51 protein-coding genes and 1 tRNA gene (1 of these 52 running past the window's edge) are annotated in these 57671 nt (G+C 63.3%); 30 read left to right on the top strand and 22 right to left on the bottom strand.

All coding sequences use genetic code 11. The features are described from left to right. The 6 genes from AC07VL_RS26015 to AC07VL_RS25990 form a co-directional block, all read left to right on the top strand. On the top strand, positions 1-720 hold the 3' portion of the coding sequence (locus AC07VL_RS26015) for a phage antirepressor KilAC domain-containing protein (protein ID WP_494808408.1). It extends 84 nt beyond the left edge of the window; 720 of the gene's 804 nt are visible here — the last part of the coding sequence; the start codon falls outside the window, past its left edge; it ends in the stop codon at positions 718-720. A 98-nt stretch (positions 721-818) separates the two neighbouring features. Beyond that, positions 819-1397: a hypothetical protein gene (locus AC07VL_RS26010; RefSeq protein ID WP_494808407.1), complete on the top strand. Its 579-nt coding sequence runs from the start codon at positions 819-821 to the stop codon at positions 1395-1397. Then, positions 1394-1582, top strand: a complete 189-nt coding sequence (locus AC07VL_RS26005) for a hypothetical protein (RefSeq protein ID WP_494808406.1) — start codon at positions 1394-1396, stop codon at positions 1580-1582. The genes AC07VL_RS26010 and AC07VL_RS26005 overlap by 4 nt, the downstream gene beginning before the upstream one ends. Beyond that, a complete protein-coding gene (locus AC07VL_RS26000; RefSeq protein WP_494808405.1) occupies positions 1579-1971 on the top strand; it encodes a hypothetical protein in 393 nt (130 codons plus the stop codon). The genes AC07VL_RS26005 and AC07VL_RS26000 overlap by 4 nt, the downstream gene beginning before the upstream one ends. Beyond that, positions 1968-2291, top strand: coding sequence for a hypothetical protein (locus AC07VL_RS25995; protein ID WP_494808404.1), 324 nt, complete (start codon positions 1968-1970; stop codon positions 2289-2291). Before AC07VL_RS26000 ends, AC07VL_RS25995 begins: the two co-directional genes overlap by 4 nt. Positions 2292-2322: 31 nt before the next feature. Next, positions 2323-2532 carry a helix-turn-helix transcriptional regulator gene (locus AC07VL_RS25990; protein WP_494808403.1) on the top strand — a complete coding sequence of 70 codons (210 nt, stop codon included), beginning with the start codon at positions 2323-2325 and terminating at the stop codon, positions 2530-2532. Positions 2533-2654: 122 nt separating this feature from the next. Here AC07VL_RS25990 and AC07VL_RS25985 read toward each other — a convergent pair. The 5 genes from AC07VL_RS25985 to AC07VL_RS25965 all read right to left on the bottom strand — a co-directional run bounded on the left by AC07VL_RS25985 (position 2655) and on the right by AC07VL_RS25965 (position 9350). Continuing rightward, positions 2655-2731 (bottom strand) — tRNA-Pro (locus AC07VL_RS25985). Between the two features lie 102 nt (positions 2732-2833). Beyond that, positions 2834-3448, bottom strand: a complete 615-nt coding sequence (locus AC07VL_RS25980; protein ID WP_152256861.1) for a TetR/AcrR family transcriptional regulator — start codon at positions 3446-3448, stop codon at positions 2834-2836. Positions 3449-3511: 63 nt separating this feature from the next. Continuing rightward, positions 3512-4960 carry an AdeC/AdeK/OprM family multidrug efflux complex outer membrane factor gene (adeC, locus tag AC07VL_RS25975; RefSeq protein WP_494808402.1) on the bottom strand — a complete coding sequence of 483 codons (1449 nt, stop codon included), beginning with the start codon at positions 4958-4960 and terminating at the stop codon, positions 3512-3514. Between the two features lies 1 nt (position 4961). Then, positions 4962-8126, bottom strand: coding sequence for an efflux RND transporter permease subunit (locus tag AC07VL_RS25970; RefSeq protein WP_494808401.1), 3165 nt, complete (start codon positions 8124-8126; stop codon positions 4962-4964). A 15-nt stretch (positions 8127-8141) separates the two neighbouring features. Further along, complete coding sequence (locus AC07VL_RS25965) at positions 8142-9350, bottom strand: efflux RND transporter periplasmic adaptor subunit (protein ID WP_494808400.1); 1209 nt, start codon at positions 9348-9350, stop codon at positions 8142-8144. Between the two features lie 247 nt (positions 9351-9597). Here AC07VL_RS25965 and AC07VL_RS25960 point away from each other — a divergent pair, with 247 nt between their 5' ends. From AC07VL_RS25960 to AC07VL_RS25950, 3 genes are all read left to right on the top strand, one after another. Then, positions 9598-9738, top strand: a complete 141-nt coding sequence (locus tag AC07VL_RS25960) for a hypothetical protein (RefSeq protein ID WP_494808399.1) — start codon at positions 9598-9600, stop codon at positions 9736-9738. 80 nt (positions 9739-9818) lie between these two features. Next, the gene (locus AC07VL_RS25955) at positions 9819-11282 is read left to right on the top strand and encodes an ATPase domain-containing protein (RefSeq protein WP_494808428.1); all 1464 of its coding nucleotides are present in this window, start codon (positions 9819-9821) and stop codon (positions 11280-11282) included. 8 nt (positions 11283-11290) lie between these two features. Beyond that, a complete protein-coding gene (locus AC07VL_RS25950; RefSeq protein WP_494808398.1) occupies positions 11291-12823 on the top strand; it encodes a hybrid sensor histidine kinase/response regulator in 1533 nt (510 codons plus the stop codon). A 3-nt stretch (positions 12824-12826) separates the two neighbouring features. On the opposite strand, the gene AC07VL_RS25945 is transcribed toward AC07VL_RS25950, so the two are convergent. Beyond that, the gene (locus tag AC07VL_RS25945; protein WP_494808397.1) at positions 12827-14713 is read right to left on the bottom strand and encodes an MFS transporter; all 1887 of its coding nucleotides are present in this window, start codon (positions 14711-14713) and stop codon (positions 12827-12829) included. A gap of 231 nt (positions 14714-14944) precedes the next feature. Between AC07VL_RS25945 and AC07VL_RS25940 the strand changes: the two genes are divergently transcribed. Further along, positions 14945-18157 (top strand): DUF2339 domain-containing protein, encoded by a 3213-nt coding sequence (locus AC07VL_RS25940; RefSeq protein ID WP_494808396.1) that lies wholly within the window; start codon positions 14945-14947, stop codon positions 18155-18157. Then, positions 18154-19602 (top strand): DUF3999 family protein, encoded by a 1449-nt coding sequence (locus AC07VL_RS25935; RefSeq protein WP_494808395.1) that lies wholly within the window; start codon positions 18154-18156, stop codon positions 19600-19602. The genes AC07VL_RS25940 and AC07VL_RS25935 overlap by 4 nt, the downstream gene beginning before the upstream one ends. Positions 19603-19731: 129 nt before the next feature. On the opposite strand, the gene AC07VL_RS25930 is transcribed toward AC07VL_RS25935, so the two are convergent. After that, the gene (locus AC07VL_RS25930) at positions 19732-20127 is read right to left on the bottom strand and encodes a hypothetical protein (protein WP_494808394.1); all 396 of its coding nucleotides are present in this window, start codon (positions 20125-20127) and stop codon (positions 19732-19734) included. Positions 20128-20415: 288 nt separating this feature from the next. Beyond that, the gene (locus AC07VL_RS25925; protein WP_494808393.1) at positions 20416-21162 is read right to left on the bottom strand and encodes a helix-turn-helix domain-containing protein; all 747 of its coding nucleotides are present in this window, start codon (positions 21160-21162) and stop codon (positions 20416-20418) included. Between the two features lie 160 nt (positions 21163-21322). On the opposite strand from AC07VL_RS25925, the gene AC07VL_RS25920 reads away from it, so the two are divergent. Genes AC07VL_RS25920 through AC07VL_RS25910 form a run of 3 tightly spaced genes read left to right on the top strand, consistent with a single transcriptional unit; the run spans position 21323 to position 22975 of the window. Then, a complete protein-coding gene (locus AC07VL_RS25920; protein ID WP_494808392.1) occupies positions 21323-21742 on the top strand; it encodes a hypothetical protein in 420 nt (139 codons plus the stop codon). A 25-nt stretch (positions 21743-21767) separates the two neighbouring features. Then, positions 21768-22184, top strand: coding sequence for a hypothetical protein (locus AC07VL_RS25915; RefSeq protein ID WP_494808391.1), 417 nt, complete (start codon positions 21768-21770; stop codon positions 22182-22184). Positions 22185-22189: 5 nt separating this feature from the next. After that, on the top strand, positions 22190-22975 hold the full coding sequence (locus tag AC07VL_RS25910) for a DUF2145 domain-containing protein (RefSeq protein WP_494808390.1): 786 nt from the start codon (positions 22190-22192) through the stop codon (positions 22973-22975). Here AC07VL_RS25910 and AC07VL_RS25905 read toward each other — a convergent pair. The 6 genes from AC07VL_RS25905 to AC07VL_RS25880 all read right to left on the bottom strand — a co-directional run bounded on the left by AC07VL_RS25905 (position 22972) and on the right by AC07VL_RS25880 (position 30183). After that, positions 22972-24018, bottom strand: a complete 1047-nt coding sequence (locus tag AC07VL_RS25905; protein WP_494808389.1) for an AbrB family transcriptional regulator — start codon at positions 24016-24018, stop codon at positions 22972-22974. The genes AC07VL_RS25910 and AC07VL_RS25905 overlap by 4 nt on opposite strands. 2 nt (positions 24019-24020) lie before the next feature. Then, positions 24021-25094, bottom strand: coding sequence for an ABC transporter ATP-binding protein (locus tag AC07VL_RS25900; protein ID WP_494808388.1), 1074 nt, complete (start codon positions 25092-25094; stop codon positions 24021-24023). Between the two features lie 34 nt (positions 25095-25128). After that, positions 25129-26919, bottom strand: coding sequence for an ABC transporter permease (locus tag AC07VL_RS25895; RefSeq protein WP_494808387.1), 1791 nt, complete (start codon positions 26917-26919; stop codon positions 25129-25131). Between the two features lie 68 nt (positions 26920-26987). Further along, the gene (locus AC07VL_RS25890) at positions 26988-28085 is read right to left on the bottom strand and encodes an ABC transporter substrate-binding protein (protein WP_494808386.1); all 1098 of its coding nucleotides are present in this window, start codon (positions 28083-28085) and stop codon (positions 26988-26990) included. A gap of 46 nt (positions 28086-28131) precedes the next feature. Next, positions 28132-29118 (bottom strand): Bug family tripartite tricarboxylate transporter substrate binding protein, encoded by a 987-nt coding sequence (locus AC07VL_RS25885; RefSeq protein ID WP_494808385.1) that lies wholly within the window; start codon positions 29116-29118, stop codon positions 28132-28134. A 3-nt stretch (positions 29119-29121) separates the two neighbouring features. After that, positions 29122-30183, bottom strand: a complete 1062-nt coding sequence (locus AC07VL_RS25880) for a porin (protein ID WP_290600856.1) — start codon at positions 30181-30183, stop codon at positions 29122-29124. Positions 30184-30386: 203 nt separating this feature from the next. Here AC07VL_RS25880 and AC07VL_RS25875 point away from each other — a divergent pair, with 203 nt between their 5' ends. From AC07VL_RS25875 to AC07VL_RS25860, 4 genes are all read left to right on the top strand, one after another. Next, complete coding sequence (locus AC07VL_RS25875) at positions 30387-31109, top strand: response regulator (RefSeq protein WP_494808384.1); 723 nt, start codon at positions 30387-30389, stop codon at positions 31107-31109. After that, a complete protein-coding gene (locus AC07VL_RS25870) occupies positions 31106-32614 on the top strand; it encodes a sensor histidine kinase (protein WP_494808383.1) in 1509 nt (502 codons plus the stop codon). Before AC07VL_RS25875 ends, AC07VL_RS25870 begins: the two co-directional genes overlap by 4 nt. Positions 32615-32782: 168 nt before the next feature. Then, positions 32783-33343 (top strand): outer membrane beta-barrel protein, encoded by a 561-nt coding sequence (locus AC07VL_RS25865; RefSeq protein ID WP_494808382.1) that lies wholly within the window; start codon positions 32783-32785, stop codon positions 33341-33343. 147 nt (positions 33344-33490) lie between these two features. After that, positions 33491-33856, top strand: coding sequence for a ribonuclease E inhibitor RraB (locus AC07VL_RS25860; RefSeq protein ID WP_494808381.1), 366 nt, complete (start codon positions 33491-33493; stop codon positions 33854-33856). A gap of 61 nt (positions 33857-33917) precedes the next feature. On the opposite strand, the gene AC07VL_RS25855 is transcribed toward AC07VL_RS25860, so the two are convergent. Together AC07VL_RS25855 and AC07VL_RS25850 are read right to left on the bottom strand one after the other, a co-directional pair. Continuing rightward, positions 33918-35240, bottom strand: coding sequence for a homoserine dehydrogenase (locus AC07VL_RS25855; RefSeq protein ID WP_494808380.1), 1323 nt, complete (start codon positions 35238-35240; stop codon positions 33918-33920). Positions 35241-35314: 74 nt separating this feature from the next. After that, a complete protein-coding gene (locus AC07VL_RS25850) occupies positions 35315-36544 on the bottom strand; it encodes a pyridoxal phosphate-dependent aminotransferase (protein ID WP_076566854.1) in 1230 nt (409 codons plus the stop codon). A gap of 419 nt (positions 36545-36963) precedes the next feature. Between AC07VL_RS25850 and AC07VL_RS25845 the strand changes: the two genes are divergently transcribed. The 9 genes from AC07VL_RS25845 to AC07VL_RS25805 all read left to right on the top strand — a co-directional run bounded on the left by AC07VL_RS25845 (position 36964) and on the right by AC07VL_RS25805 (position 46971). Then, positions 36964-37356, top strand: coding sequence for an Mth938-like domain-containing protein (locus AC07VL_RS25845; RefSeq protein WP_494808379.1), 393 nt, complete (start codon positions 36964-36966; stop codon positions 37354-37356). Beyond that, positions 37353-39026 carry a glycosyltransferase family 39 protein gene (locus AC07VL_RS25840; RefSeq protein WP_494808378.1) on the top strand — a complete coding sequence of 558 codons (1674 nt, stop codon included), beginning with the start codon at positions 37353-37355 and terminating at the stop codon, positions 39024-39026. Before AC07VL_RS25845 ends, AC07VL_RS25840 begins: the two co-directional genes overlap by 4 nt. Before the next feature lie 203 nt (positions 39027-39229). After that, positions 39230-40366, top strand: coding sequence for a DegT/DnrJ/EryC1/StrS family aminotransferase (locus tag AC07VL_RS25835; protein ID WP_494808377.1), 1137 nt, complete (start codon positions 39230-39232; stop codon positions 40364-40366). 11 nt (positions 40367-40377) lie between these two features. Next, on the top strand, positions 40378-41373 hold the full coding sequence (locus tag AC07VL_RS25830; protein ID WP_494808376.1) for a glycosyltransferase: 996 nt from the start codon (positions 40378-40380) through the stop codon (positions 41371-41373). Then, positions 41373-42290 (top strand): formyltransferase, encoded by a 918-nt coding sequence (locus AC07VL_RS25825; RefSeq protein WP_494808375.1) that lies wholly within the window; start codon positions 41373-41375, stop codon positions 42288-42290. The genes AC07VL_RS25830 and AC07VL_RS25825 overlap by 1 nt, the downstream gene beginning before the upstream one ends. Positions 42291-42312: 22 nt before the next feature. Next, on the top strand, positions 42313-43365 hold the full coding sequence (locus AC07VL_RS25820; RefSeq protein WP_494808374.1) for a bifunctional UDP-4-keto-pentose/UDP-xylose synthase: 1053 nt from the start codon (positions 42313-42315) through the stop codon (positions 43363-43365). Next, the gene (locus AC07VL_RS25815) at positions 43365-44324 is read left to right on the top strand and encodes a polysaccharide deacetylase family protein (protein WP_494808373.1); all 960 of its coding nucleotides are present in this window, start codon (positions 43365-43367) and stop codon (positions 44322-44324) included. Before AC07VL_RS25820 ends, AC07VL_RS25815 begins: the two co-directional genes overlap by 1 nt. 74 nt (positions 44325-44398) lie before the next feature. After that, a complete protein-coding gene (locus AC07VL_RS25810; protein ID WP_290607717.1) occupies positions 44399-44869 on the top strand; it encodes a peroxiredoxin in 471 nt (156 codons plus the stop codon). A 290-nt stretch (positions 44870-45159) separates the two neighbouring features. Then, positions 45160-46971: a PhoH family protein gene (locus AC07VL_RS25805; RefSeq protein ID WP_494808372.1), complete on the top strand. Its 1812-nt coding sequence runs from the start codon at positions 45160-45162 to the stop codon at positions 46969-46971. A gap of 150 nt (positions 46972-47121) precedes the next feature. On the opposite strand, the gene AC07VL_RS25800 is transcribed toward AC07VL_RS25805, so the two are convergent. Beyond that, positions 47122-48489, bottom strand: a complete 1368-nt coding sequence (locus AC07VL_RS25800; protein WP_494808371.1) for an NAD-dependent succinate-semialdehyde dehydrogenase — start codon at positions 48487-48489, stop codon at positions 47122-47124. 161 nt (positions 48490-48650) lie between these two features. On the opposite strand from AC07VL_RS25800, the gene yidD reads away from it, so the two are divergent. From yidD to AC07VL_RS25785, 3 genes are all read left to right on the top strand, one after another. Further along, positions 48651-49151 carry a membrane protein insertion efficiency factor YidD gene (yidD, locus tag AC07VL_RS25795; RefSeq protein WP_494808427.1) on the top strand — a complete coding sequence of 167 codons (501 nt, stop codon included), beginning with the start codon at positions 48651-48653 and terminating at the stop codon, positions 49149-49151. A 268-nt stretch (positions 49152-49419) separates the two neighbouring features. Continuing rightward, the gene (locus AC07VL_RS25790; protein ID WP_494808370.1) at positions 49420-50361 is read left to right on the top strand and encodes a bestrophin family protein; all 942 of its coding nucleotides are present in this window, start codon (positions 49420-49422) and stop codon (positions 50359-50361) included. An 83-nt stretch (positions 50362-50444) separates the two neighbouring features. Beyond that, positions 50445-50645, top strand: coding sequence for a heavy-metal-associated domain-containing protein (locus AC07VL_RS25785; RefSeq protein WP_494808369.1), 201 nt, complete (start codon positions 50445-50447; stop codon positions 50643-50645). Positions 50646-50694: 49 nt separating this feature from the next. Here the strand turns inward: AC07VL_RS25785 and AC07VL_RS25780 are convergent, their stop codons facing one another. The 5 genes from AC07VL_RS25780 to AC07VL_RS25760 all read right to left on the bottom strand — a co-directional run. After that, positions 50695-51423 carry a glutathione S-transferase gene (locus tag AC07VL_RS25780; RefSeq protein WP_494808368.1) on the bottom strand — a complete coding sequence of 243 codons (729 nt, stop codon included), beginning with the start codon at positions 51421-51423 and terminating at the stop codon, positions 50695-50697. A 20-nt stretch (positions 51424-51443) separates the two neighbouring features. Next, positions 51444-51863, bottom strand: a complete 420-nt coding sequence (gene cueR, locus AC07VL_RS25775; RefSeq protein WP_494808367.1) for a Cu(I)-responsive transcriptional regulator — start codon at positions 51861-51863, stop codon at positions 51444-51446. A gap of 1 nt (position 51864) precedes the next feature. Next, positions 51865-54306 (bottom strand): heavy metal translocating P-type ATPase, encoded by a 2442-nt coding sequence (locus AC07VL_RS25770; RefSeq protein WP_494808366.1) that lies wholly within the window; start codon positions 54304-54306, stop codon positions 51865-51867. 106 nt (positions 54307-54412) lie between these two features. Next, the gene (locus AC07VL_RS25765) at positions 54413-55162 is read right to left on the bottom strand and encodes a FecR family protein (RefSeq protein ID WP_494808426.1); all 750 of its coding nucleotides are present in this window, start codon (positions 55160-55162) and stop codon (positions 54413-54415) included. Further along, positions 55134-57671: beta strand repeat-containing protein (locus tag AC07VL_RS25760; protein ID WP_494808365.1), on the bottom strand; the 2538-nt coding region annotated here is incomplete at its 5' end. The genes AC07VL_RS25760 and AC07VL_RS25765, both read right to left, overlap by 29 nt.

Below are 57671 nucleotides of genomic sequence, written 5' to 3'. Positions count from 1 at the left end.
GGCAAGCAACACTTTCACGTCAAGCGTGATACCGAAAAAATGCTTTGCGAACTCGGTGAAGATGCATCCAAATTTGGATGCATCTATCTGGACGGCTCCAACCGCCAACAAACCGAGTACTTTCTCGACCGCGAATTGACAGACACCCTGCTGACCGGCTACAGCGCCGTGCTGCGCCGCAAGGTGATCGCGCGTTGGCACGAGCTGGAGCACGAAGTCGCAGCGCCATCGCTGCCGAACTTCGCCGACCCGGCCGCCGCCGCGCGCGCCTGGGCCGACGAGGTCGAGGCGAAGCGCGCCCTGGCCAGCAAAGCGGCACAGCTTGAGCACCAGGTCGCAGAGCAAGCGCCCGCCGTTGCTGGCTTCAATTTAATCTCGGACGCCAGCGGCTCGATGTGCTTCCGCGATGCGGCCGCCACACTCAATATGCCCCAGCACGCCCTGACTGACTACCTGGTCAGCAAAGGCTGGATCTACGAGCGAGCGGGTGCGGAAGGCTTCAAGGCGTATCGCGCCAGGCTGCAAGCACTTGACCTGCGATACAACACCTTCGGGTACGAGAGCAAAACCACTGGCGAACGGAAGGCGCGCCAACAAGTCCGCATCACGAACAAAGGCTTGACCAGGCTGGCGGAAATGATCGCGGCGGAAGCTGCGGAACGGAAGTTGTCCGCCGCAACTCCTCAGCACCAGCACCGATTGGGCCTTGATCCCTCATAGCCCCTCAGGCTGAAAAAGCCGCCCCACAAAAAGAAAAAGCCCAACCGGTGTTGACGCACCGGCCGGACTGTTGCGCCCTAATTTTTTGGAGAAAGACCATGGCGAATAATAACAATACCACAATCTTACAGATCGGCAAAGTTCAGCAGCCTGCCTCTGCTGTCTCAACCGTAATTTCTGGCCTGGTCGACGTTTTCTTGCTGGCCAGCTCTACGCCCGACCTTGATGACTATTGCGATATTCACGACAAGAATGGCAAGCAGCTGTGGTGTGGCGCCACGTTTGCCGATGTGCCGCGTGCAATCAAGCTGTTCCGCGACGAGAAGGATCCTCGCTGGATGGAAGAGCTGATCGTGGTGCCTTGGGACAAAACTCCAAAGCCAGACAAGCTCAAGGCAATCCGTAAGCCGTTGGGAGTAAGTGAGGGATTGCCAATCGCGCCTCGCGATGGCTTTACGCCAATGCTGACCTTCATGGGTGGCGATCTGCTGCTGGGCAATCCAGGCGAGTCCCTTTCGATCAGCTGCGGCGCATGGTCGGCCAGCATCACCATCGAACTCGCCCTGCTCCATATGGACGATTTTATTGATGGGCACCGGGCGCGCCTGGCGGAAACGATTGGGCACTACTTCGGCGTCAAGTTGGAGCGGCCGGCTCCTGCGGGAGGCGCAGCGTGACTGCTGCCCCATCCCGCGCCACCACCATCAAGCGCCTGGCCGGCCTGGCCGACGTCGTCGGCGCGCTGCTGGCCGCAATCGAAATTATGGAACCGGCATCCCAGCCGGAAGCACTGGAAACCTGCGCCACGCTGGCCAGCGACATCGCTGACAGCCTGGACAAACTGACGAGGATCAAGGAATGAAGAAGAAAAGAACCTGGGCGGTGGAAGAAGCTTTAACCGCGCGCGCAGCGGCCGGCCGGCCGATGGCGACGGCGATGAACATGGGTGGCACGGCGCAGCAGAACGCGGCGCTGGCCCTAGTAATGATGACGGCCGCAAGTTCTCCACTCGGTGCGCCAGTGGGTCGCGAGTACGCCGGCTGCATCAGCAAGCATCTTCTGGAGGCTGCAACTGCCGGCGGCTTCAGCAGCCGGGCGGAATTCGTACGCCTCATCGAAGCAAACGAAATGGTGCCGCACCTGGAACAGCTAGCCGCCGACGCAGTGCGCGCCATCGGCGGCGCGGCCGAATTCTTCGCGCTGCTGGAGCTGGCCACCACGCCGGGGGACCTGATGGGCGGTGCACAATGAGCGCCGCGCAGCTCGTGCAGTTGGTAGTGATCGGCGAGTTGGCCATGGACCACTGGCGCGCCCAAGAAGCGGTTACGCATGCCGAGGGCCGGTACCACCAGGCCATCCAGCAATATGAAGCGACCCACGGCACGCTCAACAAGCTTATCCAGAAAGACGACCCAGCGCACGCCGCCGTGCGCGCCTTCACGGCGCCGCAATACAAGCTGCTGCAGCAGGCCCGGCGCCGGGTCTATGCATTGAAAGTGCGCATGACCAAGGCCTGCACAAAGTTGGCCAGGATCTCGGCCAGCAGAACAACCGAAACTAAGTCGACCTGATCAAAATATTGAAATCAACTGAAAGTAAAAAATGACCGATATGAGCGAAGTGAAAAAATTCCTGCGGCTGCCGGCCGTGATCGAAGCCACGGGCCGCTCGCGCAGCACGATTTTACGAGGCGCAAAGGACGGTAGTTTTCCTGCCCCAGTTCATATCGGCCCGCGGGCGATCGCGTGGGATTCGACGGAAGTGGCCGCTTGGCAGCAAAAGTGCATCATCGCCAGCAAGGGGAAAAACTAAGGTTTCAAGACGTGCCGCGAGAGGGAATGTGAGGCAGTTGAACTGTAGGGGTAAATGTAGGGGTAAAAATCGCGGACAAGAAAAAGGCCAATCCGAAGATTGGCCTAAGTCCTTGATTCTATTGGTCGGGGCGAGAAGATTCGAACTTCCGACCCCATGCACCCCATGCATGTACGCTACCAGGCTGCGCTACGCCCCGACGAGGTGGGAATTATAGCAGACGCTTTTAGGTTTTTGCCATGCTTTACGCATGATTCATATCGAACTGCGCAAACTTTTTTGCATGCGCGTGGCAAGCGCCCTATTCGTTCAGCAATAAGGCCGTCAGGATGATGCGAAAACCGGCGATCAGGGGTTCGACCTTGACGTCCGGATTGTGAATGAAGCGCACCGGCAATCCCTGGTACAGGGCCACCAGGGCGTTCAGGCGCCCTTGCAGCATTTCCTCGTCGGCCGGCAAGCCCCGCTTGATGCGCGCATCGCGTATGATCGAGAGAAATAATTGACGCGAACGCTGGTCCGAGCATTGCAGCATTTCGGCGATCGCCGGATTGCGCGACGCTTCGGCAAAAATTTCCAGCGGCATCATCCACGTTTTCGGGTCCAGCGCTTCGAGCACATGCTCGCCCGCATTGTCGATCACGGCCTGCAACGGATCTTCGCGCTGCGCCAGGTCCTGCATCAGGTTCGACACCCGCTCCGTATTCTGCATGACGAAAGCGGCGATGATCGCATCCTTGCTGTCGAAATAATTATAGATGTGGCCCGCACTCATGCCGGCCGCCTTCGAGATCTCGGCCATGCTGGCGCCGTGGAAGCCGCGGCGGCTGAAGCAGCTCTCCGCCGCATCGAGCACCTGCTTGCGCCGCGTATTGGCGCGCTCGGGATCCGGATGCTTCTTTTCAACTTGGTTCATGACTTTTCCAGTAGCGCGCCGGCCCTGCCCTCGCGGGCAAGGCCGGCGTCGGCGTCCCCGTGATTATTGGGCGCCGCCAGCCGCCGCGACGGCTGTCTGCTCAGGCTGCCAACCGCCGCCCAGCACCTTGTACAAGGTCACCAGGTTGGTCGATTTGGCCAGGCGCGCCGTGATCAGGCTTTGCTGCGCCGTGTACAGCGCGCGCTGGGCCACCAGGGCGTTCAGGTAGGACTCGGCGCCCTGCTTGTAGCGCGCGTCGTGGATGGTGTAGCTTTTCGTCGACGCCTCGACCAGCGATTCCTGCGACTGCAGGCGCTCGTCGATGGTGCCGCGCTGGGCCAGCGCATCGGACACTTCGCGGAAGGCGACCTGGATCGCCTTTTCGTATTGCGCCACGGAGATTTCACGCTGCACCTTGGCGATATCGAGGTTGGCGCGGTTCACGCCGCCATCGAAGATCGGCAAGCTGATCTGCGGAATGAAGCTCCACGTACCGCTGCCGCCCTTGAACAGGCCCGACAGGTTGTCGCTGACCGAACCCGCCGTCGCCGTCAGCGAAATGCGCGGGAAGAAGGCCGCGCGCGCCGCGCCGATGTTGGCATTCGCGGCGCGCAGGGTGCGCTCCGCCGCCAGCACGTCGGGACGGCGCTGCAGCACGTCCGACGGCAGGCCGGCCGGAATCTCGGCCAGCGCCGTGACGGCGCCGAACTCGCCTTGCGGCAGCAGCTCGGCCGGCACAGGACTGCCCACCAGCAGGACCAACGCGTTTTGATCCAGCGCAACCTGGCTCGTGTAGACGGCCACGTCGGAACGGGCCGATTCGACACTGGTCTGGGCATCGTACTTGTCCAGGCCGGATGTGGCGCCGGCACTGAAGCGGCGCACGGCCAGGTCATACGACGACTGCTGGCTCTTCAGGGTGTCCTGCGCCACGCGCAGGCGCTGCTGGTCGGCTACCAGGTTCAGATAAGTGCTGGCCACTTCGGCCACCAGGCTGATCTGCTGCGCGCGGCGTGCTTCTTCCGTGCCCAGGTATTGTTCCAGCGCACTGTCGGACAGGCTGCGCACGCGGCCGAAGAAGTCCAGCTCGTAAGCCGACACACCCAGGTTCGCCGTGTACTGGCGGTTGATGTATTCCTGGCCCGTGGTGCTGGTGTTCTTCGGAATGCGCGTGGCCGATTGGCCGCCCGACGCCGACAGGGTCGGGATCAGGGCGGCGCGTTCGATGCCGTAGGTGGCGCGCGCCTTCTCGATGTTGAGGATCGAGACGCGCAGGTCGCGGTTGTTGGCCAGCGCCAGTTCCAGTACCTGGCGCAGGCGCGCGTCGGCAAAGAACTCGCGCCAGGCGATGTCCGACACCGGCTTGGCGTCGGTGGCGGCCGTGTCGGCCTTGTAGGACGGGCCCGTCGGCCACGCCGTGGGCGCCGGCGCTGCCGGACGCTCGTACGTGGGAGCCAGGCTGCAACCGGCCAGCAAGGCCAGTGCCGCCATGGAGAATAGCGATTTTTTCATATTAATGTGCATCCTTGGAAAGCGTGACGGCTGGCGAGCCAGGCGTCGCCGGCGTGGCAGGCGCGTCCGGCTTCGAGAAGAAGCCGCGCACCAGCACGAAGAACACCGGCACGAAGAAGATACCGAGGAACGTGGCCGTCAGCATGCCGCCCAGCACGCCGATACCGATGGCGTTCTGGCTGCCGGAACCGGCGCCGCTGGAAATAGCCAGTGGCAGCACGCCCAGGCCGAAGGCGATCGAGGTCATCAGGATCGGACGCAGGCGCAGGCGCACCGCGTGCAAGGTCGCGTCCAGCAGCGACATGCCCGATTCCTGCATTTCCTTGGCAAACTCGACGATCAGAATCGCGTTCTTCGCCGACAGGCCCACCACCGTGAGCAAGCCCACCTGGAAGTATACGTCGTTCGACAGGCCAAACAGCCACGTGCCCAGCACGGCACCAATCACGCCCAACGGCACGACCAGCAGCACGGAGAATGGAATCGACCAGCTTTCATATAGCGCGGCCAGGCACAGGAAGACGATCAGCAGGGACAGCGCGTACAGCTGCGGCGTCTGCGAACCGGATTCGCGCTCTTCCAGCGACACGCCGGTCCAGCTGAAGCCGATGCCAGGCGGCAGCTTGGCGACCATTTCTTCCATCGCGTTCATGGCGGCACCCGTGCTCTGGCCCGGCGCCGGCGTGCCGAGGATCTCGACCGACGGCAAGCCGTTGTAGCGTTCCAGGCGTGGCGAAGCGTAAATCCACTTGCCCGTGGCAAAGGCCGAGAACGGCACCATCTGGCCAGCCGTGTTGCGCACGAACCACTTGTTCAAGTCTTCCGGCAGCATGCGCGAACTGGCATCGCCCTGGATGAACACTTTCTTCACGCGGCCGCGGTCGAGGAAGTCGTTGACATAGGAACTACCCCAGCCGACGCTCAGCACGCGGTTGATTTCCGCAATCTGCAAGCCCAGCGCGGTGGCTTTCTGCTGGTCGATGTCGATCTTGTACTGCGGCGTATCTTCCTGGCCGTTCGGGCGCACGCCCACCATCACCGGGTTTTGCGACGCCATGCCCAGCAACTGGTTACGCGCCGCCATCAGGGCGTCGTGGCCGACACCGCCGATATCCTGCAGCTGCATGTCGAAACCGGTGGCGTTACCCAGTTCCAGCACGGCAGGCGGTGCAAAGGTAAACACCATCGCATCCTTGATCTGCAGCAACTTGCCCATGGCGCGACCGGCCACGGCCGGCGCTTTCTGCGCCACGTCCTTGCGCAGCGCCCAGTCCTTCAGGCGCACGAAGGCGATACCCGTGTTTTGGCCGTTACCGCCGAAGCTGAAACCGGCGACGGCAAACACGGACGCGACGTTGTCTTTTTCGCTGTTCATGAAGTGGTCTTCGACCTGTTCGATCACCTTCAGGGTGCGCTCTTGCGTGGCGCCCGTCGGCAATTGAATCTGCGTAAACAGGATACCCTGGTCTTCTTCCGGCAGGAAGGAGGTCGGCAGGCGCATGAAGATGAACACCAGGCCGGCGAGCAGCAGCAGGTACAGCAGCATCGAGCGGAAGCGGTGCGTGATCATGGCGCCGACCCAGCCCTGGTACTTGTTGCTGCTGCTGTCGAAGCTGCGGTTGAACCAGCCGAAGAAACCCTTGTTGGTGGCGTGATGGCCCTTCTCTACCGGTTTGAGCAACGTGGCGCACAAGGCCGGCGTAAACACCAGCGCGACGATAACGGACAGCACCATCGAGGAGACGATGGTAATCGAGAACTGGCGGTAAATCACGCCCGTCGAGCCGCCGAAGAAGGCCATTGGCACGAACACGGCCGACAGCACCATGGCGATACCCACCAGCGCGCCCGTGATCTGCGTCATGGACTTGCGCGTCGCTTCCAGCGGCGACAAACCCTCTTCGCTCATCACGCGCTCGACGTTTTCCACCACCACGATGGCATCATCGACCAGCAGGCCGATGGCCAGCACCATGGCGAACATGGTGAGCGTATTGATCGAATAGCCGAACGCATTCAGGATGCCGAAGGTACCGAGCAGCACGACCGGCACGGCCATGGTCGGGATCAGGGTGGCACGGAAGTTTTGCAGGAACAGGTACATCACCAGGAACACCAGGATGACCGCTTCGACCAGGGTCTTGACCACTTCTTCGATGGACAGTTTCACGAACGGGGTTGTGTCGAACGCCACCTGGTAGCTCATGCCTTCAGGGAATTGCTTGCTCAGGTTGCTGAGCATGGCTTTCGCCGCGTTGGCCGTATCGAGCGCGTTGGCGCCCGTCGCCAGCTTGATCGCCACGCCCGTTGCCGCATGGCCGTTGTAGCGGGCCACGGTGTTGTAGTTCTCGCGGCCCAGTTCCATGCTGGCCACGTCCTTCAGGTACACCATGGCACCGTTGGTCGTGGTTTTCAGCAGGATGGCGCCGAACTGCTCCGCCGTTTGCAATCGGCTTTGCGCCGATACGGTGGCGTTCAGCTGCTGGCCCTTGAGGGACGGCGTGCCGCCCAGTTCGCCGGCCGACACTTCCGCATTCTGCGCCTGCACGGCCGTGATCACGTCCGCCGGCGTCAGGTTAAAACTTTGCAGCTTGGCCGGGTCGAGCCAGATGCGCATGGCGTATTGCGAACCGAACAGGGTCACGTCGCCCACGCCGGCCACGCGGCTGAGCGGATCGACGACGTTGGCGGCCACATAGTCGCTCAAGTCGGTCTGGTCCATCTTGCCGTTTTCGGAAATGAAGCCGAACACCATCAGGAAGTTCTTCGTCGCTTTCGACACGACCAGGCCCTGCTGCGTGACAGCCGTCGGCAGCAGTGGCGTGGCCAGCTGCAGCTTGTTCTGTACTTGCACTTGAGCAATATCAGGATTGGTGCCGCTGGTAAACGTCAAGGTGATGCTGATGCCACCGGTGGCATCGCTCGACGAGGCCATGTAGCGCAAGCCATCGATACCCTTCATCTTTTGTTCGATGACCTGGGTGACGGCATCTTCCACGGTCTTGGCGGAGGCGCCAGGGTAGGAGCCGCTGATGGAAATCGACGGCGGGGCAATGCTCGGGTACTGCGCAATCGGCAGGCTGAGGATCGAAATCACGCCGGCAAGCATGATGACGATCGCGACCACCCAGGCAAAAATCGGGCGGTCAATGAAAAAACGGGCCATTAATATTCTCCTGGATTAGTGGGCGCTGGCAGCCGATGCTGCGGCAGAGGCGGCAGCGGCAGGCGCGTCAGCCGCCTTGGCCGGCACGGCAACGGCAGGGGCGCCTGGCTTGACTTTTTGCAAGCCTTCCACGATCACGCGGTCGCCTGCGGCCAGGCCGGACGTCACCAGCCAGTCATTGCCGATGGTGCCGCTGGTGGTCAGGATGCGTTGCTCGACCTTGTTTTCCTTGTTCAGGATCAAGGCGGTTGCCTGACCCTTCTGGTTGCGCGTCACGCCCACTTGCGGCACGGTAATGGCTTTTTCATCCACGCCCGTTTCCAGCTGCGCGCGCACGTACATGCCTGGCAGCAATTCGCCTTTCGGGTTCGGGAACAGCGCGCGCAAGACCACGTTACCGGTGGTCGGATCGACCGTCACGCCGGCGAACTGCAGCTTGCCCGGCACGCCGTACTTGCTGCCGTCCGGCAGGATCAGGTCGACCTTGGCCTGGCCTTCGCCGGCTTTTTTCAAGGTGCCGTCGGCCATCTGGCGCTTCAGGCGCAGCAGGTCGGTGCTCGACTGGGTCACGTCGACATAGATCGGATCGAGTTGCTGCACGGTGGTCAGGGCATCAGCCTGGCCCGCCGTGACCAGCGCGCCGGCCGTCACGGTCGAGCGGCTGGTGCGGCCGCTGATCGGCGCCGTCACGGTGCTGTACTTCAGGTTGATATTCGCCGTTTCCAGCGCGGCGGTGGCGGACTCGACGTCTGCCTTGGCTTGCTCGAAGGCAGCGACGGCGTCATCGTATTCCTGGCGGCTCACGCCTTCGATGGCCACCAGTTCCTTGTAGCGCGACGCTTTCGGGCCGGCCGTCAGCAGGTTGGCCTTGGCTTTCGACAGGGCTGCCTTGGCGGAATTATAAGCAGCCTGGTAGGTGGCCGGGTCGATCTGATACAGGGCCGTGCCCGCTTTCACATCGCTACCTTCGACGAACAAACGTTTCTGGATCAAGCCGCCCACTTGTGGACGCACGTCGGCGACCTGGTAGGCATTCGTACGGCCGGGTAATTCGGCACTCATCGGCAACGCGGCCGGATTAACAGTAAACACGACCACCTGCGGCGCTTGCTGCGCGTGAGGTGCTTCCTGTTTTTTACTGCAGCCGGCCATGATTACAGTGGCGCACAGAACGGCAATAGCGCCGCTCGTACGCGGCGACGTCAAGGAAAAAGTTGGTTGCATCTTGGACTTTCTGAAAAAGAAGCTGGCTAGTGTCGTTAGAAATGACTAAATTTATTAACGCAGATCAAAGAATGAACGATCATTCTAAAATCGTCAAGCATCGTTACAATTGAAACATAGTAACTTTCAGGCGAATTATATTATTAATGATGCAATAAAATGACGACAACAACAGCGTGGGGCGCACCGGCAGGATCACTTGGCAGCCGGGCAGATGACAATAAAACGGCAATGCGGGAAAGTTGGGATGAGCAAATACTTTAGCAGGGTCAAGATTTCTTTGCTGAAGCAACCGACACGTGCGCAACACCGGCAGGCCAGCGCACGCCACGCCACCATGAATATTTACCAATGGTATCGAAAAGACATGGCGCTGGCGGTGCGCTAATATGCAGATCCACACCTTGCCATGACAGGGGCACAACGATGATGGCACCGGCGCAGCAGACAACCGTGGCAGGGGCTGGCATGGTCGTGCCGCCCCTGCTGTCGACGGGCGTGCCCGGCCTCGATACGGTGCTGGCCGGCGGCCTGCTGGCCGAGCGCCTGTACCTGCTCGAAGGCGAACCGGGCACGGGCAAGACCACCCTGGCGCTGCAGTTTCTCGCCGAAGGCGCGCGCGCGGGCGAAAAGGTGCTCTACATCGCCCTGGCCGAATCGGACATCGAGCTGCGCGCCGCCGCCCTGTCGCACGGCTGGGACCTGGCCGGCGTGGCCGTCGAAGAAGTGGCGCCCAGCGACGACATCCTCGATCCCGAGCGCCAGTACACCATCTTCCATCCGTCGGAAATCGAGCTGGCGTCGACCAACCAGCGCATCCTGGCCGCCATCGAAAAACACCACCCCGCCCGCCTCGTGCTCGATTCGCTGTCCGAGCTGCAACTGCTGGCGGAAAACCCCCTGCGCTACCGGCGCCAGGTCATTGCATTAAAGCAATATCTAGCCCACCGGCATTGCACCACCATCCTGATCGATGACCGCTCCGCCCTCGACGACGGCTTGCAAGTGCGTAGCGTGGCCCATTGCGTCATCTCGCTGGAACTGCAAAACCAGGCCTACGGCAACGACCGGCGCCGCGTGCGCGTGGTGAAATACCGGGGCGTGCCGTTTCGCAGCGGCACGCATGACTACAAGATCGCCGAGGGCGGCCTGGTCGTGTATCCCCGCCTGGTGGCGGCCGACACGCGCCGCGACGGCGACCACCAGCGCCTGTCGAGCGGCATCGCCGAACTCGACGCCATGATAGGCGGCGGCCTGGAGGAAGGCATGAGCACCCTCATTTCCGGCCCGGCCGGCAGCGGCAAGTCGACCCTGGCGGCGCAGTTCGTGCATGCGGCAACAAAGCGCGGCGAGCCATGCGCCATGTTCCTGTTCGAGGAAGCGCGCAGCAAGCTGCTGCACCGGGCCGACGACCTGGGCATGCGCCTGAAGGAGACGCTCGACACGGGCTTGCTGAGCGTGCAGCAGGTCGATCCGGCCGAGCTGACGCCCGGCGAATTCGCCCAGGCCGTCGTCGACGCGGCCGAACGGGGCGCCCGCGTCATCGCCATCGATAGCCTGAACGGCTACATGCATGCCGTGCCCGACGAGCGCTTCCAGAGCACCTACCTGCATGAATTGCTCAATTACCTGAGCCAGCGCGGCGTGGCCACCCTGCTCGTCGGGGTGCAGCAGAACATGCTGGGCACTGCCATGACCACCTCGGCCGACGCCAGCTACCTGGCCGACAACGTCATCATGCTGCGCTATTACGAAACGGAAGGCGAGGTGCGGCAAGCCATTTCCGTCTTCAAGAAGCGCGGCAGCCCCCATGAACGCAGCATCCGCCGCTTCGAAATCGGCCCGCAGGGCATCCGCATCGGCCCGTCCCTGGCCGGCTTCCACGGCATCCTGACGGGCATGCCCACCGTTGGCGGCACGCCATTCCCCTAGGGCTGGCCATGGAACAGCGCATCCTGATCTACGCGCCGGCCGGCCAGGACGCCGCCCTCGCCGTCCAGGTGCTGGCCAGCGGCGCCATCGCCAGCCATGCCTGCCGCTCGCCCGGCGAACTGGCCGAGCAGTTGGCGCTGGGCGCCGGCGGCGTGCTGACGGTGGACGAGGCCCTGCATGCGGGCGCCTACCAGGTGCTCGACGATTATGGCCGCCAGCAGCCGGAATGGTCCGACCTGCCCATCATCCTGCTCACCCATGCGGGACTCGATTCCCTGCCCCTGCGGCAAGCCATCGCCACCCTCGGCAACCTGACCCTGCTGGAACGCCCCGTGCACGTGCTGACCCTGATCACCTCGGCGCATGCCATGCTGCGCGCGCGCCAGCGCCAGTACCAGGTGCGCGAGACGCAGCGGCGCAAGGACGAATTCCTCGCCAGCCTGGGCCATGAGCTGCGCAATCCCCTGGCCCCCATCAAGACGTCCGTGGCCCTGCTCAGCCACCTGTATCCCGAATCCGAGCAGGTCAGCAAGGTCAAAGGCGTGATCGAGCGCCAGGTCACGCACCTGACGCGGCTCGTCGATGACTTGCTCGACGTGGCGCGCATCACCAGCGGCAAGGTGCAGCTGCAACGCCAGGATATTGCACTACAACAAGTCCTGGCCCATGTTATCGAGCTGTGCCAGCCGGCCGCCAGCAGCCGCCACATCACCATCGCGCTGGACTTGCCGCCGCAGACCATCGTGCTGCACGCGGACTACGCACGCGTGGTGCAGATCTTTGCGAATATCGTCTCGAACGCCGTGAAATTCACGTCGAATGGCGGCCACGTCCGCATTGCGGCACAGCTGGCAGGAGGCCAGCTGCAGGTGGCCATCGAAGACAACGGCATCGGCATCGACCCCGAAGCCATTCCCCGCATCTTTTCCATGTTCGAGCAGGGCCGCACGCAGGCGGGACAGATGGCCAGCGGCCTCGGTATCGGGCTGAGCCTGGCGCGCCAGTTCGCCGAAATGCATGGCGGCAGCATCGAAGCGCACAGCGAAGGGCCCGGACGGGGCAGCCGCTTCGTCGTCCGACTGGCGGCCAGGGTGGACGAAGGAGCGGCCGCCGTGCCGGCGCCGGCGGCGCCCGCCAGCGCGGGGCGGGCCGTGCAGGTGCTGGTCGTGGATGACAACCGCGACGCGGCCGATTCGCTGCAAACGCTGTTCCAGCTGGAAGGCTATGCCGTGCGGGTCGCCTATGACGGCGCGCAGGCGCTGGCGGCCATCGATGCCGCGTGGCCGCAGCTGATCGTCATGGACCTGGGCATGCCGGGCATGGACGGCTATGAAACGGCGCGCCAGATCCGCCGCCTGGCGCAGGGCCGCGACGTGCTGATGATTGCGCTGACGGGCTGGGGCCAGGGCGATGCGCGCCAGCGCACGGCGCAGGCCGGTTTCGACCACCACCTGACGAAGCCCGTCGACTTCGCCGCCATCCCCGCCCTGCTGGGGCAGCACCTGGCGCGGCGGGCGGGCGCGGCGACGGGCGCGGCATGACGCTTATTTCCACTTGCCCCGCAGCTCTTGCACCTTTTGCTGCAGCAACTCCGGCGTGGCAGCCTCGGGCGGCACGGGCATGCCGACGGCCAGCGACAGGCGCGAGCGCAAGCCCGCCTTGAAGGCGCGCTCGAACAAATGGCCATTGCGGTGGCTCAGCAGGTGTCCCCACAGGCCGCGCAGCGCCAGCGGAATCACGGGCACCTTGCTGCGCGCGACGATCTTGGCGATGCCGCCCTTGAATTCGCTGATCTGGCCCGTGCGCGTCAACTTGCCCTCGGGGAAGATACACACCAGCTCGCCTTCGTGCAGGGCTTGCGCAATGTCAATGAACGCTTTTTCCATGAGGAATGGATCTTCCTTGGCGGGCGCGATGGGAATCGCCTTGGCCGTGCGGAAAATCCAGCCCATCAGCGGCATCTTGAAGATGCGGTGGTCCATGACGAAGCGGATGGGACGGGGGCTGGCCGCCATGATGACGATGGCGTCCACGTAGCTCACGTGGTTGCACACCAGCACGGCCGCGCCTTCCGCGGGAATGCGCTCGCCATCGACCACCTTCACGCGGTGCACCGTCTGGATGAGTATCCACGCAAGGAAGCGCATGAGGAATTCCGGCACCAGCGAAAAGATATAGGCAGCCACCAGCGCATTCAGGATGGCCGTGACGAGGAACAGCTGGGGAATCGTAAACCCCTGGCCCAGCAGCACGATGGCCACGCCGGCCGCCGCCACCATGAACAGGGCATTCAAAATGTTCATGCCGGCGATCGTGCGCGAAATATGTTTCGGGTCGCAGCGCGTCTGGATCAGGGCGAACAGGGGCACGATGAAGAAGCCGCCGAACACGCCGATCATGACGATGTCGAGCAAGATGCGCGGCACGCCCGCCTGGCTGACGAACGCCAGCGCGTCGACCACCTGCGTGTTTGCATACGCATTGCTGGCGAAATACAGGTCGATGCCGAACAGGGACAGGCCGATGGAACCGAATGGCACCAGGCCGATCTCGATCTTGTGGCCGGACAGGCGCTCGCACAGCAAGGAACCCGTGCCGATGCCGACGGAAAACACGGTCAGCAGCAGCACGAAGACGCTGTGGTCGCCATGCAGGAAATCCTTCGAGTACACGGGGAACTGGGCCAGGATCAGGGCGCCGTAGAACCAGAACCAGGAGTTGCCCAGCATGGCCAGGAAGACGGGACGGTTCTTGCGCGAGAAATTCAGGTTGCGCAGCGATTCGGCGACAAAGTTCAGGCTCACCTTCAAGTCCGGCTCGGGCGCGGGCGTGCGCGGCACGCGGTAGCTGGCGATCAGGCCGAACACGGCCACGGCAATCGTCGCGCCCGCCACCAGTTCCACGCCCAGCGGCTTGTGCACGATCAGGACGGCGCCGAGGATTTCACCCAATAAGATGCCGACAAAGGTGCCCATCTCGATCAGGCCATTGCCGCCCACCAATTCCTCGGGTTTGAGCTGCTGCGGCAGATAGGCATACTTGACGGGGCCGAACAGGGTCGAATGCACGCCCATGCCCACCACGGCGGCCACCAGCAGCCACAGCGTATGCGTCATCCAGCCGGCGGCGGCCACGGCCATGATGGCCAGTTCCATCCATTTGACGAAGCGGGCCAGGCCCGCCTTTTCGAATTTATCCGCCAGTTGGCCCGCCGTGGCCGAAAACACGACGTAGGGCAGGATGAACAGGCCGGGAATCAGGTTGGTGATGGTGGACGGGTCGAGCGTGGTCCAGCTCAGCGCATCGTAGGCGAGGATCACCATCAGCGCCGTCTTGAACAGATTGTCGTTGAAAGCGCCAAAGAACTGGGTCCAGAAGAACGGCCCGAAACGGCGCTGCGACAATAAGGAAAACTGGCTGCTTTGACTCATGGCATGGGGACGGGCAATTAAGGAATTGATAAAATACAGCACTATCCTGCGCACGACAATCTTAATGTCTCGCCCTTACTCCCCGTCAATACGGACGGCAGCGCGGCGCGCCATGCTGGCCCCACCCCTTGACGCCTGTCCTGGCACAACAAAAATCGCCTGTTTCTTGATAATAAGGTAATGTGCGCATACCCTGGGTACCGTCGCCCAGCCTCACAGGAAAGCTGTCCCATGACTGGATTGTTATCGCTGATCATATTTGGCTTGCTGATCACCGCCTTCGTGCAAGTGCTGCAGTACCGCAGGAAAGTGGCGGACCTGGAGGTGCTGGCGGCCCGCCTGCGCAAGGAAGTCGACAGCGTGCAGCTGCGCCTGCTGGCGCTGGAAAGCCAGTCCGCCAGCGTGGCGGACATGCCGCCCGCCGCCGCGCCGCCGCCCGTCCAACTGCCGGCGCCTGTGCCGCAAGCGGCGCCGGCGACGCAGGCCCGGCAGGACGACGTGGCCGACGCGCCCCTTGCCGCCCCTGCGACGTCCCCCGTGGCATCCGACAAGCCCGTGACTGCCCCGGCAGCTACGATGGCAGCCACGGCAGCGCCCGCCGCGCCGCAGCCTGCGACAGCCCCCGCTGCGCCGCAGCCCCCGTCGTGGATCGCGCGCCCGGACGGCCTCCTTGCCAAGGCAAAGAACTGGTTGTTCACGGGCAACCTGGTGGCCAAGCTGGGCCTGCTGATCCTCTTCCTCGGCGTCAGTTTCCTGCTCAAGTACGTCTCGGCGCAGGTGACGCTGCCCATCGAACTGCGCCTGGCCGGCATCGCGCTGCTGGACGTCGCCCTGCTGGCCTGGGCCTGGCGCATCCGCGGCAATCGCCCCGGCATCAGCCTGCCGCTGCAGGGCACGGCGCTGGCGATCCTGATGCTCGTCACGTTCGGCGCCTTCCGTCTGTATGAACTGATCCCGCCCGGCCTGGCCTTCGGCCTGCTGTTCGTCCTGACGACATTTACCTGCCTGCTGGCCGTACTGCAGAACGCCGTCTGGCTGGCCGTCTTCGGCATCGTCGGCGGCTTTGCCGTGCCCCTGCTCGTGTCGACGGGCAACGGCAACCATATCGGCCTGTTCAGCTATTACGCGCTGCTCAATGCGGGCGTCTTCGCCATCGCCCTGAAACGCGCCTGGCGCGTGCTGAATGTGCTGAGCTTTGGCTTCACCTTCGTCGTCGCCACCACCTGGGGCCTGCTGCGCTACACCCCGGACCACTACCTGTCGACGCAACTGTTTTTGATCCTGTTCGTGCTGTTCTATATCGGCATCGCGATCGCCTACTGCGCGCGCCAGGCGCCGCGCCTGACACACTATGTGGATGGCACGCTCGTGTTCGGCACGCCGCTGGCGGCCATGGGCCTGCAATACAGCCTGGTCTGGAATTTTAAATTTGGTCTGGCGTTTTCCGCCCTGGCTGCCGGTTTGACCTACACAGGCCTGGCCGTGGCCCTGTGGCGCCGCGCAGGCTTCAAGCTGCTGGCCGAAGCCTTCCTGGCACTGGGCATCGTCTTCGGCACCCTGGCCATCCCGTTCGCCCTCGACGGCCGCTGGACGTCCGCCGCCTGGGCGCTGGAAGGCGCGGGCATCGTCTGGGTCGGCTTGCGCCAGCGCCAGACCCTGGCCTGGGCCTTCGGCCTGCTGGTGCAGGCGGCCGCCTGGCTTGCCTTCCTGTTCGCCCTGCGGGAAATCGATGCGGCAACGGCCCTGCACGCCAACATCTGGCTCGGCTGCGCGCTGCTGGCCGCCGCCGCGCTGGTGATGGCCTTCAATTTCCGCCGTCACGTCAGCCATCGGCATCCGGAACTGATGGCCTGGCTGTCCATGCTGTTCCTGACGGCTGCCACGGCCTGGCTGCTGGGCGGCGTCTGGAATGAAATCCTGCTGCGCGCGCAGGCGGCCACCTTGCTGAACCTGCTGACCGTCAGCGCCCTGGGCGTGGCGGCCTTGCTGGCGTGGCTGGCGCGGCGCGAAGACTGGCATGCGCCGCGCGCGCTGCTGCTGGCCGTGCAAGTGCTGGCGGGCCTGGTGCTGCTGAGCCGCAGCAGCTGGGACTGGGATGCGCATCCGGCCAGCCTGCTGGAGGGCTCCTTCCTCAGCGCCCTGCTGCTGGGCGCCGCCGCCTTCGCCAGCGCCTGGTTCACCGCGCAGCGCGCGCGCGGCGACGATGCCTTGATCGCCCTCGTGGCGCGCCCCCTGCTGCAATGGAGCGGCGTGCTGTGGTTTGCCGCCGTCCTCGTGCCGCTCACCAGCTGGCTGCTGCGCCTGGTCGACGGCGAGGCGAGCATGCAGCCGCACGCGGGCGAGCGCTGGCTCGCGCTGTACCTGCTTGCCGTGTGCGTCACGACACCGGCGTTCACCATCGTGGCGCGGCGCCTGGATTGGCCGCAGCTGCGCTGGTTCGGCGTCGCCGCCTGGCTCGGCCTGGGCCTGTGGAGCGCCAACCTGCTGCAAGCCTTGTACCTGCGCGATTACCTGCCGACGGGCCTGTCCTGGCTGGCCCTGGCCGGCGCGCTGGCGGCCGGCGAATACCTGCTGCGGGCCTGGCCGCAGGCCGGCTGGCACCTCGACGTGCGTGCGCAGCGCCTGCTGCATACGCTGCGCACGGCCGCGCCCTGGCTGATGCTGTGGCCCGTGGGCACCATGCACGTCGGCGCCTGGCTGGCGGACAACGCAGGCGGCGCCAGCCCTGCCTGGGCCCGCTACTTGCCGGCCTGGGCCATGATGCTGGCGCTGGCCTGGCTGATCCGCCGCTGCCGCGCGGGCGGCTGGCCCGTGGCTCCCATCGCCGCGTGGTACCAGCGCACCCTGATACCGCTCGCTGCGCTATGGTCGCTGCTCTTGATTGCCGCATGGAATATCGTCGACGATGGCGCCATGGCCCCCCTGCCCTACCTGCCGCTACTCAATCCGCTGGACCTGAGCACGGGCTTTGCCGTCCTGCTGGCCATCGCCAGCTACCGTTTATTGCCTGCGGGCCAGGTGCCGCTGCCCGCCCCGTGGCAAGCGCGCTTACCTGTCGTGGCCGCCTGCTTCCTGTACGGCTGGTTCAACCTGATGCTGCTGCGCACGGTCTCGCACTATCTGGGCGTGCCATACCAGTTCGAGGACTTGTTCGCATCGCAATTCGTGCAAGCCATGCTGTCGCTCGTGTGGAGCGTCACCGCCCTGCTGCTGATGCGCCATGCGGCCCGCCACCAGCGGCGCCAGCAGTGGGGCCTGGGCGCCGTGCTGCTGGGCCTCGTCGTGCTGAAACTGTTCGCCATCGACCTGTCGAACGTGGGCGGCATCGAGCGCATCGTCTCCTTCGTGGGCGTGGGCTTGCTGATGGTCTTGATCGGCTACCTGGCGCCCTTCCCCAAGGCCGAAGCGGAAGCGCCAGCCGAACCGAACCAGGGAACCGCATGAAAGCCGCCCTTCTTTTCTGCACCGCGCTGATGGCGGGCGCCGCGCTGGCCACGACAGCCCGCCAGCTACCGGACCGGCCGCAGGATTATGGCTGGAGCATGCCCGTGCAGGTGCCCGCCGGCGCGGGCATCGTCCAGCTACCGCTGCCCAGGGAAGTCTACCTGCACGCCCGCTCGGCCAGCCTGGCCGACGTGCGGCTGTTCGACGCCGACGGCAAGCGCCTGGCCTACGCCATCGGCGTGCCACCCGCGCCATCGGCCACGCGGCGCAGCAGCATTCCTGCCCGCATTTTCCCCGTGACGGGCACGCCGGCAACTGGCGATGGCTTGCAAGGCATCGACATCCGCACGGCGGACGATGGCCGCCTGCTGTCGGTCAGCACGCACGCCGGCACGACAGCGGCCACGGCCACGCTGCAGGCCCTGATCCTCGACCTGGGCAGGCAGGCCGAAGGCAGCCGCATCGCCGCCTTGCGCTTCACGCCACCGGCCCACGCGGACAATTACAGCGCGCAAGTGCTGCTGGAAGTGAGCGATGACCTGAAGCAATGGGATGCCATCGGCACCACCACCCTGAATTGGCTCAGCAACAGCGACACGCAGACCCTGGCCAACGACGGTATCGCCTTCGCACCGCGCGCCTTCCGCTATGCGCGCCTGAGCTGGCAGGCGGGGGAGCCGCTGGCCTTTGCGGCAATCACGGCACAAGGCGTCAGCGAAACGGAAGTGGCCGCGCCGCGCGCCGCCATCGTGCTGCAGGGATCGCCCGGCAAGCAGGAGCATGAATGGCGCTATGCCACACCCATCGCCATTCCCGCCGACAGCATCGCGCTGCAATTTACGCAAAGCAACGTCGTCCTGCCCGTAACTCTGGGCGTGTATCGCCAGAACAGCGAGCCTCCCCGGCACCGGCTACACCTGCGCCAGCCGGCGCGGCCCGCCCAGGGCGCGTATTTCGATCCACTACTGAGCACGACGTTTTACCGCATCGGCCTCGATGGCAAGGAAAGGATGTCGGGCGAGCTGGCCATGCCCGTGACGCAGACGGCACTCTGGGTGATGCAGACATCGCCCGAGCACCCGCTCTCCGCCGCCAATGCGCCCGCCTTGCGCCTGGGCTGGACGCCGGCCACCGTCGTGTTGCTGGCCAGCGGCAAGCCGCCCTATCGCCTGGCCTTCGGCAGGAACGATGCGACAGCCGTGGCGCAGCCGCTGTCGCAGGTCGCGCCCGGCTTCCAGGCAGAAGAATTGCGCGCGCTCAAGACGGCCAGCGCTGGCCCGCTGCAAACCAATGCAGGTGCGGCACCGGCCCCCGCCGCCAGCGATGGCGCGCCATGGCGGCTGGCCGCCCTGTGGGCCGCGCTGCTGCTGGGCGTGGCCATACTGGGCTTTTTTGTCTGGCGCCTGCTCAAACAACCACAAGAACAACAGCATCAGGAGGACTAGATGGTGACGACGCTGGAATAAGCGAAGAGGAACTGAGGCAGAGTGGCGGCGTTGACGTTACCCCGCTACGCACAGGCTAAAGTAACGTCACCAGAACTGGGATGAGCGCTACCTATGGCCGCTGCGCCTTTAGTTATTGAACAAACCCGTTTTATGCGTCACGTCAGATTCACTCATCGAATAACGCTTGACGATGTTTGTCTGGTCGTACATCACAACCAGTTCTTTTTTCTTGCCGCTGGCGCTGGCACCGAACAGATTCACGATAGGGATATAGCTGACCGCATCGGCAGAAACATTGGAGAAGTCGTAATTCCAGATTTCCAGGCCACCATCCGTAAAACTGGTTTTCGTTGGCGAGCCAAACATCGTCCGGATTTCGCCCTTTGTTGTCTTACCTTCGACAATCTTTTGGGAAATACTCGACTCTGATTCCTTGCGCAGCGATTCGCTACCCACGCTGGCACAACCCGTTGTTAACACAGCCAATACAAACAAACCAACAGCAGGGGAAAAATTTTTCACAAAAGGTTCCTGTTTCCATTATTTTTTATAACTACCTGAACAGGTAGTATCCTAAAAACAAATCTTACTTTTAAAAATGTTGTTTTTTGGAATAATAACATGTGGTTTTACCAATTCAAGTCTTTCACGGGAGAAATATTTATTTGCCAAATGTGTTTATCTTTTGCCACAGAATGATTACTTTTTTCTTTCTTTTCAGGTATGTATGCCGCATGTTATACATGCCGCGAATATAATCCCCTGCGCAGCCCGCAACCATAACCATCTTGACCGTGGGCATTAAAATCATCATTGTGGTCGCAGCAAGGCCTTGAACGTCTGCGGCATCCAGGGACGGGCCGCCAGCAGGAAGCTGATGGCCAAGCGCTCATCGCCAGGCAGGCGCGCGTCTTCCTGGTGCTGCTGCGAGAATTCCATGGCCACCTGCTGCAGCCGCTCCAGCAAGGCCGCCGTGGATTTTTTCGACAGCATCACGTTCACCAGGCGCAGCAATTCCGTCTCGCCGTCGAATTGCGAATTCAGGTAGTCGCCATAGGCCACCTCTTTGAAATAGCTATGAATCGGGCCGTTCGGTATCCACGCAAACGTGCGCGCTACCAGCAGTTTGACCCGGTTATTCGGCAGCAGTTCCAGAAAACCGATCTTGTCGAGGCGTAGCAGGTATTTCACGGCTTGCGCCTCGCTGATGTCATAGGTGGCGACGATCTGTTCCAGCGGCAGCAGGTTCAGGGCCGAGACGGCCACGACGAACAGCCGCGTATCCTCGATGATTTCCTTCTCTTGCGCATACGTCAGTCCCGTGATCAGCGTCGGCCTGGCCTGCGCCGCCTGCACGGCCAGCGCCAGCTGCTGGAAGTCGCTGCCGACGGCCACCAGGATCTGGTCCAGCCGCTGCAGGGTAAATTGCTTCTGCGAAAACATCCGCTTGACGCTGGCTTCGGACACGCCGATGCGCTGGGCCAGTTCGGCATACGTGACGGCGCGCGCTTTCAGCAAGCGTTTCAAGGCCTCGATGAGGGCGTGGGTTTGCGGCATGCACTTCCTTTGTAAAAATATTATCGTCTCGGCAGCTAAAAAAGTAGCGTAAAACGCTACCCTCGGTATGCCTTGTCGCTACGAGTAGCGTTTTCATTGACCAATGGGCCCCAGTCTACAATGATGACGTGGCCAATTGGCACACTTGAAGGAGAAACACATGAAACGCCTGCTGCCCCTCTGCCTGTCCCTGTCGCTGTTGTTCGCTAGTGCCGCGCCCGGCCTGGCGCACGCTGCCGCGTCCGAGAACCTGTCGAAAGGCTCGCAAAACCTCAGCGACGGCTCCGCTGTCGTCGTCGGCGGTTCGCTGTCGATGCTGGTCGCCTCCGGCCAGGTCGTCGTTGCCAGCGTGGAAACGGTGGGCGAAGGCATCGTCATCGTGTTGAAAGGCGCGTCCGAAGCGGGCGGCGCCTCCGTCCAGATGAGCACGCAAGCGGCCAAGGGCCTGTCGCTGGCCGCCGGCACCGTGGTCAACGTGGTGGCGCTGTCCACCGGCCACATGCTGGTCATGTCGGGCAAGGCCATCGCCTTCATTCCGAACGAACTGGGCAAGGCGCTGCTGCACCATTCCAAAGTGTAAATCATCAATGAAAAACAGGCATGCCATGAAACAGTTATTCGCCACCGCCCTGCTGTGCGCCGCCACCCTGGCGCCGCTGGCCCAGGCCGCCAATTCGGACACCACCAACGCCTCCGACCATGCCAGCATGGCGTCGGCCATCGTGCTCGTCGGCTCCATGTCGCTGCTGGCCGCCGCCGGTGAAGTCGTCGTCGACACGGTGGAAGACGTGGCGGACGGCAGCGTACTCGTGCTCAAAAGCGCCGCCAAAGGCGCCTCGTCCGCCGCCACGGCTTCCGTCAAGCTGAGCCGGAAGGCCACGCAGGGCCTGGCGCTGGCGGCCGGCACGGTGCTCGACGTGGTCGCCGTCTCCACGGGCCATGTGCTGGTGCTGTCGGGCAAGACTATTGCCTACCTGCCCAATGCGGCCGGCCAGGCCATCCTCCACCATTCGAAAGCGTGAAGCCCATGAAACGCCTGACTGTCATCGTCCTCTGCCTGGCCCTGGCGGGCGCCGCCCATGCGGGGCGCTCGTGCGAAGAGAAACCGACGGATGCCGCCACCCTCGTCAAATCGATGGACCTGGCGCAAAAGACCCTGCAGGCGCTCGACAAGTCGGGCGCGCAGGTGGCCCTGGTGGCGCGCGCCGGGCAGGACCTGTCGAAATACCAGGTGCGCTACTCGCACATGGCGCTGGCCTGGCGCGACCATCCGAAGGGCCGCTGGCTGGTGGTACATGAGCTCAACGAATGCGGCACGGCGCAATCGTCGCTGTACAACGAAGGACTCGGCAATTTCTTCATGGATGATGTGTTCATGTATGAAACGCTGATCCTGATTCCCGGCCAGGATACGCAGCAGCAACTGGTGCGCCTGCTGGCAAGCAACACGCCCAAGCGCCTGCACGACGCCAGCTACAATATGCTGGCCTACCCGTTTTCCACCAGGTACCAGAACTCGAACCAGTGGGTGCTGGAAACCCTGGCCGCCGCCAGCAACGAGCCGGGCAAGATCGAAACGCGCGCCGAAGCGCAAAACTGGCTGCGCAGCGTCGACTTCATTCCGCAGACGCTGAACATCCCCGCCGCGACGCGCCTGGGCGCGCGCATGTTCCGCGCCAACATCGCCTTCGACGACCAGCCGTTCGACCGCCGCATGGCGGGCAAGATCGACGCCGTCACGGTGGACGCCGTGGCCCGCTTCGTGCGCCAGCGCGAACCGCAGGTGCAGGAAATCGTGGTGCGGGGAAACTAACTGCGCTGCAACAGGCGAAACAGCGGCCCGATCAGCAATACCAGCACCACCATGCGCGCCACGTGGAAAGCCGTGACGATGGGCACGCCCAGATGCAGGGTCTTGGCCGTCAGCGACATTTCCGCGATGCCGCCCGGCGACGTGGCGAGGATGGCCGTGCCGGGATGGATGTCCAGCCAGTGCGCCAGGCCCAGGCCGAAGGCGGCGGCCATCAGCAGCATCAGGATGCTGCACAAGGCCACGCCGGCCAGGTAGCGGGGTGCCGCATGCAGGAAGGCCGGGCTGAAGCGCGTGCCCAGCGCCATGCCGATGAACAGCTGGCCCGCGCGTATCATCCACTCGGGCAAGCGCGACAGATGGATGCCAAACGCCGTCAGCAGCAGGGCCGCCAGCAGCGGTCCGATGACCCAGGCGTTGGGGAGGCGGGCCCGTTTGAATGCGAGGGCGCTCAATACGGTGACGAGCACCAGCAGCGCCAGCCCGCCCGGATCGACGAACGCGGCGCCGGGCACGAAGCTTTCATGCCCTTCTTGCAGGCCATGGCTGCCCCAGTAGCGCACGCCGAACGGGATGGTCGCCACCACCAGCATCATGCGCAGGCTGTGCGCGGCGGCCACCTTGCCCACGTCGGCGCCATGGCGCTCGCTCTGCACCGCCATCTCGGACGCGCCGCCGACAGCCATGGCAAAGAAGGCGGTGGCCTGGTCGACACCCGACAGGCGCCGCAGCAGCAGTGCACCAACGCCGCCCAGCGCCAGCGCGAACAGCACGGCGCCGGCGATCCATGGCGTATAGGCCGTGAGCACGGCCAGCACGGGCGCCGTGAAATACAGGCCCAGCGCCGTGCCGATGGCCCACTGGCCCGCTTCGCGCACGCGCACGGGGCAGGCCAGTTCGCGCCCTGCCAGGCGCAGTGCGGCCGTGGCAAACAGGGGGCCGATCATCCACGGCAGCGGCGTGTGCAGCCACAGGCAGATGGCGGCGCCCGCCAGGCCGGCGGCCAGCGCCGCGCCGAAGGCGCGCCAGCGCGGCCACCAGCACACCGTTAAAACACCCAGAGTTTATCGGCCGGCATGTGCAGCCAATACTTGCCCGCTTCGAGCTTGTGGCGCGAATAGGCGCGCAGGCTGATGTTGTCCGCGCCGCCCCGTTCAAACAGGCATTCCCAGCGGTCGCCCAGGTACATGCAGGTCAGCAGAGGCATCTCGATGGCGTTGTCCACCTGCGTGGCGCTGATCTTCACCTCTTCCACGCGGATCATCGTCGTCACCTCCGCACCCACATTGGCGCCGCGCGCCACGCCCAGCATGGGCGCGCCGTCGACGAGCAGGCGCACGGCGCTGCCGTCGCGCTGCACCACCTTGCCAGGCAGGCGGTTGTTGCTGCCCATGAATTCCGCCGTGAACAGGGTGTCCGGGGTTTCATACATGCTTTGCGGCGTGCCTTGCTGCTCGATCTTGCCGTTATTCAGCAGCAGGATACGGTCCGAGATGGCCATCGCCTCGCCCTGGTCATGCGTCACCATCAGGGCCGACAGGCCCAGGCGCACGATCAGTTCGCGCAGGAAGGCGCGCGCTTCCTCGCGCAGCTTGGCGTCCAGGTTCGACAGCGGCTCGTCGAGCAGGATCACGGGCGGGTTGTACACCAGCGCGCGGGCGATCGCCACGCGCTGCTGCTGGCCGCCGGACAATTGATGCGGATAGCGCTCGCCCAGGTGCCCCAGTCCCAGCTGCGTCAGCACTTCCTTGATGCGCGCGGCAATCTCCGTGCTGCTCATCTTGCGCAACTTGAGGCCGTAGGCGACGTTGTCGAAGACAGTCTTGTGCGGCCACAGCGCGTACGACTGGAACACCAGGCCCAGGTTGCGCTGCTCGGCCGGCATCTCGAAATGCTTCGCGCCGTCGAAGACATTGCGCTCGCCGATCTGGATGCTGCCCGCCTTCGGGCTTTCCAGCCCGGCCACGGCGCGCAGCAAGGTGGTCTTGCCGCTGCCCGAAGGCCCCAGCAGGGCGACCACTTCGCCCTTCTGCAGGTGCATCGAAACGCCCTTCAGGATGGGGTTGGCGGAAGCGCCGGTGCCATAGTCCAGGTGCAGCTCATTGACGGTCAATTCATTCATGGTGTGATCTCAGTATATTTATTAGTTATGCAGCTCAGTTATGCAACTTGACGCCAAAGCGCAGCGCGATGCCCAGGCCGATGGCCACCAGCGTGATGTTGATGAAGGACAGCGCCGCCACCAGGTCGGTCGAGCCGCCCGCCCACAGCGACACCAGCATGGCGCCGATCACTTCCGTGCCTGGCGAGAGCAGGTACACGCCCGTCGAATATTCGCGCTCGAAGATCAGGAAGACCATCAGCCAGGCGCCCAGCAAGCCGTATTTGATCAGCGGCAGGGTGACGTCGCGCGTCACCTGGCCGCGGCTGGCGCCGACGGCGCGCGCCGCCTCTTCCAGTTCCGGTCCCACCTGCAGCAGCGCGGTGGAAATGAGGCGCATGCCATAGGCCATCCAGACGACGGAATACGCCAGCCACAGGGCGAAAATCGTCGAGCGCAGTTCGCGCAGCACGGGGATCACATGGCCGCTGAGCCACAGGGCCACGCCGTTGTCCATGCCCTTCAGGATGCCGTCGAGCCAGGCCGGCACGAACAGGAACACCCACAGGAAGGACAGGCCGGCCAGCAAGCCTGGAATGGCGCGCGGCACCAGCACGCTGTAATCGAGCAGGCGCGTGATGCCGTCCTGCTTGCGGTGCATGGCCAGCGCGATGAAGCTGTAGCAGCCCACGGCCAGAGCGCCGCCGACGACGCCGATCAGGATGGTGTTGACGATGCCGCGCACCAGCGACGGCTGGTCGAAGATGTCGCGGAAATGCTGCAAGGTCAGCACGTCGGCCAGGTGCACGCCCTCGCCCCAGTACTGCACGAAGGAGCGCAGCACGATGCCCGTCAGGGGCAGGATGATGGTGAAGATCAGCCAGCCAGCCAGCAGGGCGAATGCCAGCCACTTCCAGCGGCCCAGCGGCATGGCCTTGCTGCGCGCGCCCTTGCCCTTGATCGACACGTATTTGTTGGCCGATTTGAGCAGCCAGCGCTGTATCATCACCAGCGGCATGGTCACCATCACGAGGCACACGGCGACGGCGGCCATCAGGTGGTAGGACGGCGTGCCCAGCTTGTTCGTCAGCTTGTACAGATAGGTCGGCAGCACCAGGTGGCCTTCCGGGTCGCCCAGCACCAGCACCAGGCCAAACACCTCGAAACCGAGGAAGAACACCAGCACGCCCGCATACGCCAGGGCCGGCATGATCATCGGCAGCGACACATTCATCATCACCTGGATCGGCGAGGCACCGGCCACGCGGGCCGCCTCTTCCACGTCCGAACCCAGGCTTTTCAGTGCCGACGAGGCATACAGGTACACATGCGGCACGTGCGTCAGGCCGGCGATGATGACGATGCTGGTAAACGAGTAGATATTCCAGGGCACGAAGCCGAGCAGCTCCTTGGCCCAGGTCGAGTAAAAGCCCACGGGGCCCATCGAGACGACGTAGCCAAAGCCCATCACCATCGGCGAGACAAAAATCGGCACAAGCAGCATGGGCGCGACCCAGCCGCGGCCGGGCAGATCGGTGCGCACCATCAGGAAGGCCAGCATGCCGCCCAGCGGCACGGCGATGACGGTCAGGCCGAAGGCCAGCATCAGGCCATTCTTGAAGGCCATCGAGAAATCGGGATCATCGAAGATGAAACGGTAGGAATCAAAGCCGAATTCGCGCACCGGCATGAAGAAGGGCGCGTTCAAGAAGCTCTGGTAGAAAATCAGGAACAGCGGCAGGAAAATGGCGATCAGGGTGATCGTCACGACCACGCCGCGCGGCCAGTTCAGGCGCGACAGGAGAGAGCGTGACCGGACAGGTAACGGCAGGATGGCAGTTTGCATGATGAATCCAATGAATGAAGGGTGCGGCATCCGCCCGCAAGCGAGGCTCGCGGGCGGCTAAGACGGCATTATTTTTTGCCGGCTGTCTCTTTCCATTGTTTCAGGAAGGCCATGCGCTTGGCCGGTCCCAAAAATTGCAGGATGATGGGGTGCACGGGAATCGGCTTGACATTGGCCGTGCCGATTTCCTTGACCAGTTCGGCCGAGGTGGTCTCGCCCGTGACGTCGGCGCGGATGGCGAACAGCTTGGCGCCGTTGGCGATGATGGTCTGGCCGCGGTGCGACAGGATGTAATCGAGCCACAGCTTGCCGGCGTTGACGTTCTTCGCATTCTTGTTGATGAACTGCACGCGCGACAGGATCAGCGTGTAATCCTTCGGCAGCACGACGCCGATCGACGGGTCGGTCTTGGCGCGCACCAGGGCGTAGGAACCGAGCACGTTGTAGCCGATCAGGTTCTCGCCGGAGGAGATGCGCTCCATCATGGTGCCCGTCGACGACTGCACGCGCACCTTGGCGGCGCCAAACGCGTTCTCCAGCGCCAGGAACTGCGGATACTCCTTGGCATCCTGCGCCATGAACATGAAGCCCACGCCCGATTTCTCGATGTCGTAGGTCGTGACCTTGTCCTTGAATTTCGGCGTGGCGATCAGCTTGACGAAGTCGTCATGGGTCTTCGGCACTTCCTTCGGGTCGAGCAGGCGCTTGTTGTAGACGATGGCGGCCGGCTCGAACGTGGTGCCGTAGGCCTGGTCATCCCACATCGCCCAGCCCGGGATCTTCGACGCTTCGACGGATTTGTATTTCAGGGCGTAGCCGTCCGAGGCCAGGCGCATCTGCAGGTCCATCGCCGACGACCACATCACGTCGGCCGTGTTGCCGCCGGCGGCCACTTCGGAAATGAAACGGTTGTACACCTCGGTGGAATTCATGTCGTTGTATTCGACGGAAATGCCGGGATACAGGGCGCTGAAGTCCTTGATCAGGGGCGCTGCGGCCTTGCTGTCGGTGGCGCTGTAGATCACCAGCTTGCCTTCCTTCTTGGCCGCATCGACGATCTTCTGGTAGTCGGCCGGATAGCCGGCCGGCACTTGCGCGAAGGCGGCGCCGGCCAGGCTGGCAAACGCGGTGGCAATGGCGGCTTGAAGCAGGGTCTTGGTGTACATGGGTTGTCTCCGTCTGTGAAATAGATTTTTTAATATGTAGTCGCACTCAGCGCATCAGGCCAAGTTCGGTTGCCTGCCGCGCATATTCATCGACCGCTTTCCTGACATACGCGGTCAGCTTTGGCCCCGTCAGGGCGAATGGATACAGGCCGGCCTGCGCGCGCCATTCGGCGAACTGCGGCGTGGCCATGGCACGGTCGAAGGTGGCGACCCAGCGCTGGTAGTCCGCGTCGGGCACCTGCGGTCCCATCCACACGCCGCGGATGATGGGCCAGACCACGTCGACGCCCTGCTCGCGCGCCGTCGGCACGCCGGCCAGCACGCCCGGCAGGCGCTTTTCCGCCAGCACGGCCAGCACGCGCGCATGGTTGGCGCTGGCGTTCAGAGTGGCTTCGGACGTGTCGCCGGAAACCACCTGCACGTAATCGGCCTGCATCGCCGTAAACACTTCGCCGCCGCCTTCCAGTGCGACGAAACGCAGCACTTTCGGGTCGATGCCCGCGTGGCGCGCCACCAGCGCCATCTTCAGCCAGTCCTGGCTGCCGATGGTGCCGGACACGCCGATCAGCACCTTGTCCGGATGCTGGCGCAAGGCGTCGATCAGGTCCGCCAGGGTCTTGTAGGGCGAGTCGCTGCGCACGGCGATCATGCCGTAGTCGGCGCCCAGTGCCGCCACCCAGCGCACGTCGCCCGCCTTGGCGTTGCCGAACTTGCCCTGCGCCAGATTGAGCAGCGAGCCGCCCGAAAATGCCACCAGGGTGTTCGGCTCCGCGCGGCGGCGTTGCGACGCCATCGAATGCCAGGCCACCGCGCCGATGCCACCGGGCAGATAGCTGATGCGCATCGGCGCCACGGCGGCTGCCGCGCCCTCCTGCGCCAGGCCTTTTTTCGCCAGCTTGCAGGTCAGGTCCATGGCGCCGCCCGGCTTGGACGGCACCACGCACTCGGCCGGCGCGGGCGCGCTGGCCTGCGCCGCGGCGAGGACGGGCAGCAGGCAAAGCAAGGATAGGAACAGGGAGCGCAGCATGGTCATGGCTTAGAAGCGGTGCTGGATGCCGGCGATCAGGCCGCGCTGCGTGTCGCCGAAACCGGCATCGTCGCGCGACAGGCTGACCAGCTGGTTGTGCTTGGCCTTGGCATACGCGCCGGCCACGTACAGGTCGGTGCGCTTGGACAGGGCATAGCGCAGGCGTGCCACGTACATGATCGGATCGGCATCCAGGTTGGCAGGCACGTTCTTCACGTCCTGGTAGTAGATCACGCCCGTCAGGGTGATCACCGGCGTGGTCTTGTAGCTGACGCCGCCCCAGTACAGGGTACCGCGCACGTCAGGCTTGCCGGCAGCGGCCGGATCGAGCTTGTAGTCGCGCGCCACCGCCTGTACCTTCCACGGGCCGTCGTCATACATGGCACCGAGGTGAACAACGGTATTCTTGTCGCGCGCGCCGCCAACGATGGTATTGCCATTGACGCGTTCATACGTGGCCAGCAGGCTGACGGGCCCCGTCTTGTACGTGACGGCCGTGGACAGCTTGGCGCTGTCCGACGTGCCCGTCGTCTGTTCGCCGAAGCCGTAGGACGCGCCGTAGCTGAAATCGCCCGTCTTGCCCGAGTACTTGACCATATTGTCGAAGGCGGTGGTCATGCCGTACTTGCTTGGACCGCTGGCGTTGCCCGAGGTGGCCCACGAATAGAACGGCGCATACGCCATCGGATCAAACGGCAGCACGAAGTCGTACACGGTGGTGAACGAGCGGCCCAGCACCAGGCGGCCGAAGGCGCCTTCCAGGCCCACATTGGCCTGGCGCTTGAACAGCGCGCCGTCGGCGGCGCCCGTGTCGACGAGTATGCCGCCTTCCAGGTTGAACACGGCCTTCAGGCCGCCGCCCAGGTCTTCGCTGCCCAGGATGCCCCAGCGCGAGGTGTTCATGCCGCCGGAGCTCACCTGCGTGACCGAGCCCTTGTTCGGACCGGCGTTGCTGGTGGTGCTGACGCCGGCGTCGAGGCGGCCGTACAGGGTGACGTTCGATTCGGCCTGGGCGCTGCCGGCGGTAGCCAGGACAGCCATGGCGGCCAGCGAGAATGCGGTTTTCTTCATGTAGAGTGTCTCCCTTAGATATAGTTATTAGTGATATGCCTGATCAATTTCATGAATCAGGATCACACTATATGAGCGCCATCCTTTCAATTCGCTTTCAGACTGACAGGTGTCGCCGGCCAGCCACAAATGACACAAACATATTCAGCGCCTCCCCTGCCGGCAGGCTTACACTGCACCCATTTCAACGAATGGCGGAGACCATGCGCATATTATTAGTGGAAGACCATCTGGAACTGTCGCACTGGCTGGCCAAGGCCCTGCGCGACGCGCACCTGACGGTGGAGACCGCCCACAACGGCGCCGATGCCGACGCCCTGCTGCACACGCAGGAATACTCGCTGGTGCTGCTCGACCTGACCTTGCCGAAAATGGATGGCCTGGACGTGCTGCGCCGCCTGCGCGCGCGCGGCGGCACGCGCGGCAAGACCCCCGTCATGATACTCACGGCGCGCGGCGGCCTGGATGAAAAAGTGCAGGGCCTGAACCTCGGTGCCGACGATTACATGGCCAAGCCCTTCGAGCTGGCCGAACTGGAAGCGCGCGTGAAGGCCCTGCTGCGCCGCAGCCAGGGCAACGAAGCCCTCGTGCACAGCTGCGGCGCCCTCAGCTTCGACACCGTCACGCGCATGTTCAGCTATGGCGGCGCGGCGCTGGCGCTCACGCCGCGCGAACATGCCGTGCTCGAAGCGCTGATCACGCGCTCGGGGCGGGCCGTGTCGAAGGAAAAGCTGTTCGACGAAGTCTTCGCGCTGGCCGACGACGCCAACCTGGACGCCATTGAACTGTATATCCACCGCGTGCGCAAGAAGCTGGAGAACGGCGTGGAGAGCGGCTCGCCCGACGGCGCCGTCATCACCACCCTGCGCGGCATCGGCTACCTGCTGCAGCCGCGCAGCGCCATGGCGCCGGCCGCGTCAAAATGAGCGCCTCCATGCAGCGCCTGCGCCGCCCCCTGATCGAGCGCCTGCGCCGGCGCTGGGCGCAAGGCCGGCCACTGGGCACGCTGCGCAGCCAGCTGCTGCGCTGGCTGCTCATCCCGCTGGTGATGCTGGTGCTGCTGGACGCCGTCTTTGTGTACCGCAATGCCCTCGACGCGGCCGACATGGCGTATGACCGCTCCTTGCTGGCCTCCACGCGAGCGCTGGCCGAGCGCGTCTCCATCGTGGGCGGCAAGGTGGTGGCCGAAGTCCCCTACGTGGCACTCGACAGCTTCGAGACCGATACCCTCGGGCGCATCTATTACAAGGTGACGGGCATCAATGGCGAACTGGTCTCGGGCTACGGCGACCTGCCGCCCGTGCCGAAAAACGTGCCACGCTCGCAGAACTATCCAGCCCTGGTGCGCTTCTACCACGCCGACTACCACGGCAAGCCGATACGCATCGCCGCCCTGCTGCAGCCCGTGTACGACGATTCGATGCGCGGCATCGCCCTGATCCAGGTGGCCGAGACGCTGGACGCGCGGCGCGGCCTGTCAAACCAGATCCTGTTCGATACCCTGATCTGGCAGGCGGCGATGATACTGGCGATGGGCGCCCTCGTGTGGTTCGCCGTGCGCCTGGTGCTGCAGCCCCTGATGCGCCTGAAGACGGAAGTCGAAACGCGCGCCCTGTCCGACCTGTCCGACGTCGATCCGGCACTGGTGCACAAGGAGATGCGCCCGCTGGTGAGCGCCATGAACGGTTCCATGTCGCGCCTGCAGCAGCTGATCGCCAGCCAGCGCCGCTTCATCGCGGATGCCTCGCACCAGCTGCGCACGCCCCTGACGGTGCTCAAGACCCAGGCCGAACTGGCCTTGCGCGAATGCGACCGCCAGGGGGCGGCGGCGCCGGACATGGCCGCCTTGCGCGACATCGTGCGCTCGATCGCCACCACCACCGATTCGACCGTGCTGCTGGCCAACCGCCTGCTGACCCTGGCCCGCATCGAACATGGCGGCGACAGCCTGGCCATGGACACCGTGCCCCTGCGCGACGTGGCGCAGCAGGTGGGCCTGGAAATGGCCATGGCCGCCGTCGGCAAGCATATCGACCTGTCGCTGGAAGCGCGCGACGAGGCGCCCGTGCACGGCCAGGCCCTGCTGCTGCACGAACTGGTGGCCAACCTGGTCGACAATGCCCTGCGCTACACGCCGCCGGGCGGCAGCGTGGTGCTGCGCGTGCGCGCGCCGGATCAAGGCGACGAGGACAGCGACACGGTGCTGGAAGTGGAAGACAGCGGCCCCGGCATTCCGCCGGCCGAGCGCGAACGCGTGTTCATGCCGTTTTACCGCGTCGGCGCGGCGCTCGAGAGCAATCCCGGCGGCGCGGGCCTGGGCCTGGCCATCGTGCGCGACATCGCCGCCCTGCATGGCGCGCGGCTGGAACTGGCGACGGCGGCGAATGGCCACGGCCTGAAAGTCAGCGTGCAGTTTGGCGCTGTCGCATGACGGCCTGCAACGCGATTGAACCGATATCACACGTTGCTTAAAAACAACGCATAATTTATTTTCAATATTTTTTAAATAATTGCCTTACATAAACATATTCACGCCTATACAATTCGGTCCCCATTAAGCGGCGAGATAGTCTCTCCGCATTAATTATCTAGGACTCATATGAAAAAGCAATTGTTTGCAGTAGTCGTCAGCGCCGCCATGGCATTCCCTTTGTTCGCACAAGCTGAAAACATGTATGTCGGCGCGAATGTCGGCCGTTCGGAATTGAAATTGTCGGGCGATGAAGTGTCGGGCAAAGAAAACAAGACCGGCTTTAAAGTTTTCGCTGGCTACGACTTCACGCCTAACTTCGGCGCAGAGGCCGGCTACGTCAATTTCGGCAAACTGAAAGAAAGCGAAGGCAAGGAATCGCTGAGCTTGGAAACCAGCGCTTTCTACGTCGCAGCCACGGGCACGCTGCCCCTGAACGAACAATTCTCGCTGTTTGCAAAAGCTGGCGTAACGCAAAACCACACCAAAGCGAAATTGAACCTGATCGGTTTCAATGGCAGCGAATCGAAAAACAAAACCGCTGCCCTGTTTGGCATCGGTGCTGCATACAATATCAATAAAAACCTGTCGGCCGTTGCTGAATATGAAAACTTCGGCAAAACGATGAGCCAGGATGGTATGAAACTGAAAGCCGACCTGCTGTCGATCGGCCTGCGTTACAAGTTCTAATTCCCGCTCGCGCGAATCAGAATCAAGCCGTTATCCACGGCTGATAAAAAAGCCGGCTGCAAAGCCGGTTTTTTTTATGGGCGAATGGCGTGCAAACGGCATGAATGTTAAGATCGCGCCCTGAGATTTTAATGAAAGCCTGCCGTCATGATGACCAAAGAAGATGTAAGCGAACTGTTTGCCAATATCGCCGAGAATGCACCGTGGGACCTATCCCAGCCGCTGCTGTGGGGCTATTACTTCACCAACCCGACTTCCGCCCCGCTGGAGCAGGCCGCCGCCCTGCTGGCGCTGCAGGGCTACCGCCCCGTGGAGCTGTACCAGCCGGAACTGGACGACCCGGCCGCCGCCCCGGTCTGGGTGCTGCACGTGGAAAAGGCCGAAGTGCACGGCGTCGACAGCCTGCACGCGCGCAATGGCGAACTGATGGCATTCGCGCAGGACAACCAGCTGGCCAGCTATGACGGCATGGATGTCGGCCCCGTCGGCGCGCCCGACGTACCGCAGCTGTAAGACACTGCGGCAATGAAAAAACGGCGCCCGCGGGCGCCGTTTTGCGTGGATCGCTGAAAACTCAGCTGAGGTTTTCCAGGCGGATCTTGGTGACCGTGCCCACCACGCTGTTCAAGGCTTCCATCTTCTCGATGGCGGCCGTGACGTTCTTTTCCTGCGTCTGGTGCGTCAGCATGATGATGTCCGTATGCGTCTCGCCCTCGGCCGGCTCCTTTTGCAGCATGGCGTCGATCGAAATGCCGCGTTCGGCCAGGATGCGCGTCAGGTCGGCCAGCACGCCCGGCTGGTCGGCCACGTGCATGCGCAGGTAGTAGCTGGTGGTGATTTCCGACATCGGCAAAATTTCGATGTTGGTCATCGCGTTGGGCTGGAAGGCCAGGTGCGGCACGCGGTGCTCCGGGTCGGCCGTGGCCAGGCGGGTGATGTCGACCAGGTCGGCGATCACCGACGAAGCGGTCGGCTCGGCGCCCGCACCGCGGCCCGAGTACAGGCTGGCGCCGACGGCGTCGCCGTGCACCAGCACCGCGTTCATGGCGCCTTCCACGTTGGCGATCAGGCGCTTGGCCGGGATCAGGGTCGGATGCACGCGCAGCTCGATGCCTTCCACGCCGTTGACGGTGGTGCGCTTGGTGATGCCCAGCAGCTTGATGCGGTAGCCCAGCTGCTCGGCGTAGCGGATGTCGACGGCATTGAGGTTGCTGATGCCTTCCACATAGGCCTTGTCGAACTGCACCGGGATGCCGAAGGCGATGGCCGACATGATGGTGGCCTTGTGCGCGGCATCGACGCCTTCGATGTCGAAGGTGGGGTCGGCTTCCGCGTAGCCCAGTTCCTGCGCCTGTTTCAGCACGGTGGCAAAGTCCAGCCCCTTGTCGCGCATCTCGGACAGGATGAAATTGGTGGTGCCGTTGATGATGCCGGCGATCCATTCGATGCGGTTGGCCGTCAAGCCTTCGCGCAGCGCCTTGATGATGGGGATGCCGCCGGCGACGGCCGCCTCGAAGGCCACCATCACGCCCTTGTCCTGGGCGGCGGCGAAGATTTCGTTGCCATGCACGGCCAGCAGCGCCTTGTTGGCCGTGACCACGTGCTTGCCGTTGGCAATGGCCTGCATGACCAGGGTTTTCGACAGGTCGTAGCCGCCGATCAGTTCGACGACGATGTCGATCTCGGGATCGTTGACGATGAGGGACGGGTCGTTGACGACCTTGCAGGCGCCGGCGACGAGCGCCTCGGCGCGCGCCACGTCGCGCACGGCGACGGCCACGACTTCAATGCCGCGGCCCGCGCGGCGCTTGATTTCTTCCTGGTTGCGCTGCAGGACGCTGAACGTGCCGAAACCGACATTGCCCAGGCCCAGCAGGCCGATCTTGATGGATTTCATAGGTGTGCTTGACTGCTCATTAAGTGGCACCGCAACAGGCGACGCCAGGTTGATCGAGATTGCTGCTGGCCGGCTCAGCCCCGGCCGTGACGCTTGCGATAGCCTTCGAGGAAGCGCGCGATGCGTCCCATGGCCTCGGTCAGGTCATCGGAATTGGGCAGGAAGACGACGCGGAAGTGGTCGGGCGCGATCCAGTTGAAGCCCGTGCCCTGCACGATCAGGACCTTCGCTTCGGCCAGTAATTCATAGGCAAACTGCTGGTCGTCGGCGATCGGGTAGATCTCCGGGTCCAGGCGCGGGAACATGTACAGCGCGGCCTTCGGCTTGACACAGGTGACGCCCGGAATGTCGGTCAGCAGCTTGTGCGCCAGGTCGCGCTGTTTCAACAGGCGCCCGCCAGGCCCTACCAGGTCTTGTATGCTCTGGTAGCCGCCAAGCGCCGTCTGGATGGCAAATTGCCCCGGGGCGTTGGCGCATAGCCGCATCGAGGCCAGCATGTTGAGGCCCTCGATGTAATCCTTGGCGTGCCGCTTTTCGCCCGACACCACCATCCAGCCGGAACGGTAGCCGCAGGAGCGGTAATTTTTTGACAAGCCATTCATGGTAATGAACAGCACGTCGTCGGCCAGCGAGGCGATCGACACGTGCTCGGCCTCGTCGTACAGCACCTTGTCGTAGATTTCGTCGGCGAAAATGATCAGCTGGTGCTGGCGCGCCAGTTCGACGATCTGCAGCAGCACGGACACGGGGTACAGCGCGCCCGTCGGGTTGTTTGGGTTGATGACGACGATGGCCTTGGTGTGCGGCGTGATCTTGCGGCGCATGTCCTCGATGTCGGGATACCACTCGTTCTGCTCGTCGCACACGTAGTGCACGGGGTTGCCGCCGGACAGGCTGACGGCAGCCGTCCACAGCGGATAGTCGGGCGCCGGCACCAGCACCTCGTCGCCGCTGTTGAGCAGCGCATTCATCGACATGACGATCAGTTCCGAGGCGCCGTTGCCCAGGTAAATGTCATCGATGGTGACGCCGGCGATGTTCTTGCCCTGCGTGTAGTGCATGACGGCCTTGCGCGGCGCAAACATGCCCTTCGAATCCGTGTAACCGGCGGCGTTCTGCAGGTTGAGCATCATGTCGCGCACGATCTCGTCCGGCGGGTCGAAGCCGAATACGGCCAGGTTGCCGATATTGAGCTTGGTGATCTTGTGGCCTTCTTCTTCCATTTGCCTGGATTTTTCCAGGACCGGGCCGCGGATGTCGTAGCAGACGTCCGCCAATTTATTCGATTTCTGAATCGGTCGCAAAATAAATCCCTGTCGTGATGCGGCGCGGACGGCCTACGCTTGCAGCATGAAAGCCGCGCCAGAACTGTGAACCCGTGAGACTGCAATGCGAAAACAACCATTCTCGCCGAAAGCAGGCCATTTTATCAAATTAAACATGGCAAATTGCAGCATTTCGCGCCGTTTATGCCACGCGCCCCCGCCCGCGGGCCATTTTCCCGCCGGGCGCTCTTCATCTTCTCTTAATCTTTGCCTACTACTATGGCAAGTGCCACCTGTGACTGTTGCGATAAAGACTGGCAAGAGATTGCAAATTGGAAAGGATGTTGCTTTTCAGTCGCTCTTTTCTGTCATTTATGGCATGCTTACGCCCTTGGCCGCAGCGCACATCCGGACGGCGCGCGCACCGATCAACCGACACGACCAGCCCCGACATCGCCATGAAACTTCATGCCAGCATCACCCAACAATACCAAACCGTCACAGGCTACGATGAAAATGGCGTGGAGATCAATGCCCAGCCCTACAACTATAGCCTGATCGTCATGCCGGAAGCGCCGCCGCGCGCCTGGGAAGTGGCCAGTTTCGAGCAGTTGAGCGAGGCGCATTTCGCGCAGATCCTGGCCGACGCCCCCGACGTCGTCATCCTCGGCACGGGCGAGCGCCAGCGCTTCGTGCATCCGAAACTGACGGCCGCGCTGACCATGCGCCGCATCGGCGTCGAATGCATGGATAGCCAGGCCGCCTGCCGCACCTACAACATCCTCATGGGCGAAGGCCGCAAAGTCACCCTGGCCCTGATCCTGGCGCCTGGCGCGGGCAGCGCTGCATGAAAATCAACGTCAACGAACTGCATGCCTCGCGCGTGCTGATGTGGTCGCTGCTGGGCATCTTCATCGTCGTGACCCTGTATGCGCTGGGCGTGCGCACCCTGGTGCCGCCCGATGAAGGCCGCTATGCCGAAATGGCGCGCGAGATGTTCGTCACCGGCGACTGGATCACCACGCGCCTGAACGGCATCAAGTACTTTGAAAAGCCGCCGCTGCAAACCTGGATGAATGCGCTGACCTTCGCCGCCTTTGGCCTGGGCGAATGGCAAGCCCGCCTGTGGACGGGCCTGTGCGGCATCATCGGCGTGTGCATGACGGCATTTGCTGGCAAGAAAGTCTTCGGTCCCCGCGTGGGACTGTATGGGGGCCTGGTGCTGGCATCGAGCCTGTTCTGGCTCGCTTCCGGCCAGATCAATTCGCTGGACATGGGCCTGTCGGGCATGATGACGATTACCCTGGCCAGCCTGCTGGTAGCCCAGCGCGACGAGGCGACGCCCACCGAGCGGCGCAACTGGATGCTGGTGTGCTGGGCAGGCATGGCGCTGGCCGTGCTGGCCAAGGGCCTGATCGGCATCGTGCTGCCGGGCGCCGTGCTGGTGCTGTACTCGCTGTTTGCGCGCGACTGGCGCATCTGGACGCGCTTGCACCTGGTCAAGGGCCTGCTGCTGTTCTTCGCCATCGCCACGCCATGGTTCGTGCTCGTCGCCCTGCGCAATCCCGAACAGCCGTATTTCTTCTTTGTCCACGAGCATTTCCAGCGTTTCCTGATGAAGGGCCACAAGCGCGAAGGCGCCTGGTACTACTTCCTGGTGCTGCTCATCCCCGGCATCCTGCCGTGGATCGGCGTGCTGCCGCAAAGCATCGCTGCCGCCTTCAAGCGCCAGGACGGCACCTTCCAGCCCCGCCTGATGTTGCTGATCTGGGCAATGTTCATTTTCTTCTTCTTCAGCTATTCGACGTCGAAGCTGCCCGGCTACATCGTCCCCATCTTCCCCGCGCTGGCCCTGCTGATCGCCCTGTTCCTGGAATCGGCCTCGCGCCGCCAGCGCATGCTGGCCGCCAGCCTGCTGTGCGTGCTGGGCGCGGCCATCCTGATCGGCGGTCCGATTGCCTTCGGCAAGGCCAGCGCCCGCGATCCGGCCGCCCTGATCGCCCTGAAAGGCTACCAGCCCTGGCTGATGGCGGCCGGCTTCTTCGCCCTGGCCGGCGGCGCCCTGGCCTTGCTGCATGCACGCCAGCTGCGCCGCGACATGACCGTGCTGACCATCGCCGGCGCCGGCTTCCTGGCCACGCACTGCATCCTGGCCGGCTCCGAACTGTATGGCCAGAACCGCGCCGGAACCGACATGCTGCCGCAAATCCAGGCCGAACTGAAACCCGACACCAAGCTCTATTCGGTCGGCATCTATGAACAGTCGCTGACGTATTACCTGCAGCGGCCCGTCATCCTCGTCGATTACTGGGATGAATTCACGTTTGGCCTGAAACAGCAGCCCGAACTGTCCATGCCCACCATCGAGCCGTTCATCACGCAATGGACGAACGATGCCAACGCCGGTGTGCGCGACGTGGCCATCATCAGCCGGGACCGTTACAAGGAACTGCAGCAACGTGGCGTCCCCATGCGCGTGGTCGCCGAAGACGCGCGCCGCATGGTCATTGCCAATCAATAAATATGTTGCAGGGGCGCGAGGCGAAACCGCTCGCGCCCCCGGCCAGCCAGCCCCGCCCCCGCCTCAGAAGGATTTTCCCGCTGAACCGGCTGCGCCGCCCTATTAACGCTATAAAATAGCCATGCCTGTCGGCGGACCTCGATCGCGCTGGCGGCCTGTGCGACGCCGAACCACTGACACACCTTTACCCAAGAAAAGTGCCCATGACCTCTACCCTGCCCTTTTTGCCTTTTTCCAAACCCACCATCGATGAAGCGACCATCGCCGCCGTCGGCGACGTGCTGCGCTCCGGCTGGATCACCAGCGGACCGAAGGTGCAAGCCTTCGAAGCCCAGCTGTCCGAATACTTTGGCGGACGCCCCGTGCGCACCTTCAATTCGGGCACGTGCACCATGGAAATCGCGCTGCGCATCGCTGGCATCGGTCCCGGTGACGAAGTCATCACCACGCCCGTGTCGTGGGTCGCGACGGCCAACGTCATCATCGAAGTGGGCGCCACGCCCGTGTTCGCCGATATCGACCCCGTCACGCGCAATATCGACCTCGACAAGCTGGAAGCGGCCATCACGCCACGTACGAAAGCCATCATCCCCGTCTACCTGTCGGGCTTGCCTGTCGACATGGACCGTCTGTACGCGATTGCTGCAAAGCACAATTTGAGGGTCGTGGAAGACGCGGCGCAAGCCTTCGGCTCCGAATGGAAGGGCAAGCGCATCGGTTCGTTTGGCGATTTCGTCTCGTTCAGCTTCCAGGCCAACAAGAACATCACCACGGGCGAAGGTGGCGCGCTGGTCCTGAACAACCTGGAAGAGGCGAAGCTGGCCGAGAAATACCGGCTGCAGGGCGTCACGCGCAGCGGCGTCGACGGCATCGACGTCGACGTGCTCGGTGGCAAGTACAACATGAGCGACATCATGGCCGCCATCGGCCTGGGCCAGTTCGCCAATATCGAGGCCATCACGGCCCACCGCCGCGCCCTGGCACGCCATTATTTCGAGCAGTTCGGCAGCGATTTCGAAGCGCAGAGCGGTGCCCAGCTGCCCGTGCAGGACTTTGAAAACAGCAACTGGCATTTGTTCCAGATCATCCTGCCCGACAATGGACCCGGCACGCGCGCCACGTTCATGCAGCAGATGGCGCAGCAGAACGTGGGAACGGGCTATCATTACGCACCGATCCACCTGTTTACCATGTACCGCGAACGCGGCTTTACCGAAGGCATGTTCCCTGTCTCGGAAAAGATCGGCCGCCTGACCGTGACCCTGCCCATGTTCTACGCCATGACGAAACAGGACGTGGAACGTGCCGTCGCCACCGTCAAATCCATTCTCATCAAGTGAGCAGCGCGCCGATGAAACCTGAACTGTCCATTATTATTCCGATTTACAACGAACAGGATGGCCTGGCCAGCCTGTTCGCCCGTCTGTATCCGGCCCTCGATGCCTTGCAGACCAGCTATGAAATCCTCTTCGTCAACGATGGCAGCCGCGACAACTCGGTCGCCATCCTGGCCGAGCAGTTCCGCCAGCGCCCCGACGTCACGCGCGTGATCTTGTTCAACGGCAATTATGGCCAGCACATGGCCATCCTGGCCGGCTTCGAGGCCTCGCGCGGACAGATCATGATCACGCTCGACGCCGACCTGCAGAATCCGCCCGAGGAAATCGGCAACCTGGTGGAGAAGATGCGCGAAGGCTACGATTACGTGGGCTCGATCCGGCGCAAGCGGCAAGATTCCGCCTGGCGCACGCTGGCCTCGAAGATGATGAACCGCCTGCGCGAGAAAATCACGAATATCAAGATCACCGACCAGGGCAACATGTTGCGCGCGTATGGCCGCAACGTGATCGACCTCGTCAACCAGTGCGCCGAAGTCAATACCTTCGTGCCAGCGCTGGCCTACACATTTGCCCGCAAGCCGACGGAAATCATCGTCGAGCACGAGGAACGGGCGGCCGGCGAATCGAAATACTCGCTGTACAGCCTGATCCGCCTCAATTTCGACCTGGTCACAGGCTTTTCGCTGATTCCCCTGCAAATCTTTTCCATGCTGGGCATGGCGCTGTCGCTGGGCTCGGCATTGCTGGTGGTCTTCCTGCTGGTACGCCGCTTCCTGCTGGGCGCGGAAGCCGAAGGCGTGTTCACCCTGTTCGCCATCGCCTTCTTCTTCATGGGCGTGATCCTGTTCGGCATCGGCCTGGTGGGCGAATACGTGGGACGCATCTTCCAGCAAGTGCGCGCGCGCCCCCGCTACGTGGTGCAAACCATCTTGCAGGACGGCATGACCCAGGCCGAAGCCGAGGCGCAGCCATACGTGCGCCTGGAAAAACGCCAGGTGAGCCGCTGATGGGCGCGCCACGCGCCGTCGTCTTCGGCTACCACAACGTCGGCGTGCGCTGCATCAAGGTGCTGCTGGCCGGCGGCGTCGATATCGCCCTCGTCGTCACGCACGAAGACAGCCCGACGGAAAACCTGTGGTTCGAGTCCGTCGCCAGCCTGTGCCGCGAGGAAGGCATCCCCTACATCACGCCGGGCGACGCCCGCGCGCCCGAACTGCTGGCGCAAGTCCAGGCAGCCAAACCGGACATGCTATTCAGTTTTTATTACCGTCACATGTTGCCGGCTAGCATCTTGGAAGTCGCGCCCGCCTACAATATGCACGGCTCGCTGCTGCCGCAGTTCCGCGGCCGCGCGCCCGTCAACTGGGCCGTGCTGCATGGCGCCACGGAGACGGGCGCCACCTTGCATGAAATGACCGTCAAGCCGGACGCCGGCGCCATCGTGGCGCAGACGGCCGTGCCCATCCTGCCCGACGACACGGCGTTTGAAGTCTTCGGCAAGGTGACAGTTGCTGCAGAACAAACTCTATGGGGCGTGCTGCCGGCAATGCTGGACGGCACGGCACCGCGCCAGCCGAACGATTTGCGCCAGGGAGGCTACTTTGGCGGGCGCAAGCCGGAAGACGGCCGCATCGACTGGAAGTTACCCGCGCAACAGGTGTACAACCTGCACCGGGCCGTCGCACCGCCGTATCCGGGGGCGTTTACCGAAGTCAATAATGTCGTTTACATCATCGAAAAAGCCCGTTTAAGCAAGCATTCAGCGGGAAGTTTGCCACCGGGCTTGGCCGTAGTGGATAATTGCATCTTTGGCGTCTGCGGTGACGGCCGCATGCTGGCCATTTCCGCACTCAAGGCCGGTGAGGAGACAATTTCGGCCAAGCAATTGCAAGAAAGACTGACCACCCGCGTCAGCACACATTGAATATTACACTCGAGAATCTCACATGAAAAAAGTCCTCATCTTAGGCGTCAACGGCTTCATCGGCCACCACCTGTCCAAGCGCATCCTGGAAACCACCGACTGGCATGTCTATGGCATGGACATGAACACGGACCGCATCACGGAATTGCTGGACGACGAGAACTACAAGTCGCGCATGCACTTCTTCGAAGGCGACATCACGATCAACAAGGAATGGGTCGAATACCACGTCAAGAAATGCGACGTGATCCTGCCCCTGGTGGCCATCGCCACGCCATCGACCTACGTCAAGCAGCCGCTGCGCGTGTTTGAACTGGACTTCGAAGCCAACCTGCCTATCGTGCGCTCGGCGGCCAAGTACGGCAAGCACCTGGTCTTCCCGTCGACGTCGGAAGTGTATGGCATGTGCCACGACGAAGAATTCGATCCGGAAAACTCGGAACTGATCTGCGGCCCCATCAACAAGCCGCGCTGGATCTATTCGAACGCCAAGCAACTGATGGACCGCGTGATCTGGGGCTACGGCATGGAAGGCTTGAACTTCACCCTATTCCGTCCGTTCAACTGGATCGGTGCCGGCCTGGATTCGATCCACACGCCAAAAGAAGGTTCGTCGCGCGTCGTGACGCAATTCTTCGGCCACATCGTGCGCGGCGAGAACATTTCGCTGGTGGACGGCGGCGCGCAAAAACGCGCGTTCACCTACATCGACGACGGCATCGATGCCTTGATCCGCATCATCGCCAACAAGAACGGCATCGCCAGCGGCAAGATCTACAATATTGGCAATCCGACCAATAACTATTCCATCCGCGACCTGGCCGGCATGATGCTGACCCTGGCCGCCGAATACCCGGAATACGCCGAAGGCGCGAAACACGTGAAAATCGTGGAAACGACGTCGGGCGCCTACTACGGCGCCGGCTACCAGGACGTGCAGAACCGCGTGCCGAAAATCACGAATACCTGCGAAGAACTGGGCTGGGCGCCAAGCACGTCCATGGCCGATTCCCTGCGCAACATTTTCGACGCCTACCGCAGCCAGGTAGCCCAAGCCAAAGCCCTGATGGATTAATGTTGAGCAAGCCGTTCCTGACCCTGAAGATCGACGTCGATACCTATCGCGGCACCCGTATAGGCATGGGCAATCTGGTGCGCATGTTGCTGGCGCACCAGGCCAACGCCACTTTTTTGTTCTCGCTGGGACCCGACCATACGGGCTGGGCCCTGCGGCGTGCCTTGCGGCCCGGCTTTTTCAGCAAGGTGTCGCGCACTTCCGTGGTCGAACACTATGGCTTGAAAACATTGATGTACGGCACTTTGCTGCCGGGACCCGACATCGGCAAGCAGTGCGCGGCGCAATTGCGCGCCGTGCGCGATGCCGGTTTCGAGTGCGGCATCCACACCTGGGATCACACCCTGTGGCAAGACAACGTGGCCAAGCGCAACACCGCCTGGACCATCAACATGATGCGCAAGGCGGCCAGCCGCTACGAGCAGGTGTTCGGCACCCGGCCGCACACCCACGGCGCGGCCGGCTGGCAAATGAATGTCAGCGCCTTTGTCGAGCATGACACGGCCGGCTACCGCTTTGCGTCCGACGGCCGCGCCATGCTCGACGAGCGTGGCGCCATGGTGCATCCGGGCAATGGCCCGCATCGCGTGCGCAATGGCAACACCATCCTGCAATGCGTGCAATTACCCACCACCCTGCCCACCCTCGACGAGCTGCTGGGCTGTGAAATCGACGGCAAACTGATCACAACTGGCAATGTTGCCGCGCATATCTTGTCACTGACGGCGGATAATCCCCGCGATCATGTGTATACCTTGCATGCGGAACTTGAAGGACAGAAACTCGCCCCCATTTTCGAGCAACTGCTGGCTGGCTGGAAAGCCCAGGGCTACCAGTTCGCATCGATGGGCGACTATTATGAAAAGATAAAGAATGCCGACCTGCCCGTTTGCCCCATTACCTGGGATGAATTGCCAGGGCGTTCCGGGCGCCTGATTGTGCAGGGCAAAGCGGCCTGAATGCTGTATTCTTGCACCTGGATGCGTTGCCAGGTTAAAAACAGCGCTGATGATCACCGTTCAGGAGAGAACCTGTGGCTGATAGCCAATCCCTCGTTAGCATACCCGACTTTACCGCTGCAATGACCAGCGGCAAGACCTTCCAGTTACTGGGCCGCCCGGCCAAGGCCACGGTCTTGTTTTTTTATCCGAAGGACAATACCCCAGGCTGCACTACTGAAAACATCGCCTTCCGCGACGCTTATCCGCAATTCGTCGCCGCCGGCGTGGAAATCTACGGCATCAGCCGCGATTCCCTGCGCTCGCACGAAAGCTTCAAGGCCAAGCTGGAACTGCCGTTCGAACTGATTTCCGACCCCGACGAAGCCGTTTGCCAGCTGTTTAACGTCATGAAGATGAAACAGATGTACGGCAAGACGGTCCGCGGCATCGAGCGCAGCACGTTTGTGATTGACGCCCAGGGCCGATTGGTGAAAGAATGGAGAGGCGTGAAGGTCGCAACTCACGTGGAAGAAGTGCTGGAATTCGTAGCGCATCTGAAGTGATCTCTGTGTGTGGATCACATGCGCGTTGCCGGCTTCCAGCGAGCTTAATACAACCGCAGTTCAGTTCACGGTACCTATCGCCATTTTGAGTCAACGAAGCGCCTCCACCCACTGCGCCAGGCGGGCCACCAGCCCGCCGATGGCGTCCATGACCGGCCATGCTGCCGGCCTTCCGGCAGTTTCTCGTCCTGTAGCATTGTTGTTCCCCCGCATCCACCCCATGAGAAGTGCCGCCAGAAGCTGGCTGCCCATGGGCGATTCATTCCAGAAATTTTTTGATTGAGATCCTGATGCCACTGCCAAAATTACCGAGCAAGCCAGCCACCATCCTGGCCACCCAAGACTACCCAACCGCAGGCGCAGCGCGCCCGGCCACGAAAACCCCGGCAGCCAAGAAAGTGGCTACCCCCGTCATTGAAGCGGCGATCGCCGAAGTTGCCAAGCCGGTCCGCAATGCGGCCACGAAGATCAAGCAAGTGGCGGCCCTGATGGTCGCCAAGCCGGCGCCCGCCCCGGCGCCCGTGGTTGCCGCACCTGTTGCCGCGCCGGCGCCTGCCGCCAAGGCCAAGCCGGCGGCGAAAGGCAAGGTCACGCCGATCAAGTCCGTCAAGCAAGCCGAGCAGCCGCATCCGGCCAAGCACAAGGCCGTCGAAGTACAGCTCAAGTCCTCCGTCAGCCGCGCCGCGGACCAGCGCGGCCTGTCGAAGCTGTTCGTGCTCGACACCAACGTGCTGATGCATGACCCATCGTCGCTGTTCCGCTTCGAGGAACACGATGTGTACCTGCCGATGATGACGCTGGAAGAGCTGGACAACCACAAGAAGGGCATGACGGAAGTGGCGCGCAACGCCCGCCAGGTGTCGCGCACCCTGGACGCCCTCATCAGCAACACGGATGACGACGCCATCGAGCATGGCATTCCCCTGTCCAAGCTGGGCAACAAGGATGCCAAGGGCCGCCTGTTCTTCCAGACGCGCCTGCAAAGCGCCGACCTGCCGGCAGGTTTGCCAGTCGGCAAGGCCGACAACCAGATCCTCGCCGTCGTGCGTTCGCTGGAAGCGGAGCAGGATGGCCGCCCCGTCGTGCTGGTGTCGAAGGACATCAACATGCGCATCAAGGCGCGCGCCCTGGGCTTGCCTGCCGAAGATTACTTCAATGACCATGTGCTGGAAGACACGGACTTGCTGTACTCGGGCATCGTGCAGCTGCCGGACGACTTCTGGAACAAGCACGGCAAGGACATGGAATCCTGGCAGGAAAGCAAGAACGGCTACAGCTCCACGTTCTACCGCGTGACGGGCCCGTTCGTGCCATTGATGCTGGTGAACCAGTTCATCTACCTGGAGCCGAAAAACGGCGAAGCGCCATTCTATGGCCAGGTAAAACAGATCAACGGCAAGACGGCCGTGCTGCAAACCCTGCGCGACTTCAGCCACACGAAGAACAATGTGTGGGGCGTGACGGCGCGCAACCGCGAGCAGAACTTCGCCCTGAACCTGCTGATGAATCCGGAATGCGATTTCGTCACCCTGCTGGGCCAAGCCGGTACCGGCAAGACCCTGCTGGCCCTGGCCGCCGGTCTGGCGCAAGTGCTGGAAACCAAGCTCTACAATGAAATCATCGTGACCCGCGTGACGGTGCCCGTCGGCGAAGACATCGGTTTCCTGCCAGGCACGGAAGAAGAAAAGATGTCGCCATGGATGGGCGCCTTCGACGACAACCTGGAAGTGCTGAACAAGTCCGACTCGGATGGCGGCGAATGGGGCCGCGCGGCAACGCAAGACCTGATCCGCTCGCGCATCAAGATCAAGTCGCTCAACTTCATGCGCGGCCGCACCTTCGTCAACAAGTTCCTCATCATTGATGAAGCGCAAAACTTGACGCCGAAACAGGTCAAGACCCTCGTCACGCGCGCCGGTCCCGGCACGAAGATCCTGTGCTTGGGCAACATCGCACAGATCGACACGCCGTATCTGACGGAAGGCTCCAGCGGCCTGACCTACGTCGTCGACCGCTTCAAGGGCTGGTCGCATAGCGGCCACGTCACCCTGGCGCGCGGCGAACGTTCGCGCCTGGCCGACCACGCCAGCGAAGTGCTGTAAGCATTCCCGGGCGGCGCCAGCCGCCTCCACATTGAAAAGCCCCGCCTGCAGCGATGCAGTCGGGGCTTTTTTTATGTTAACGTTTTCCTAGCGACATGTTTCAATGCCACGTCCCGCCTTCAGGCCGGCCGCTGTATCCGGCCACGCCCGTCAGCCGACCAGCACCAGCTTGCGGTTGACGAATTCCATGATGCCCAGGTCCGACAGTTCGCGGCCGTAGCCCGAGTGCTTCACGCCGCCGAACGGCAGGTCCGGCGCCGTGATGGCGGGCGAGTTGATGAAGACCATGCCCGTCTCGATCTGGCTGGCCAGGCGCTTGCCGCGCGCCACGTCGGCCGTGATGATGGTGCCGCCCAGGCCGAACGGCGAGTCATTCGCCAGGGCGATCGCCTCGTTCTCATCCTTGACACGGAAAATCATGGCGACGGGAGCGAAGAATTCCTGGTAATACACGGGATTGGACGGCGCCACGTCCGTCAGGATGGTCGGCTGCAGGAAATAGCCCTGGCGCGCGATGCGCTGGCCGCCCAGCAGCACCTTGGCGCCCCCTTCCACGGCCTGGCCGATTTGCTTGACGGCCAGCGCCAGCGCGGCCTGGCTGGACAAGGGCGCCAGGGTCGTTTCGGCATCCATGGGGTCGCCTGGCTGCAATTTCGCCAGTTCCGCCTGGAAACGCTCAAGGAAGACGTCGGCAACGCTGTCGAGCACGATGAAGCGTTTCGAGCCATCGCACACCTGACCCGCGTTCTGGATGCGGCCGATGACGGCCAGCTTGACGGCCAGGTCCATGTCGGCGTCGTCGAGCACGATGAAGGCGTCGCTGCCGCCCAGTTCCATCGTGGTTTTTTTCAGGGCCTTGCCCGCCGTGGCCGCCACGGCGGCGCCAGCCCGCTCGCTGCCCGTCAGCGCCACGCCCTGCACGCGGGCATCGGCAATGGCCGTGGCCACTTGTTCGCTGGAAAAGAAGGCATTGGTGTAGGCGCCTGCCGGCGCCCCCGCGTCGCGGAACAGCTGTTCAAAGGCCAGCGCGCACTGGGGCACGTTGGACGCATGCTTGACCACCAGGGTATTGCCTGCCATCAGGTTCGGTCCCGCCACCCTGGCCAGTTGGTAATACGGGAAGTTCCACGGCTCGACGCAGAAGATGACGCCCAGCGGCGCGATTTCCACTACGGCCTCGCCGCGCTTGACGTCGAGTTGCTTGGACGCCAGGAATTGCTCGGCATTATCGGCGTAGTAATCGAGTATCTTCACGCACAGCGAGACTTCCTGCTGCGCTTCCTTGAAGAGCTTGCCCATTTCCAAGGTGATCAGCTTGGCAAAGGCATCGCGCTGCTCCTTCAGCAGGGCCGCCGCCTGCTTCACGACGGCCTTGCGCCCGGCAAAGCTGCGCCGGCGCCAGTCGTTTTCAAAGGTCGTGGCCGCCGTGGCCAGGATGGTTTCCATCTGCGCATCGCTATGTGGCGTGAAAGTCTGCTCGATCTGTTCGCTGTAGGGATTCGTGGTCTGATAGCTCATCTGATTTCCTTGGTCGTGGCGCCCCGGGATTACATGGGGTAGCTGGACAGTATGGCCAGCGGGAAGGAAGGCGACAGTTCGGGGACGAACATAGCGAGCGACATAGCAGTTGCTCTGCAGCATAGGGCGCAGTATGCTTGTCAATCTAGTAAAATAAGGGGATAACGATCACTTCCAGGCCTAGGACCCGATGCGCCACTGCGCTCGCCGCCGCGCTGCTGCTGGGCATCCGTGCTTACCAGCGCTATCTGTCACCATGGAAAGGCTTTACTTGCGCCTACCGCGTGCTCGCGGGACGCGACAGCTGTTCCGCCTATGGCTACCGCGTGATCGTGCGGCATGGGCTGCGCGTGGGCCTGCCCTTGTTGCAGCGCCGCCTGCGCGCCTGCAGCGAGCGGCACCGCCAGTACCAGGCCCTGCATGCGAGGGGGCGCAGCGCGCGCTACCGGGCACAGGCGGGACATTGCGACCTGCCCGTCACCGATTGCGGCGACTGCGCCTGCGACTGCGCCGACATCACCAGCATGGCCGACTGCACCTGGCTGCGCCGCAACAGGCATCCGGGGTGGTTCCGCAACGACTACACAGCCAGTGCCGCATTGAAACGGCAGCAAGAGGAACACCGCAGGAAAATCCGGCAGGGACGGGAACCCGGCAACTGAAATTCATGCATTAACTTACAAATGAAATATTCATTCATAAAATGAATAATCCCCATTATCACTGTGAATTGGCCGGAAGCGGAACGGCGGCCTATACTCATGCCGTCTCCCCTACTCTGCTTCCCATGCACACCCAGCTCAGCCCGCGTACACAGCGGGCTTTTTGTTCCCGGCACTTGCCACTCTGCCATTCCACGCAATGGTTTTTCCATAACAAGAACAAGGCACGGCAGCCATCGCCAGCCCGATACCCGACAGGGAGCACATCATGATCGTGCGCGAGCGTCCTTCGGCGCTACGGCTGTTCCTGGTGGTGCGCGGCTCCGTCCTGCCCCGCATCCGCACTACCCTCATCGTCAATACCCTGATGGCCACACTCGTCACGTGGTGCCATGGCACCTTGTTCGACCACAAGGTCATCCTCACCACCATCCCGTTTACCCTGATCGGCCTGCCGCTGGCCATCTTCCTGGGTTTCCGCAATACGGCCGCCTACGACCGCTACTGGGAAGCGCGCAAATTGTGGGGCGAACTCGTTTTGCGCAGCCGCAACTTCTCGCGCCAATGCCAGACCATGATACGCGGCGACACCCTGGCGCACGCGAAGCTGGGCCTCGACGATGTGCGCGTGCGCATGATTTACCGCACCATCGCCTTTTGCCATGCGCTGCGCCACCAGCTGCGCGACACGCGCGGCGCGGCCGACCTGCAGCCGCTGCTGCGCCCCGCAGAATGGGAAGCGGCCTGCAAGGCCGGCAACCCGTCCGACTACCTGATGCTGCAGATGGGCCATGACCTGGCCAGCTGCGTCCAGCAGGGCCGCATCGACAGCATGTTGGCAGCGCAGATCGATAACACGATCTCGGCCATGGTAGGCGCGGGCGCTTCGTGCGAACGCATCCGCAGCACGCCGATTCCCTTCTCGTATTCGCTGCTGCTGCACCGCACGGCGTATCTGTACTGTTTCCTGCTGCCTTTCGGCCTCGTCGATTCGCTCGGTTTCATGACGCCCTTCGTCGTCGCCATCGTCGCCTATACCTTCTTTGGCCTCGATGCGCTGGGCGACGAGATCGAGGAGCCGTTCGGCGAAGACGCCAACGACTTGCCGCTGTCGGCCATGTGCCGCGCCATCGAGATCAATCTGCGCGAATCCTTGCAGGACGACAATGTGCCACCGCCCATACAAGCCGTCGATTTCATGCTCAATTGACGTGCCCGTGACGCTTCCGCTTGACCTTCCCATCGGGGCAAGGATTACAGTGGAAGCACTTAATCATTCAAGGAGTGCTTGCCATGTATCAGTTACAGGTTGAAAACATGAGCTGCGGCCATTGCGTCGGCTCGGTCACGAAAGCGGTGCAAGGCATCGACCCCGCCGCCCAGGTGCAGATCGACCTGGCCAGCAAGAGCGTCAAGGTGGAATCGGCCGCCGCACTGGGCGCCATCAGCGCCGCCATCGTGGAAGCGGGCTACCCCGTCACCAGCGCGCAGTAAGCGCAGCAGCGTCCACCAGACAGCCGGCCATTGCGCCGGCTGTTTTTGTTTACCCGTCCAGTTCAGGGTAGTGGCGGAAGATGCCTTCCTCATTGAAGGCGATCCTGCGCTTCGAGCGCAGGTAGCGGGCGATATTCGGCCGCGCGGCCACGGCATCGTGCAGCGCGCACAAGGCGGGGTATCGGGGCGCCAGGCGCGCCATGGCTTGCGGAAACGCATAGCGCAGGCCCGCCAGCATCTGGAACAGCGACAGGTCGCCATACGTGAGTTTCGCGCCCACCAGGTAGTGCCCGCGGCTGCGATTGCTCAGCAAGACTTGCGTGAAGTAATCGAGGAACTTGGGCAGGCGCGTGGCGCGGAAATCCGCGCTGCGCAGCATGGCCGCCTGCTGTTGCTCTGCGTAATACAGGTTCATCGACAGGGGATGGTGGGTGTCGTGCACTTCCGTCAGCCAGTCGGCCATCGTCAGCTGCAGCTGGTTCAGCCACAGGCGCCCGCTTTCCGCGCGCGGCGCCAGGCCCAGGCGGCGGCCCAGATACAGCAGGATGTTCGGCGTCTGGCCGATCAACAGCTCGCCATCGCGCAGCACGGGCGGCGCGTACGCCGCGTGCGGCGTGCCGTCGCCGTCGAGGCAAGCCAGCATGGCCGGCATGCCCTGCCCCTTACGGTCGGGCAAACGGGCGATATCGCGGTACTCGGCACCCGCCTCTTCCAGGGCCAGGCGGATGAATTCGCCGCGCCCCTGGATCGTGGGCCAGTAGTACAGTTCATAGGCCATGGCGGCTCCTTTGATTTACCTCAATGGCAACATGCTTTCGCGTCCGGCTCACTGGCCAGCCCCAGGCTTTGCAGGATGGGGCAATCGGGCTTGTCGTCGCCATGGCACGATTGTGCCAGGTGGGCCAGGGTATCGCGCATCTCCGTCAGTTCCGCGATGCGCTTGTTGAGCTCGGCGACATGCGCCAGGGCGATGCCCTTCACGTCCGCGCTGGCGCGCTGGTCGTTTTGCCACAGCGACAGCAATTCGCGGATCTGCTCCAGCGAAAAACCCAGCCCCCGCCCGCGCTTGATGAAGCGCAAAGCATGCAAGTCGTTCGGCGTGTAGATGCGGTAGCCCGCGTCGCTGCGCGCGCTGGGTTTTAAGAGGGAAATGCTTTCGTAGTAGCGTATCATTTTTGCCGACACGCCCGTTTCACTGGCTGCCTGTCCGATATTCATCCTATGACTCCTTGGTATGCGCACTGGCTGCATCACTGCTGGCTGTCCAGCGGCGCAGCAGCAGGGCATTGCTGATCACGCTGACGGAACTGAAGGCCATCGCCGCGCCCGCTACCATGGGGTTGAGCAAGCCGAAAGCGGCCAGCGGTATGCCGATCATATTGTAAATAAATGCCCAGAACAGATTCTGCCGTATCTTGCTGTAGGTGCGGCGCGAGATATCGATGGCGTCCGCCACCAGGGCCGGATCGCCGCGCATCAGGGTAATGCCGGCCGCATGCATGGCCACGTCCGTCCCCGTCGACATGGCGATGCCCACGTCGGCGGCCGCCAGCGCGGGCGCATCGTTGATGCCGTCGCCCACCATGGCAACTTTCGCGCCTTCGCCTTTCAGCGCGACAATTTTAGCGGTTTTATCACCCGGCAGCATTTTCGCCACCACCGTGTCGATGCCCAGCAGCTTGCCGACGGCGTCGGCGCTACCCTGGTTGTCGCCCGTCAACATCACCGTGCGGATGCCCAAGGTGTGCAGATGGGCAATCGCGGCTTGCGCGTTCGGCTTGACCTGGTCGCTGAAGGCAAACAGGCCCAGCAGCTGTGTGCCCGAAGCCAGCCAGGAAATCGTGTTGCCCGTGTTTTCCAGGGCCAGGGCCCGGGCCGCCAAGGGCGCCATGTCCACGCCCTCTTCCTGCATCAGCCGCGTGCTGCCCAGCTTCAGCGCCAGGCCATCGACATGGGCCGCCAGGCCACGCCCCGGCAAGGCCGACAGGGCCGTAGCGGGCAAGGGCTCGATATGGCGCGCGCCAGCTGCGTCGAGCACGGCCGTCGCCAGGCTGTGCTCGCTGCCACGCTGGATGCTGGCCGCCAGCTGCAACAGCCGGGCTTCGGCGATGCCGTGCGCATGCAGGGCCGCCAGGGCGGGCTTGCCCACCGTCAGGGTGCCCGTCTTGTCGAACACGACGGTGGTCACGGCGTGCGCCACTTCCAGCGCTTCCGCATCCTTGATCAAAATGCCATAGCGGGCGGCCACGCCCGTGCCGGCCATGATGGCCGTCGGCGTGGCCAGGCCCAGCGCGCAAGGGCAGGCGATGACCAGCACGGCGACGGCATTGATGATGGCGTTCTCCAGCTCGCCCGTGGCAAGCCACCAGCCCAGCATGGTCAGCAGCGCCAGCACCAGCACCACGGGCACGAAAATCGCGCTGACCTTGTCGACCAGGTGCTGGATGGGCGCCTTGGCCGCCTGCGCATCTTCCACCAGGCGGATGATGCGCGACAGGGTCGTCTCGCCGCCCACGGCTTGCGTGCGTACCAGCAACAAACCATCGGCATTGATGGCACCGCCCGTCACCTTGTCGCCCGGATGCTTATCGACGGGCAAGCTTTCCCCCGTGATCAGGGACTCATTGATCTGGCTGGCGCCTTCCACCACGACGCCATCGACGGCCACCCGCTCGCCAGGGCGGATCACCACCAGGTCGCCCACCTTCACCTGTTCCACGGGCAAGTCCAGCTCGACGCCATCGCGGCGCACCCGGGCCGATTCCGGACGCAGCACCTGCAGCGCACGGATGGCCGAGGCCGTCTGGCGCTTGGCGCGGCTTTCCAGCCATTTGCCCAGCAGCACGAGGGTGATGACGACGGCCGATGCCTCGAAATACAGATGCGGCAGCACCTCGCCCGCCGTCAACCACTGGTAGACGGACAAGCCATACGCGGCACTGGTCCCCAGCGCCACCAGCAGGTCCATGTTGCCGCTGCCGGCGCGCGCCGCCTTCCAGCCTGCCTTGTAGAAGCGGGCGCCGAAATAGAATTGCACGGGGGTCGCCAGCGCGAACTGCAGAGCGCCGGGCAGCATCAAATGGAGACCGGCCCATTCGAGCAGCATGGGCAACATCAGGGGGAAGGCGAGGATGGCGGCCAGCGCCACTTTCAGGCCGTCGCGGTTGGGCTGCACGGCGGGCGCGCTGGCCTGGCTGGCGGCCGGTACCTTTGCTTCATAGCCGGCCTTGTCGATGGCGGCGATGAGGGTAGCCGCATCGGCCTCCCCCGTCACCTTGACGCGCGCGCTTTCCGTGGCCAGGTTGACGCTGGCAGCGAGCACGCCCGGCACTTTCAGCAGGGCTTTTTCCACCCGGCCCACGCAGGACGCGCACGTCATGCCGGCGATATCCAGGTCGAGTTCGCGTTGCGCCACCGTGTAGCCGGCCTTTTCCACGGCCGCCTGCAAGGTGGCCAGCGGAATCGGCGTAGCCGAGCTGACCCTGGCCAGCTCGGTGGCCAGGTTGACGCTGGCAGCGGTCACGCCAGGCACGGCGGCCAGGGCTTTTTCCACGCGGCCCACGCAGGAGGCGCAGCTCATGCCTTCGATGGCCAGCGCCTGCGCATGGTCGGCGGCAGGGGGAGGACTGGAATTGGCGGGAGCGAGTGCGGTCTGGTTCATGGCAGATCCTGTGCGAAAGAGTAACTAATGCAGTCAGGATCGGCTATCCAATGATGGGAAGGTCAAGCCCTATTTGCAAGGTGCGGGGCTTACCTGATTGACATCATCAGCGCACCACACAATCGATGGCAGCCGCCTTGTTGCCGCCGCCCCCGCCCGATGGCGGCGTCGGCACCGAAAACGCCGGCGGCGGCGCGAATTGGAGGCCGGGATTGACGGGCACGACCACAGGCGGCTGCCGGAAGCTGGGCGTGAAACCGAACTGGCCGGCGGCAAAGTTTTGCGACCCGGCGGGATTGGTCACATGAATCAGGCCGTCGAGCACCTGCACATACAGCCCAGGCGGCAGCATCGTCGGCGCAGCCGCCGGCACGGACGGCCCGCCTGGCGGGGCCGGCGGCACGACGCTGGCAATGAAGGTGGTGCCGCGAATGCCGATGGTGGCGGCCGGCGTCTTCATCTCGAAACGCTCCTTGTTGCGCTTGCCCAGCAAGCCCGTCACGGAGCGCAAGCCGCCCTTGAGCAGGCTGAAGATAGCGTGATCGCCATCGGGCTGTTCGGCCACATAGCTGAATTGCTCGATCACGAAACTGGTATTCGGCTTCAGGGTGATTTCGCTATTGTCGATGAGCTTGATCAAGGCATAGGTCTCCTTTTCCGTCAGCAAGGTGTCCCCCTGCTCGACCTCGGACTTGATGGCCAGGATTTTCACCTTGCCATCGGCCTTCCTGGCCATCAGGGGGCCACTCAGCTGCATGACCGTGCCCGCCACTTGCCCGGCCCAAGCGTGCGCACCCAGGCACGTCAGGACCAGCCACAACAAGGCCTTAATTGCAGTACATTTTTTTAGCGGCATCATCGAATTTGTATCCTGTTGGTTTGTCTGTAGCGCCCGTGACATCCTTGTCATCCTTCTTCTTGTCATCGGCCTTCGTGTCCGCCAGCAAAACTGGCGGGGCCACGTCATTGGACCGGTCCGCCTGCTTGATGATCCCCAGCGCATTATCGATGGCCGTGTTCAGGCCAGGATTGATGACGGGTGGATCGATGGTCGTGGCAGGCAGGAAAATGGCATCCGCCATGCTCACCGTGCCGTTCGGCGCCACCAGGGTCACGCCGCTGCGCTGGCGGTTGATGCGCACGCCCGGTGCGCCCGTGATGCTGCCCGTTTTTGCCAGCACGCTCATGCCGGTCGCCGCCGGCAGGGCGAGGCTGGCCGTGTCCGCAAAGCGCACGTTGGCGCCCGCGCTGGCGCTGAAATTGCCGCCGCCGAGAACCTTGGCATTGCCTTCGAGACGGATATCGCCCCCCGCCACCAGGCTGATGTCGCGTGCCGCAGCCAGCTGCGCGCCATCGCCCAGCACCACGTCCGTGCTGGCATTAAGCGCGATAGCGTTGCCCTGGATCTTGCCGCCCACGGTGACGGGGCTGTGCGCCGTCAAGGTCACATTGCCGCCATTCGCATTGATATCGCCAGCCGCGATACCACCCGTGTTGTCGATGGCGATATTGCCTGCCCCCGTAACGAGCGTGCCCAGGGTCAACTGACCCGGCGCCGAGGTATTGTTCAGCACGATGCCGCCGCCCGCGCTATTGCTGGCACTAAAACTCCCCACCTGGTTGCCCGCATTGCCCAGCACGATGCCATTCTGCGCCTGCGCCGTCAGGCTGCCGGCGACCAGCGCGCCGTCCTGGCCGATGGCGCCGGCCAGGGCATGCAAACGCACCTCGTTCGCCGCCAGGCTGGCGAAGCGCAGATCGCCGCTCGCTTGCGTGATGGACAACTGGCCCGCCAGGCGGATGGCGCCAGCCACCTGGCTGAAGCTGTTAGCCACGAGCAAGTTACCCGTACCGCTCAGCACACCGCCGTTTTGCGCGTAGCGGCCGGACGACAGGCTGCCATTCAGCAGCAGGCTGCCGCCGCTGATTTCCAGGCCCGCCAGGCCGCTCAGCACGGAACGGTCCAGCACGCTTTCGCCCAGAGTCAGGCTGCCCCCCGTCAACAACAAGCCCGATGCCGAGTTGATATTTTTCAGGATGGTGTTGCCTGCCGCCGCGTTGTAGGTGACGACGCCCGTGCTGTTGGAAAAATCGACGGCCAGCACGTTCGCGCCTTCCGGTACCACGCCGCCATCCCAGTTGGCCGCGTCGCTCCACAAGCCGCTGCCGCTGCCAACCCAGGTGGATACTTGCTTCTGCGTAATCGCTGCCTGCGCCGTGCCGCCCGTGGTGTCGAGCGTGTAGTTGCCCGCGTCGGCACCCGCCAAGCGGAATCCGCTGGCCGTCACCACCTTGCCGGCGCCGGCATTCTTGTCGGCAAAGCTGCCGCTGCCGCCCACCACGCTGACCACATCCTGTCCCAGGATGCCCGTCGCCGTCGCGCTGACCGTGGCGCTCGTGCTGCCGTCGTACACCTTGCCGGCGGCACTCACGCCACCCAGGGTCAGGCTGGCTGGCGTGATGCTGGCCAGCAAGCCCGTCGGCAAGACGATAAAGTAATTCGCCGCATCGGCGCCCGCCAGTGCGGCGCCAATCAGGTTGACGGCCTTGCCTGTCCCCACATTCTTGTCAGAGAAATTGGCGACGGCAGAGGCCGTCAAGCTGTCGCCGGCAACGCGGTCATCGCCCAGCACCACCTGCGCCCCCGTCATGCCGTCGTAAACCTTATTGCCGACCACGCCGGACAGATGCAATGCCCGCGCGGCGATATCGGCGGTGGTGCTGCCGGTATTCGCGCCCAGCACGTAGTTGCCCGCATCGAGGCCAGCCAGCGCAACATTCGACACATTGACGGTCTTGCCCGTGCCCGCATTCTTGTCGCCAAACGTTGCATTGCCCGCCACCGTCAGGGTGTCGCCGGCGATGCGGTCGTCGCCAAACGTCACGCCGGCAGCAACGGTACCGTCATAGGTCTTGTTGACGCCGCTCAAGCTGACATTCAACGTGCGCGCGGCGATATCGGCCGTGGTGCTGCCGGTATTCGCGTTCAGCACGTAGTTGCCCGCATCGAGTCCAGCCAGCGCCACATTCGATACATTGACGGTCTTGCCCGTGCCCGCATTCTTGTCGCCAAACGCCGCATTGCCCGCCACCGTCAGGGTATCGCCGGCGATCCGGTCGTCGCCAAACGTCACGCCGGCAGCAACGGTGCCGTCATAAGTCTTGTTGATGCCGCTCAAGCTGACATTCAGCGTGCGTGCCGCGATGTCGGCCGTCGTGCTGCCGGTATTCGCGCTCAGCACGTAGTTGCCCGCATCGAGGCCAGCCAGCGCCACATTCGATACAGTCACGGTCTTGCCAGCGCCCGCGTTCTTGTCGCCAAACGCCGCGTTGCCCGCCACCGTCAGCGTATCGCCGGCGATCCG

The organism is Janthinobacterium sp. GW821-FHT03C08 (assembly GCF_059420905.1).
The sequence above is the reverse complement of the archived record's forward strand: the minus strand, read 5'-3'. Positions and strand labels throughout refer to the sequence as shown.

Coding starts and splice junctions, on each gene's coding strand:
- AC07VL_RS26010 (WP_494808407.1), top strand. CDS start 819: ATGGCGAATAATAACAATACCACAATCTTACAGATCGGCAAAGTTCAG.
- AC07VL_RS26000 (WP_494808405.1), top strand. CDS start 1,579: ATGAAGAAGAAAAGAACCTGGGCGGTGGAAGAAGCTTTAACCGCGCGC.
- AC07VL_RS25995 (WP_494808404.1), top strand. CDS start 1,968: ATGAGCGCCGCGCAGCTCGTGCAGTTGGTAGTGATCGGCGAGTTGGCC.
- AC07VL_RS25990 (WP_494808403.1), top strand. CDS start 2,323: ATGACCGATATGAGCGAAGTGAAAAAATTCCTGCGGCTGCCGGCCGTG.
- AC07VL_RS25980 (WP_152256861.1), bottom strand. CDS start 3,448: ATGAACCAAGTTGAAAAGAAGCATCCGGATCCCGAGCGCGCCAATACG.
- adeC (WP_494808402.1), bottom strand. CDS start 4,960: ATGAAAAAATCGCTATTCTCCATGGCGGCACTGGCCTTGCTGGCCGGT.
- AC07VL_RS25970 (WP_494808401.1), bottom strand. CDS start 8,126: ATGGCCCGTTTTTTCATTGACCGCCCGATTTTTGCCTGGGTGGTCGCG.
- AC07VL_RS25965 (WP_494808400.1), bottom strand. CDS start 9,350: ATGCAACCAACTTTTTCCTTGACGTCGCCGCGTACGAGCGGCGCTATT.
- AC07VL_RS25960 (WP_494808399.1), top strand. CDS start 9,598: ATGAGCAAATACTTTAGCAGGGTCAAGATTTCTTTGCTGAAGCAACCG.
- AC07VL_RS25955 (WP_494808428.1), top strand. CDS start 9,819: ATGGTCGTGCCGCCCCTGCTGTCGACGGGCGTGCCCGGCCTCGATACG.
- AC07VL_RS25950 (WP_494808398.1), top strand. CDS start 11,291: ATGGAACAGCGCATCCTGATCTACGCGCCGGCCGGCCAGGACGCCGCC.
- AC07VL_RS25945 (WP_494808397.1), bottom strand. CDS start 14,713: ATGAGTCAAAGCAGCCAGTTTTCCTTATTGTCGCAGCGCCGTTTCGGG.
- AC07VL_RS25940 (WP_494808396.1), top strand. CDS start 14,945: ATGACTGGATTGTTATCGCTGATCATATTTGGCTTGCTGATCACCGCC.
- AC07VL_RS25935 (WP_494808395.1), top strand. CDS start 18,154: ATGAAAGCCGCCCTTCTTTTCTGCACCGCGCTGATGGCGGGCGCCGCG.
- AC07VL_RS25925 (WP_494808393.1), bottom strand. CDS start 21,162: ATGCCGCAAACCCACGCCCTCATCGAGGCCTTGAAACGCTTGCTGAAA.
- AC07VL_RS25920 (WP_494808392.1), top strand. CDS start 21,323: ATGAAACGCCTGCTGCCCCTCTGCCTGTCCCTGTCGCTGTTGTTCGCT.
- AC07VL_RS25915 (WP_494808391.1), top strand. CDS start 21,768: ATGAAACAGTTATTCGCCACCGCCCTGCTGTGCGCCGCCACCCTGGCG.
- AC07VL_RS25910 (WP_494808390.1), top strand. CDS start 22,190: ATGAAACGCCTGACTGTCATCGTCCTCTGCCTGGCCCTGGCGGGCGCC.
- AC07VL_RS25900 (WP_494808388.1), bottom strand. CDS start 25,094: ATGAATGAATTGACCGTCAATGAGCTGCACCTGGACTATGGCACCGGC.
- AC07VL_RS25895 (WP_494808387.1), bottom strand. CDS start 26,919: ATGCAAACTGCCATCCTGCCGTTACCTGTCCGGTCACGCTCTCTCCTG.
- AC07VL_RS25890 (WP_494808386.1), bottom strand. CDS start 28,085: ATGTACACCAAGACCCTGCTTCAAGCCGCCATTGCCACCGCGTTTGCC.
- AC07VL_RS25885 (WP_494808385.1), bottom strand. CDS start 29,118: ATGACCATGCTGCGCTCCCTGTTCCTATCCTTGCTTTGCCTGCTGCCC.
- AC07VL_RS25880 (WP_290600856.1), bottom strand. CDS start 30,183: ATGAAGAAAACCGCATTCTCGCTGGCCGCCATGGCTGTCCTGGCTACC.
- AC07VL_RS25875 (WP_494808384.1), top strand. CDS start 30,387: ATGCGCATATTATTAGTGGAAGACCATCTGGAACTGTCGCACTGGCTG.
- AC07VL_RS25870 (WP_494808383.1), top strand. CDS start 31,106: ATGAGCGCCTCCATGCAGCGCCTGCGCCGCCCCCTGATCGAGCGCCTG.
- AC07VL_RS25865 (WP_494808382.1), top strand. CDS start 32,783: ATGAAAAAGCAATTGTTTGCAGTAGTCGTCAGCGCCGCCATGGCATTC.
- AC07VL_RS25860 (WP_494808381.1), top strand. CDS start 33,491: ATGATGACCAAAGAAGATGTAAGCGAACTGTTTGCCAATATCGCCGAG.
- AC07VL_RS25855 (WP_494808380.1), bottom strand. CDS start 35,240: ATGAAATCCATCAAGATCGGCCTGCTGGGCCTGGGCAATGTCGGTTTC.
- AC07VL_RS25845 (WP_494808379.1), top strand. CDS start 36,964: ATGAAACTTCATGCCAGCATCACCCAACAATACCAAACCGTCACAGGC.
- AC07VL_RS25840 (WP_494808378.1), top strand. CDS start 37,353: ATGAAAATCAACGTCAACGAACTGCATGCCTCGCGCGTGCTGATGTGG.
- AC07VL_RS25835 (WP_494808377.1), top strand. CDS start 39,230: ATGACCTCTACCCTGCCCTTTTTGCCTTTTTCCAAACCCACCATCGAT.
- AC07VL_RS25830 (WP_494808376.1), top strand. CDS start 40,378: ATGAAACCTGAACTGTCCATTATTATTCCGATTTACAACGAACAGGAT.
- AC07VL_RS25825 (WP_494808375.1), top strand. CDS start 41,373: ATGGGCGCGCCACGCGCCGTCGTCTTCGGCTACCACAACGTCGGCGTG.
- AC07VL_RS25820 (WP_494808374.1), top strand. CDS start 42,313: ATGAAAAAAGTCCTCATCTTAGGCGTCAACGGCTTCATCGGCCACCAC.
- AC07VL_RS25815 (WP_494808373.1), top strand. CDS start 43,365: ATGTTGAGCAAGCCGTTCCTGACCCTGAAGATCGACGTCGATACCTAT.
- AC07VL_RS25805 (WP_494808372.1), top strand. CDS start 45,160: ATGCCACTGCCAAAATTACCGAGCAAGCCAGCCACCATCCTGGCCACC.
- AC07VL_RS25800 (WP_494808371.1), bottom strand. CDS start 48,489: ATGAGCTATCAGACCACGAATCCCTACAGCGAACAGATCGAGCAGACT.
- AC07VL_RS25790 (WP_494808370.1), top strand. CDS start 49,420: ATGATCGTGCGCGAGCGTCCTTCGGCGCTACGGCTGTTCCTGGTGGTG.
- AC07VL_RS25785 (WP_494808369.1), top strand. CDS start 50,445: ATGTATCAGTTACAGGTTGAAAACATGAGCTGCGGCCATTGCGTCGGC.
- AC07VL_RS25780 (WP_494808368.1), bottom strand. CDS start 51,423: ATGGCCTATGAACTGTACTACTGGCCCACGATCCAGGGGCGCGGCGAA.
- cueR (WP_494808367.1), bottom strand. CDS start 51,863: ATGAATATCGGACAGGCAGCCAGTGAAACGGGCGTGTCGGCAAAAATG.
- AC07VL_RS25770 (WP_494808366.1), bottom strand. CDS start 54,306: ATGAACCAGACCGCACTCGCTCCCGCCAATTCCAGTCCTCCCCCTGCC.
- AC07VL_RS25765 (WP_494808426.1), bottom strand. CDS start 55,162: ATGCCGCTAAAAAAATGTACTGCAATTAAGGCCTTGTTGTGGCTGGTC.